At 42.3% G+C, this 57,671-nt stretch carries 46 protein-coding genes, 1 pseudogene and 1 riboswitch (1 of these 48 cut by a window edge); of the genes and pseudogenes, 41 read left to right on the top strand and 6 right to left on the bottom strand.

Features of this window, described 5'->3' with window-relative positions; all coding sequences use genetic code 11:
* The 27 genes from purL to IEW82_RS06235 all read left to right on the top strand — a co-directional run.
* Positions 1-946, top strand: the final stretch of a protein-coding gene (purL, locus tag IEW82_RS06365; protein ID WP_188690947.1) for a phosphoribosylformylglycinamidine synthase subunit PurL. 1,289 nt of this gene lie to the left of the window's left edge; 946 of the gene's 2,235 nt are visible here — the last part of the coding sequence; the start codon falls outside the window, past its left edge; the stop codon is at positions 944-946.
* Positions 898-2,343: an amidophosphoribosyltransferase gene (gene purF, locus IEW82_RS06360; protein ID WP_188690944.1), complete on the top strand. Its 1,446-nt coding sequence runs from the start codon at positions 898-900 to the stop codon at positions 2,341-2,343. The genes purL and purF overlap by 49 nt, the downstream gene beginning before the upstream one ends.
* A 13-nt stretch (positions 2,344-2,356) precedes the next feature.
* Positions 2,357-3,376 carry a phosphoribosylformylglycinamidine cyclo-ligase gene (gene purM, locus IEW82_RS06355; protein ID WP_188690941.1) on the top strand — a complete coding sequence of 340 codons (1,020 nt, stop codon included), beginning with the start codon at positions 2,357-2,359 and terminating at the stop codon, positions 3,374-3,376.
* A complete protein-coding gene (gene purN, locus IEW82_RS06350; RefSeq protein ID WP_188690939.1) occupies positions 3,373-3,942 on the top strand; it encodes a phosphoribosylglycinamide formyltransferase in 570 nt (189 codons plus the stop codon). The genes purM and purN overlap by 4 nt, the downstream gene beginning before the upstream one ends.
* Positions 3,943-3,948: 6 nt before the next feature.
* The gene (gene purH / locus IEW82_RS06345; protein WP_188690936.1) at positions 3,949-5,484 is read left to right on the top strand and encodes a bifunctional phosphoribosylaminoimidazolecarboxamide formyltransferase/IMP cyclohydrolase; all 1,536 of its coding nucleotides are present in this window, start codon (positions 3,949-3,951) and stop codon (positions 5,482-5,484) included.
* A 12-nt stretch (positions 5,485-5,496) separates the two neighbouring features.
* Positions 5,497-6,774 (top strand): phosphoribosylamine--glycine ligase, encoded by a 1,278-nt coding sequence (gene purD, locus IEW82_RS06340; protein WP_188690933.1) that lies wholly within the window; start codon positions 5,497-5,499, stop codon positions 6,772-6,774.
* Positions 6,775-7,315: 541 nt separating this feature from the next.
* Entirely contained in the window at positions 7,316-9,052 is a 1,737-nt protein-coding gene (locus IEW82_RS06335; protein WP_188691122.1) for an adenine deaminase C-terminal domain-containing protein, read from the top strand.
* 16 nt (positions 9,053-9,068) lie between these two features.
* The gene (locus tag IEW82_RS06330; RefSeq protein WP_188690929.1) at positions 9,069-10,109 is read left to right on the top strand and encodes a DUF3048 domain-containing protein; all 1,041 of its coding nucleotides are present in this window, start codon (positions 9,069-9,071) and stop codon (positions 10,107-10,109) included.
* Between the two features lie 5 nt (positions 10,110-10,114).
* The gene (locus IEW82_RS06325) at positions 10,115-10,414 is read left to right on the top strand and encodes a YerC/YecD family TrpR-related protein (RefSeq protein WP_188690926.1); all 300 of its coding nucleotides are present in this window, start codon (positions 10,115-10,117) and stop codon (positions 10,412-10,414) included.
* A gap of 330 nt (positions 10,415-10,744) precedes the next feature.
* The gene (locus tag IEW82_RS06320; RefSeq protein ID WP_188690922.1) at positions 10,745-11,104 is read left to right on the top strand and encodes a MerR family transcriptional regulator; all 360 of its coding nucleotides are present in this window, start codon (positions 10,745-10,747) and stop codon (positions 11,102-11,104) included.
* Between the two features lie 11 nt (positions 11,105-11,115).
* Positions 11,116-11,937 (top strand): SDR family oxidoreductase, encoded by an 822-nt coding sequence (locus IEW82_RS06315; RefSeq protein WP_188690920.1) that lies wholly within the window; start codon positions 11,116-11,118, stop codon positions 11,935-11,937.
* Positions 11,938-12,767: 830 nt separating this feature from the next.
* Positions 12,768-13,784 (top strand): low-specificity L-threonine aldolase, encoded by a 1,017-nt coding sequence (ltaE, locus tag IEW82_RS06310; protein WP_188690915.1) that lies wholly within the window; start codon positions 12,768-12,770, stop codon positions 13,782-13,784.
* Positions 13,785-14,457: 673 nt separating this feature from the next.
* Positions 14,458-15,165 carry a heptaprenylglyceryl phosphate synthase gene (gene pcrB / locus IEW82_RS06305; protein ID WP_188690912.1) on the top strand — a complete coding sequence of 236 codons (708 nt, stop codon included), beginning with the start codon at positions 14,458-14,460 and terminating at the stop codon, positions 15,163-15,165.
* Positions 15,166-15,183: 18 nt separating this feature from the next.
* Positions 15,184-17,418: a DNA helicase PcrA gene (gene pcrA / locus IEW82_RS06300; protein WP_188690909.1), complete on the top strand. Its 2,235-nt coding sequence runs from the start codon at positions 15,184-15,186 to the stop codon at positions 17,416-17,418.
* A gap of 62 nt (positions 17,419-17,480) precedes the next feature.
* On the top strand, positions 17,481-19,499 hold the full coding sequence (gene ligA, locus IEW82_RS06295) for an NAD-dependent DNA ligase LigA (protein ID WP_188690906.1): 2,019 nt from the start codon (positions 17,481-17,483) through the stop codon (positions 19,497-19,499).
* 202 nt (positions 19,500-19,701) lie between these two features.
* The gene (locus IEW82_RS06290; RefSeq protein WP_229672396.1) at positions 19,702-20,880 is read left to right on the top strand and encodes a CamS family sex pheromone protein; all 1,179 of its coding nucleotides are present in this window, start codon (positions 19,702-19,704) and stop codon (positions 20,878-20,880) included.
* Between the two features lie 634 nt (positions 20,881-21,514).
* Positions 21,515-24,544 (top strand): DEAD/DEAH box helicase, encoded by a 3,030-nt coding sequence (locus IEW82_RS06285; RefSeq protein ID WP_188690900.1) that lies wholly within the window; start codon positions 21,515-21,517, stop codon positions 24,542-24,544.
* Positions 24,541-25,089, top strand: a complete 549-nt coding sequence (locus IEW82_RS06280; RefSeq protein ID WP_188690897.1) for an SWIM zinc finger family protein — start codon at positions 24,541-24,543, stop codon at positions 25,087-25,089. Before IEW82_RS06285 ends, IEW82_RS06280 begins: the two co-directional genes overlap by 4 nt.
* A gap of 107 nt (positions 25,090-25,196) precedes the next feature.
* Positions 25,197-25,490 carry an Asp-tRNA(Asn)/Glu-tRNA(Gln) amidotransferase subunit GatC gene (gene gatC, locus IEW82_RS06275; RefSeq protein ID WP_188690894.1) on the top strand — a complete coding sequence of 98 codons (294 nt, stop codon included), beginning with the start codon at positions 25,197-25,199 and terminating at the stop codon, positions 25,488-25,490.
* Positions 25,491-25,511: 21 nt separating this feature from the next.
* Positions 25,512-26,972 (top strand): Asp-tRNA(Asn)/Glu-tRNA(Gln) amidotransferase subunit GatA, encoded by a 1,461-nt coding sequence (gene gatA, locus IEW82_RS06270; RefSeq protein WP_188690891.1) that lies wholly within the window; start codon positions 25,512-25,514, stop codon positions 26,970-26,972.
* A complete protein-coding gene (gene gatB, locus IEW82_RS06265; RefSeq protein ID WP_188690889.1) occupies positions 26,973-28,400 on the top strand; it encodes an Asp-tRNA(Asn)/Glu-tRNA(Gln) amidotransferase subunit GatB in 1,428 nt (475 codons plus the stop codon).
* Between the two features lie 587 nt (positions 28,401-28,987).
* Positions 28,988-30,937 carry an oxidoreductase gene (locus tag IEW82_RS06260; RefSeq protein WP_188690885.1) on the top strand — a complete coding sequence of 650 codons (1,950 nt, stop codon included), beginning with the start codon at positions 28,988-28,990 and terminating at the stop codon, positions 30,935-30,937.
* Positions 30,938-31,143: 206 nt separating this feature from the next.
* Positions 31,144-32,082 carry a diacylglycerol kinase gene (locus IEW82_RS06255; RefSeq protein ID WP_188690883.1) on the top strand — a complete coding sequence of 313 codons (939 nt, stop codon included), beginning with the start codon at positions 31,144-31,146 and terminating at the stop codon, positions 32,080-32,082.
* 419 nt (positions 32,083-32,501) lie between these two features.
* On the top strand, positions 32,502-33,878 hold the full coding sequence (gene rlmD / locus IEW82_RS06250; protein ID WP_188690880.1) for a 23S rRNA (uracil(1939)-C(5))-methyltransferase RlmD: 1,377 nt from the start codon (positions 32,502-32,504) through the stop codon (positions 33,876-33,878).
* A 231-nt stretch (positions 33,879-34,109) separates the two neighbouring features.
* Entirely contained in the window at positions 34,110-34,238 is a 129-nt protein-coding gene (locus IEW82_RS20185) for a hypothetical protein (RefSeq protein WP_268237338.1), read from the top strand.
* A gap of 90 nt (positions 34,239-34,328) precedes the next feature.
* Entirely contained in the window at positions 34,329-35,093 is a 765-nt protein-coding gene (locus tag IEW82_RS06240) for an Hsp33 family molecular chaperone HslO (RefSeq protein WP_229672384.1), read from the top strand.
* A gap of 7 nt (positions 35,094-35,100) precedes the next feature.
* Positions 35,101-35,814, top strand: coding sequence for a MerR family transcriptional regulator (locus tag IEW82_RS06235; protein WP_229672394.1), 714 nt, complete (start codon positions 35,101-35,103; stop codon positions 35,812-35,814).
* A 974-nt stretch (positions 35,815-36,788) separates the two neighbouring features.
* Here the strand turns inward: IEW82_RS06235 and IEW82_RS06230 are convergent.
* The gene (locus tag IEW82_RS06230; protein WP_188690873.1) at positions 36,789-37,154 is read right to left on the bottom strand and encodes a winged helix-turn-helix transcriptional regulator; all 366 of its coding nucleotides are present in this window, start codon (positions 37,152-37,154) and stop codon (positions 36,789-36,791) included.
* A 143-nt stretch (positions 37,155-37,297) separates the two neighbouring features.
* Between IEW82_RS06230 and IEW82_RS06225 the strand changes: the two genes are divergently transcribed.
* From IEW82_RS06225 to IEW82_RS06215, 3 genes are all read left to right on the top strand, one after another.
* The gene (locus IEW82_RS06225; RefSeq protein ID WP_188690869.1) at positions 37,298-38,317 is read left to right on the top strand and encodes a zinc-binding alcohol dehydrogenase family protein; all 1,020 of its coding nucleotides are present in this window, start codon (positions 37,298-37,300) and stop codon (positions 38,315-38,317) included.
* 685 nt (positions 38,318-39,002) lie between these two features.
* The gene (locus IEW82_RS06220) at positions 39,003-39,473 is read left to right on the top strand and encodes a peptide-methionine (S)-S-oxide reductase (protein ID WP_188690866.1); all 471 of its coding nucleotides are present in this window, start codon (positions 39,003-39,005) and stop codon (positions 39,471-39,473) included.
* A 374-nt stretch (positions 39,474-39,847) separates the two neighbouring features.
* Positions 39,848-40,597 (top strand): sulfite exporter TauE/SafE family protein, encoded by a 750-nt coding sequence (locus IEW82_RS06215; RefSeq protein ID WP_188690863.1) that lies wholly within the window; start codon positions 39,848-39,850, stop codon positions 40,595-40,597.
* Between the two features lie 130 nt (positions 40,598-40,727).
* Here IEW82_RS06215 and IEW82_RS06210 read toward each other — a convergent pair whose 3' ends face one another.
* Both IEW82_RS06210 and IEW82_RS06205 read right to left on the bottom strand, forming a co-directional pair.
* Positions 40,728-42,143 (bottom strand): MDR family MFS transporter, encoded by a 1,416-nt coding sequence (locus IEW82_RS06210; RefSeq protein ID WP_188690860.1) that lies wholly within the window; start codon positions 42,141-42,143, stop codon positions 40,728-40,730.
* A gap of 102 nt (positions 42,144-42,245) precedes the next feature.
* On the bottom strand, positions 42,246-42,872 hold the full coding sequence (locus IEW82_RS06205) for a TetR/AcrR family transcriptional regulator (protein WP_188690857.1): 627 nt from the start codon (positions 42,870-42,872) through the stop codon (positions 42,246-42,248).
* A gap of 230 nt (positions 42,873-43,102) precedes the next feature.
* Positions 43,103-43,204, top strand: a riboswitch (guanidine-I (ykkC/yxkD leader).
* A 223-nt stretch (positions 43,205-43,427) separates the two neighbouring features.
* On the opposite strand from IEW82_RS06205, the gene IEW82_RS06200 reads away from it, so the two are divergent.
* Positions 43,428-43,742 (top strand): hypothetical protein, encoded by a 315-nt coding sequence (locus tag IEW82_RS06200; RefSeq protein WP_188690854.1) that lies wholly within the window; start codon positions 43,428-43,430, stop codon positions 43,740-43,742.
* Positions 43,743-43,840: 98 nt separating this feature from the next.
* On the opposite strand, the gene IEW82_RS06195 is transcribed toward IEW82_RS06200, so the two are convergent.
* Positions 43,841-44,251, bottom strand: a complete 411-nt coding sequence (locus IEW82_RS06195) for a nuclear transport factor 2 family protein (RefSeq protein WP_229672382.1) — start codon at positions 44,249-44,251, stop codon at positions 43,841-43,843.
* A gap of 14 nt (positions 44,252-44,265) precedes the next feature.
* The gene (locus tag IEW82_RS06190; protein WP_188690851.1) at positions 44,266-44,724 is read right to left on the bottom strand and encodes a MarR family transcriptional regulator; all 459 of its coding nucleotides are present in this window, start codon (positions 44,722-44,724) and stop codon (positions 44,266-44,268) included.
* Between the two features lie 500 nt (positions 44,725-45,224).
* On the opposite strand from IEW82_RS06190, the gene IEW82_RS06185 reads away from it, so the two are divergent.
* The 3 genes from IEW82_RS06185 to aroA all read left to right on the top strand — a co-directional run bounded on the left by IEW82_RS06185 (position 45,225) and on the right by aroA (position 47,948).
* The gene (locus IEW82_RS06185) at positions 45,225-45,803 is read left to right on the top strand and encodes a TetR/AcrR family transcriptional regulator (RefSeq protein WP_188690848.1); all 579 of its coding nucleotides are present in this window, start codon (positions 45,225-45,227) and stop codon (positions 45,801-45,803) included.
* Positions 45,804-45,856: 53 nt separating this feature from the next.
* A complete protein-coding gene (locus IEW82_RS06180; RefSeq protein ID WP_188690845.1) occupies positions 45,857-46,210 on the top strand; it encodes a DUF4260 domain-containing protein in 354 nt (117 codons plus the stop codon).
* Positions 46,211-46,652: 442 nt separating this feature from the next.
* A complete protein-coding gene (aroA, locus tag IEW82_RS06175) occupies positions 46,653-47,948 on the top strand; it encodes a 3-phosphoshikimate 1-carboxyvinyltransferase (RefSeq protein ID WP_188690842.1) in 1,296 nt (431 codons plus the stop codon).
* Between the two features lie 855 nt (positions 47,949-48,803).
* Here aroA and IEW82_RS06170 read toward each other — a convergent pair.
* Positions 48,804-49,753 (bottom strand): annotated as a pseudogene (locus IEW82_RS06170) (IS30 family transposase).
* A gap of 313 nt (positions 49,754-50,066) precedes the next feature.
* On the opposite strand from IEW82_RS06170, the gene IEW82_RS06165 reads away from it, so the two are divergent.
* Genes IEW82_RS06165 through cmr6 form a run of 7 tightly spaced genes read left to right on the top strand, consistent with a single transcriptional unit; the run spans position 50,067 to position 56,960 of the window.
* The gene (locus IEW82_RS06165) at positions 50,067-51,014 is read left to right on the top strand and encodes a DUF6602 domain-containing protein (protein ID WP_188690839.1); all 948 of its coding nucleotides are present in this window, start codon (positions 50,067-50,069) and stop codon (positions 51,012-51,014) included.
* A gap of 4 nt (positions 51,015-51,018) precedes the next feature.
* The gene (locus IEW82_RS06160; RefSeq protein ID WP_188690836.1) at positions 51,019-52,029 is read left to right on the top strand and encodes a hypothetical protein; all 1,011 of its coding nucleotides are present in this window, start codon (positions 51,019-51,021) and stop codon (positions 52,027-52,029) included.
* 2 nt (positions 52,030-52,031) lie between these two features.
* Positions 52,032-53,696 (top strand): type III-B CRISPR-associated protein Cas10/Cmr2, encoded by a 1,665-nt coding sequence (cas10, locus tag IEW82_RS06155; protein ID WP_188690833.1) that lies wholly within the window; start codon positions 52,032-52,034, stop codon positions 53,694-53,696.
* Positions 53,696-54,877, top strand: coding sequence for a type III-B CRISPR module-associated Cmr3 family protein (locus IEW82_RS06150; protein ID WP_188690830.1), 1,182 nt, complete (start codon positions 53,696-53,698; stop codon positions 54,875-54,877). Before cas10 ends, IEW82_RS06150 begins: the two co-directional genes overlap by 1 nt.
* The gene (gene cmr4 / locus IEW82_RS06145) at positions 54,867-55,769 is read left to right on the top strand and encodes a type III-B CRISPR module RAMP protein Cmr4 (protein WP_188690826.1); all 903 of its coding nucleotides are present in this window, start codon (positions 54,867-54,869) and stop codon (positions 55,767-55,769) included. The genes IEW82_RS06150 and cmr4 overlap by 11 nt, the downstream gene beginning before the upstream one ends.
* On the top strand, positions 55,762-56,130 hold the full coding sequence (cmr5, locus tag IEW82_RS06140) for a type III-B CRISPR module-associated protein Cmr5 (protein WP_188690824.1): 369 nt from the start codon (positions 55,762-55,764) through the stop codon (positions 56,128-56,130). The genes cmr4 and cmr5 overlap by 8 nt, the downstream gene beginning before the upstream one ends.
* On the top strand, positions 56,130-56,960 hold the full coding sequence (gene cmr6 / locus IEW82_RS06135) for a type III-B CRISPR module RAMP protein Cmr6 (protein WP_188690821.1): 831 nt from the start codon (positions 56,130-56,132) through the stop codon (positions 56,958-56,960). Before cmr5 ends, cmr6 begins: the two co-directional genes overlap by 1 nt.
* The last annotated feature ends 711 nt before the right edge of the window (positions 56,961-57,671 follow it).

Below are 57,671 nucleotides of genomic sequence, written 5' to 3'. Positions count from 1 at the left end.
ATACGATTCCATGGTGCAAACGAACACCGCCGTTCTTCCTGGGAGTGATGCTGCAGTAGTACGTGTCAGAGGGACGCGTAAGGCACTCGCTATGACGACGGATTGCAATGGAAAATACCTTCGTCTTGATCCTGAGGTTGGCGGTCGAATCGCGGTTGCGGAAGCAGCGCGTAATATTGTCAGTTCAGGTGCCGTGCCATTGGCCATCACTGATTGTTTGAATTTTGGCAATCCGGAAAAGCCAGAAGCCTTTTGGCAGCTTGAAAAGGCTGTGGACGGCATGAGTGAAGCGTGTCGGATTCTTGGAACGCCTGTGATTAGTGGCAATGTCTCTCTATATAATGAGTCCCGTGGTCAGGCCATTGATCCCACACCAGTAGTGGGTATGGTTGGACTGGTTGAGGATATTGATCACATCACGACTTCCCATTTTAAAGCAGCAGGGGATGTGGTCTATGTCATTGGTGCAGCGACAGAGGAATTCGGTGGCAGCGCTATTCAGCAATGGCTAACGGATGATGTTAATGGTCAGCCGCCGCAATTGGATTTGGCAGTGGAAGTTGAAAGACAGCACGCACTATTACAAGCGATTCGTAAGCAGCTTGTCATGAGCGCTCATGATCTTTCTGATGGTGGGTTAGCTGTGGCGGTAGTTGAAAGCTTGATGGATACAGGGCTTGGCTGCACACTCACCCTGAATGGCGACATTGATGCTGAGCTTTTTGCTGAGACGCAATCACGCTTTTTAGTCACTGTAAAGCCGGATGTAGCTGAAGCCTTTGAAGACCTCGTTAAGGATGCAGTGAAGCTAGGTAAAGTCACGGAGGAAGACGTATTAAGAATTCATGACAAGGATCAAGAAGTGATCTCTGTCGCTGTTTCACAACTTGAGGAAGCATGGAAAGGAGTCTTACCGTGTTACATGCAATCAAAGACCGTGAACTAAATGAGGAATGTGGTGTATTTGGCATCTGGGGTCACGAGAACGCGGCGCACTTAACCTATTACGGGCTGCACAGTCTTCAGCATCGTGGTCAAGAAGGGGCAGGCATTAGTGTGACGGATGGCAAGCGTATCAAGTTTCACAAAGGCACTGGACTCGTCAATGATGTTTTCTCAGAGGAGGCAATTGAAGGGTTAACAGGCTATGCTGCAATCGGTCATGTACGCTATTCCACACAAGGGGATAGTGACTATGCCAATGTTCAACCGCTCGTCTTTCGCTCGCAAATTGATTCTCTAGCTTTAGCGCATAATGGGAATTTAGTTAATGCTAATGCTTTGAAGTATCAGCTTGAAGCTCAGGGAAGCATTTTTCAAACCACATCTGATACAGAGGTACTAGCGCATTTGATCAAGCGTGGAGGATCTCTTCGCTTTAAAGACCGTGTTAAAAATGCCCTCTCTATGATCAAAGGCGCCTATGCCTTTGTCATGCTGACTGAAGATCAATTAGTCATCGCGCTGGACCCGAATGGGTTACGGCCGCTGTCTATCGGTCGTTTAGGAGAGGCCTATGTAGTGGCTTCTGAAACCTGTGCATTTGACCTTATTGGTGCCACATATGAGCGTGACGTTCAGCCAGGTGAATTGATTATTATTGATGAAACAGGTTTGTCAACAGAGCGCTTTTCTTCATCTGTTGAACGGGCGATTTGTAGCATGGAATATATTTATTTTTCCCGACCTGATAGTAATATTGAGGGCATTAATGTCCACTCAGCGAGAAAACGTATGGGCATTGAATTAGCGAAGGAAGCGTTTATTGAAGCTGATGTGGTCACTGGTGTACCTGATTCCAGTATTTCAGCTGCTATTGGATTTGCTGAGGCAACGGGAATCCCTTATGAGCTCGGACTGATTAAAAACCGCTATGTGGGCAGAACGTTCATCCAACCTTCTCAAGAGCTGCGCGAGCAAGGGGTGAAAATGAAGCTGTCTCCGGTTCGCGGGATTGTTGAAGGGAAACGTGTGGTCATGGTGGATGACTCGATCGTACGTGGAACAACAAGCCGTCGCATCGTGAATATGCTGCGGGAAGCAGGAGCGACAGAAGTGCATGTGCGAATCAGTTCACCTCCGATTAAGTACCCTTGTTTTTATGGCATTGATACATCGTCAGAAAGTGAATTGATTGCTTCATCCTATTCTGTAGAAGAAATTCGCGAGCAAATTGGTGCAGATTCTCTTATCTACTTAAGTCCTGAAGGGATGATGCACGCCATTGGACGTAACCCGGAATGGAGTCATTGCGGTCAATGCTTAGCCTGCTTTACAGGAAAGTATCCGACCGAAATCTATCCCGATACATTACTCCCACACGAAAAAGTACAGCCAGTATAGAGGAGGGGCATTCATGGCAGAAGCATATAAACAATCTGGGGTGAATATTGAAGCTGGATATTCAGCCGTTGAAAAGATAAAAGGGCATGCCGCTCGAACCCTTCGGCCAGGAGTTTTGGGAGGGATTGGTTCCTTTGGGGCCGCCTTTGATCTGTCTGCTCTCAAGATGCAGCAGCCTGTCTTGATTTCGGGAACCGATGGCGTGGGAACGAAGCTGATGCTCGCCCAGGCCTTTGATAAGCATGATACGATCGGTATTGATGTTGTGGCAATGTGTGTGAATGATATTGTGACTCAAGGGGCAGCGCCGCTCTATTTCTTAGACTATATTGCCTGCGGTGAGCTGGATCCCGATAAAATTGAGCAGATCGTTAAAGGGGTGGCCGATGGCTGTGAACAGGCGGGGTGTGCACTTGTTGGTGGTGAAACGGCCGAAATGCCCGGTATGTACACACCGACAGAATATGATATCGCTGGCTTCGCCGTCGGGGCCGTGGAAAAAAGTGAGCAGCTGACCGGTAAAGCGATCGCTGAGGGGGATGTGTTAATCGGCCTCGCTTCTAACGGTATCCATAGCAATGGCTATTCGCTTGTCCGGAAAATTATTGCGGATAAGCAGTTAGATCCGAATCGCTCGTTTGGAGAAACGGATACATTGTTAAAGGAAGAGGTGCTCAAGCCCACGCGTATTTATGTTAAGTCCATCCTTGCGTCGTTACAACGTTTTTCAATTCATGGGCTGGCCCATATTACGGGTGGGGGCTTCTATGAAAATATCCCGCGGATGCTCCCCAATGGGTTAGGTGCGGTGATACGATCGGGAAGCTGGCCAATTCCAGAAATTTTTCCTTTTTTACAAGCGCATGGAAAGCTGACACAAGAAGATCTCTATGCCACTTTTAACATGGGGATTGGGATGGTTGTTGCGGCGACCAAGGCAGAAGAGCAAGAGCTGCTCGCTTTTTTTGAGACACAAGGAGAACGCGCCTATGTGATCGGTGATGTTGTAGAAGGAAGCGGCGTGCGCTTATGAAACATTTAGCTATCTTTGCCTCGGGAACGGGGAGTAACTTTCAAGCCATTGCTGAAGCTGTCCAGTCAGGAAAGCTTAAAGCTGAGCTGGCTTTGCTAGTTTGTGATCAGCCGAAAGCCGCTGTTATCAGTAAAGCAGAAAACCTAGGGGTTCCCACATTTGTCACGCGGCCCAAAGACTATGAAAATAAAGCAGGCTATGAACAGGCAGTGCTCACGGAAATGGAAAAACATGGGGTTGATTTTATTGCGTTGGCGGGTTATATGCGTTTGATTGGTTCAACTTTATTGGGGGCTTATGGGGGACGCATCATTAATATCCATCCCTCTCTTTTACCTGCATTTCCAGGACTGCATGCCATTGAACAAGCCATAGCGGCAGGGGTAAAGGTCACCGGTGTCACCATTCATTATGTCGATGACGGGATGGACACTGGACCGATTATTGCACAGGAGTCTGTCGCTATTCAGCCAGGAGATACAGCTGATCGTTTGGCTGAGCGTATTCATTCAATTGAACATGTCCTTTATCCAAGTGTACTGATGCAATTATTAAATGAGGAGTGAGTGGCAATGACAAAACGCGCATTGATAAGCGTCTTTGATAAAGAAGGATTAATTCCGTTTGTTAAATCTTTAATTGAGCTAGACTATGAGATTTTGTCAACGGGAGGCACAAAGAGAGCCATTGAAGAAGCAGGGCTGCCTGTCGTCTCGGTTTCAGAAGTAACGGGCTTTCCTGAAATCTTGGAAGGGCGTGTTAAAACGTTGCATCCTGCATTGCATGGTGGTTTTTTAGCCGATCGCTCAAAGCCAAGCCATCTTCAACAGATCGAGGAGCAAGGCATTGAGCCGATCGATCTCGTAGCGGTCAATCTCTATCCTTTTAAAAAGACGATTTCTAACCCTGATGTGACCTATGCCGATGCTATAGAAAATATCGATATTGGTGGTCCGTCAATGCTCAGAGCTGCGGCAAAGAATCACGCATCGGTCACCGTTGTATGCGACGCTGCCGATTATGACAGGGTCGTTGAAGCACTACGAACAAAGGGTGAGACCGATTTTGAACTGCGCCAAGCGCTTGCAGCAAAGGTATTTCGTCATACAGCAGCCTACGATGCCCTGATTGCTGATTATCTAACAAAGCAAACCGGTGACGTTTTTCCAGAGACGTACACAGTCACTTTTGAGAAAAGACAGGAGCTACGCTATGGGGAAAATCCACATCAAGCGGCAGCCTTTTACGAAGAGCCTTTTCAGGATGCCTCCTCCATTGCGGGTGCTAAACAGCTCCACGGCAAAGAGCTTTCCTATAATAACATCCGTGATGCCGATGCAGCACTTGCCATTGTTAAAGAGTTTGACAAGCCAGCAATTGTTGCCTTAAAGCATATGAATCCTTGTGGGATAGGCATTGGAGAAACCGTTGAGGCGGCTTATCTCAAAGCCTATGAAGCGGATCCTGTGTCGATCTTTGGAGGCATTATTGCTGCTAACCGAGAAATCGATGCAGAAACAGCCGAGCATCTGTGTCAGATTTTCCTTGAAATTATTATTGCCCCCTCGTATACACCTGAAGCTTTTGAACTGTTATCCAAAAAGAAAAATATTCGTTTATTGACGGTTGCTTTTGATGATACGCCCGCACAAAACAGGCAATTAACCTCTGTGCGTGGAGGGCTTTTAATCCAAGATGCCGATCAACTTGGTCTTAAGGATGCTGAGCTAACTTATCCAACTAAGCGCAAGCCAACAGAAGCGGAAATGAAAGCTCTTGAGTTAGGCTGGAAGGCTGTGAAGCATGTCAAATCGAATGCGATAGTGCTAGCGAAGGATGATTGCACCATTGGCGTGGGTGCTGGCCAAATGAATCGCGTCGGTGCGGCTAAGATTGCGATTGAACAAGCCGGTGATAAGGCAAACGGCTCAGTATTAGCCTCTGATGCTTTCTTTCCAATGAACGATACCGTAGAGGCAGCGGCTAAAGCCGGTGTCACAGCAATTATTCAACCCGGTGGCTCCATTAAAGACCAGGATTCCATTGATAAGGCTGATGAATATGGCATTGCGATGGTCTTTACAGGCGTGCGTCATTTTAAACACTAGGAGGGTGAACGGATGAAGGTTCTTGTTGTCGGTAAAGGGGGCCGTGAGCATGCCATCGCTTGGAAGCTCAAACAAAGTGCACAGGTCAACGAAGTCTTTATTGCCCCAGGAAATGATGGTATGAATCGGGTGGCAACACGCGTTCCAATTGACGAAGCGGACTTTGAAGGGCTGATCAACTTTGTAAAAACGAATGCGATTGATTTAACAATAGTAGGTCCGGAACAGCCACTTGTTGATGGTATTGTCAATCGCTTTAAGCAAGCAGGCTTGACCATTTTCGGTCCTTCACAAGAGGCAGCGATGTTGGAAGGCAGCAAAGCCTTTGCCAAGGATCTGATGGGCAAGTATGCTATTCCAACAGCAGCCTATGACGTGTTCACCGATTATGACAGAGCGGTGGCTTATGTTCAACAAATGGGTACACCTATTGTCATTAAAGCGGATGGACTTGCTGCTGGGAAAGGCGTTACCGTTGCGTTGACGGAAAAGGAGGCACTCCAGGCATTAGCTGACGCTTTAAATGATCACCGGTTTGGTTCGGCGGGAGCTTCTGTTGTGATTGAGGAATACTTAACAGGAGAAGAATTCTCATTGATGGCGTTTGTAGATGGTGAAAACGTCTATCCGATGGTCCTTTCGCAGGACCATAAGCGGGCCTTTGAAGGAGATAAGGGTCCAAATACGGGGGGCATGGGGGCCTATTCTCCCGTTCCACAGCTTCCTGAAAATGCACTGGATATTGCCATGGAACGCATCATGGTGCCGACGGTCAAGGCAATGCAAAAGGAAGGGAAACCTTTCCAGGGCATACTTTATGCAGGGTTGATATGGACGAGTGCAGGACCTAAAGTGATTGAATTTAACTGTCGCTTTGGTGATCCAGAAACACAAGTGGTCTTGCCAAGACTAACATCCGATCTCTTTGCGGTCTTTTGGTCACTGGTACAAGGGGAAGTGCCAGAGCTGACATGGTCGGAAGAAGCTGCATGCGGTTTTGTTCTCGCTTCAAAAGGCTATCCGGGAGATTATGAAAAGGGATCAGAGATCATTGATCCCGAGCTTGCAGAAGACCAAGCCCTCATCTTCCATGCCGGTACAAAGTTGAAGGACGGCCAATGGGTGACTGATGGTGGCCGCGTGCTGCTCGCGACCTGTTTAGCTCCAACTTTATCAGAGGCTGTTCAACAAGCCAGAAGCGCTATTGAAAAACGAACCAATGCTAACACCTTTTATCGGACGGATATCGGGCATCGTGCCTTATTAAGCGAAAACACACACGGACGTTAAAAGCTCCGTGTGTGTTTTCGCTATTAGAAATTGAGTAAGGCTGCGAGTTTCCGAATCAGTGTGTGAGCGGAACAAAAGGTAGAGGCTAATTAACAAAAGCCGGTTTCAATGAAACAAAAGCGGCGCCCAGTTTAACAAAAGCCAGCCCAAGATAACAAATAAAATCCGAAGTTAACAAATAGGGAGCAAATCCGGGGGTCAAGTTTCCGAATCAGGGTGAGAGCGTAACAAAAGACAGAGACAAGTTAACAAAAGCGGCTCGAATTTTAAAAAGCCCCCTTCTAAATTGCGAATAAATTCCCTTAATAGCCAGGCATTGGTCTGGTTTTCTTTTTGTCCCATAAATTTGGAGAATGAGGAATAAAAACCGGTTTAAATACGCATACTAATTTTCTATGTGGTAGTTTTTGTGTCGCCTTGGATTGTATGTCATTAAATGCTAAATTTTCTAAATCCTCCTGTCAGGATATCTGACCTTATACTTTCGTAAATTACTTCTTTAATGTATGATAAAAAGGTGTCAATCATTAAAAGTGAGGCGATGGAGTTGGCTTTTTATCAGCCTTGGAGTAAATCACAACTGAGAGAACAGGCGGCAGTTGCCAAAGGTCACCGACAACCGACAAAAGTATTGAGTAAGGGAATTATTTTGAATGCGCATACAAAAAGATGGGAACAAGGAAATATATGGATATATCAGGATCGCATTATTTATGTGGGGGACAGGCTTCCGAGAGATCTTGATCAGGTTGAATTGATTGATTGTAGTGGAGACTACTTAGTCCCTGGTTATATAGAGCCTCATGCGCATCCCTTTCAGCTTTATAATCCATCCACATTGGCAGCCTTTGGTGCAACAGGAGGGACTACAACTTTTGTCAGCGATAACTTGATCTTTTATATGTTATTGTCAGATGAACACTCTTTCGACATCATTGAGCGGTTAAATGAAACACCAACGAGCTTTTTTTGGTGGTGTCGCTATGATGCACAAACGAAGCTGCAGGCGTCGCCCTACTCTGAGGACAGAATAAGAAGATGGCTTGAGCATCCCAATGTGATTCAAGGAGGGGAATTAACAAGCTGGCCGCAAGTTTTGCATGGTGATGATCAGCTTTTGGAATGGATGCAAATGACAAAACGGCACGGCAAAAGGATTGAAGGGCATTTGCCTGGAGCATCTGAGAGAACGTTGATTCAAATGCAGCTTTTAGGTGTGGATTGTGACCATGAAGCAATGACGGCAGAGGAAGCATGGACACGCCTTAACATTGGTATGACGACGTCGCTTCGCTACTCATCGATCCGGCCGGATTTACCTGTTATTTTAAAAGGGTTGTTAGAAAAAGGGGTGGAGAATTATCACCCTCTATATATGACAACAGACGGTTCGACTCCGTATTTTTATCAGCAGGGCCTTATGGATCGCACCATTGAAATTGCCTTAGAACAGGGTGTGCCGGCAATTGAGGCCTATCTTATGGCTTCACATAACATTGCCATCCATTATGGTTTACAGCACTTGGTTGGCTCAATCGCACCTGGACGAATCGCTCATATCAATATCCTAGAATCAAAAGAGAACCCAAAACCGGTATCTGTTTTAGCAAAAGGTGAATGGGTGAAAAAGCAACATCATACATATTACCCGGCATCTCCAATAGATTTTAAGAAAGAACTAGGGGCCTTGGCTATCGGGTGGGAGCTAACGGAAGAGATGCTGACTCCCAAGACAACCATTGGGATAGACATGACGAATGCGGTCATTACACAACCGTTAGAGCTTGAGACGCTACCCGCTGAGGATCAGCTTCCTGAAGACTTAGCTTATCTCACACTTATTGATGTTCAAGGAAAGTGGAAGGTGAGTACCTTTGTTAAAGGCTTTGCGAAAATGGATGGGTTTGCCAGCAGTTTTTCCTCGACGGGCGACCTCCTTCTTATTGGTCGAAAGAAGGCCTCTATTGTGGAAGCCTTTAGGCGACTGAAAGAAATTAAAGGGGGCATTGTTCTAGTTGAGGAGGCATCTTGCCAGGCGGAATTGAAGCTCCCAATAAGAGGTTGGCTATCGGAACAGCCGATGGAAGTGCTCGCTGAAGAGGAACAACACTTCACAACTTATTTACGGGAAAAGGGCTATGTATTTGCAGATCCTATTTATAGTCTGTTATTCTTCTCATCAACACATTTACCTTATATTAGAATCACACAGCTTGGTTTGGTGGACGTTATGAGAAACCGAGTCATTCATCCAGTTGAACAATTAACTGTCTCATAGGAGGGTGATACGGAGGATGAAAAAAACACTGGCGAGCGTGCTGCTATTACTAGGGCTTACGCTTCTACTTGTTGGCTGTACAGGAACACAGGAAAAGGATCGCACAGAATCCATGCAGGAGCAAAAGGCTGTCCCCGTTTCCAAGGAGCCTGTAAAGGTTTATCCACTCACAGGGCTACCGGCAGGGAAGGACGAGATTAATCGCCGTGTGCTTGCGGTGATGGTTAATAATCATGCCTTAGCGCGGCCACAATCTGGCCTTCATAAGGCTGACATTGTTTATGAGGCATTAACGGAAGGGCGGATCACACGCTTTTTAGCGATTTTCCAGAGTCAAAAGCCTGATGTCATTGGGCCTGTGCGCAGTGCTCGTCCTTATTTCATCAATCTAGCACAAGGCTATGACGCCATTTATATTGCTCATGGCTGGAGCCCGCAGGCAAAAAAAATGTTGACTACAGGGGATACTGATTATATTCAAGGGCTGTATCATGATGGGACATGGTTTCAGCGGGCGTCATTCAGGAAGGCGCCGCATAACTCCTACATTCCCTATGCGAATGCCATTAAGGGGGCGAAGGCAAAGGGATATGCACTTACTGAAGATGTCCGGCCTTTATCTTTTATGACAAAGAAGGCTATCAAGCATCTCAAAGGGCAAGCTGTGAACACAGCAACGATTACGTATGCGAAGGATAACGTTGTGAGTTATGTTTATCATGCGGAGGATGGCCTTTATTATCGTCATATTAATGGCGAGCAAGCCAAAGACCGTGAGTCCAAAGCGCCTTTAACAGCAGCAAATGTGTTTATCGTCAGTGCTGATCACTCTTTTTATAATAATAAAGATTATCGACGAGTTATTGATCTGGACAAAGGTGGAAAAGCTTATTTACTTCAACATGGCAAACTGCAAAAGCTGGAGTGGAAGAATGTGAATGGCCGAATTTTACCTTATAAGGATGGGGAAGAGGTTCCATTTATTCCGGGGCAAACTTGGGTCAATATCGTGGAACCTAGTTTAGAGAAAAATGTTAGCTTAACAGAAGGGGAGTAATAATAGTGCAAATTGATAAATTACGAGGGGATTCATTAGACCAGCTTTTCGAAGCTATTTTATCTCTTAAGGACCGTGAAGAGTGCTACCGCTTTTTTGATGACCTTTGCACGATGGGAGAAATTCAGACTATTGCACAGCGCTATCAAGTGGCACGAATGCTCCTCGACGGCTTTAAGTATCACCAAATCGAAGAGGGCTCGGGAGCCAGTGCCGCAACGATCTCGCGTGTCAAACGCTGTATTAATTATGGAAATGATGGCTATCAAATGACCTATGAACGCATCAAAGCTCATAAGGAATAGCTGGTGAGAAGCAACGAATGGGGACCCTGAATTTAGGACCCCATTTTTTTTGCGCTTTAAAAACTGAAACATTTGGACGTCGACTCCTGTGATGAGGCGCCTAGAATGGCGGGGCAAAGGCGCTTGACGAAGTGAACAAGTATAAGCCGAAGTTTTCTAACTTTTTTCTTGTCGTGAGAAACGTTGTGAAGGTATTTCAGGATGTGATTTATAACCTTTTTGAATGGATTTAACTGAACGCCTTGACATAGAGTGCGCTCTAGCTGTTAGGATTTAATTAACAAGAGAGGAGAAAAAAGTTCATGGAAAAGATAAGTAGGTGGGCTATTTATGCGTTTGCAAATTAGTCAGCTTTCCAAGGAAACAGGCGTGTCCATTCACACCCTTCGTTATTATGAAAAGGAAGGGATTCTTCCCCCTGTAAAACGTAATGAAAAGGGGATACGCATTTATGACACGGATGATATTGAGTGGATTAAATTCGCCCGCTGTCTTAGACAGACAGGGATGGGGATTGCTGAGATGAAACAATTCGCGCAGCTCGTCATTCAAGGAGAAGAAACAAAACAGGAGCGCATAAGGTTACTTCGACAACAAAATAGGCGAATCAAGGCTCAAATTGAACAATTAATGAGTTACACAGAGGTCATCAATCACAAAATAGAACTATACTCTTTAGAAGAAGAATAGGAGAGAGCGTAATGAAAACTGTATTGATTACGGGTGCGTCAAAAGGAATCGGAAGAACCACAGCCTTATATTTTGCGCGTAAGGGATGGAATGTCGTTGCAACTATGCGCTCTCCTGAAAAGGAAACCGAGCTTACTAAAGGCAAAAACATTTTGGTCACTTCTCTTGATGTAGAAAGCAAAGCATCGATCGACAGTGCAATTGAACAAGGAATCTCAACATTTGGGAATATTGATGTTGTTATCAATAATGCGGGGTATGGTGCATTTGGTCTCTTTGAATCTGCAACAGAAGAACAAATACAAAGACAATTTAATGTCAATGTTTTTGGACTGATGTGGGTAACGAAAGCCATTTTGCCTCACTTCAGAAAGAATCGCCAGGGTCTCATTATTAACATTACTTCTGAGGGAGGAAGAATAACCTATCCTTTGTTTTCGCTTTACCATGCCACGAAATTTGCTGTGAACGGGTTCACAGAGGCACTTCTTTACGAGCTGGCACCACTTAATATTCGGGTGAAGATTGTGGAACCAGGACCGACAAAAACGGAATTCGCAGGTAAGTCCATGGATTTCCTTGAGAATGAAAATTTGCTAGATTACAGTGAATTTGAATCTAAGGTTGGCTCAGTGTATGAAACCTTATTTGATCCCAATAAGATCTCTTCACCAGAATTCACTGCCGATGTGATTTATGAAGCAGCTACTGACCCTTCCAATCGGTTAAGATATCAGAGTGGTTCTGATCTCCTGAAAGAACGCGAAGCACTCACCGATGATGAATTTATTAACAAAGTAGCCCATCAATTTGGAATTCATCTTTCACAATAATAGGTGTATATCTGTAGAATAGCAAGAAAAGTTTTCCTATATTTCTGTAAAAGGGCTGGGGCAGAGGTTTTCAGCTCATAGAGAATCCGAACGTATTCACCATTTTGAAGGGATGCGTTCGGATTTTTGAGTGAGTCATGAAGTGCTCCATCAAAACACTTCGCTTTCCACGGTCACGGCCTAGAGGCACGCAGGAGGCGCTAGCTTTGGGTTTCGACGCATCATCGGGTCCCCGAAAAGTGTTCTTTACTTTTTGGAGGGGGCCTGAGATGCTAGCTTCGGCGTCGTCACATGGATGTGATGCTTTTAGTCGAAGGTCCTTGAAGGATCTGACACACTTAGCCGAAGTGCATTGAAAATGTAAGAGACTTAGGCTAAGAAGCCCCTGTTCCTGCGTTTACTAGACTTGCTTTATCGTCAACTTCCTCGGGACAATGCGTCGTTATTCGTGAAGTAACGCTGGTCACGTTCCCGCAGGAGTCTCCGTATTTTGACTACGCTTCCCGTTTCCCTGGCTACTTATCGTTCGGTAATCGAGTGATTTCTTTTCGTTTTGTCTCACCCTCTTTTTAACTATCGTTTTAAGTTATTACAGGAGGAAACAATTGCTTCTTATAAGACGTGTCTCAGGGAGCATTAGGACAGATGTAGATGTATGTTAGACTATTAAACTGAATTTTTCCTAAATGGAGGCTATTTAGTTATAATGTTAAGGAGTAGCTCGGTCAATGATCCATCCGATAAGTAAATGAAATGCTCTTATATGCCGACGAACAGCGCTCATAGCATGAGATCTTTTTAATAGAGAAGAGATGAGGAGGAGTAAACCGATGATTGATTTACGAAGTGATACAGTAACAAAGCCAACGGAAGCCATGCGTCGTGCAGCCTATGAAGCTGAGGTGGGTGATGATGTTTACGGTGAGGACCCAACGGTTAGAAAGCTTGAAGAAACGGCAGCAGAGCTTTTAGGGAAAGAAGAGGCATTGTTTGTCACAAGTGGCACACAAGGGAATCAGATTGCAGTATTATCCCATTGTGCCTTAGGTAATGAAATTATATTAGAGAAAGAGGCACATATTTTTTATTATGAAGGCGCGGCGATTTCCGCGTTTGCGGGCGTTCAGCCTCGAACATTGAAGGGCATTCGTGGAGCCCTACAACCAAGTGATGTAGTTGCAGCGATTCGCGATGATGATATTCATGTTCCTGAAACAGGGCTGATTTGTTTGGAAAATACCCATAATCGCGCGGGTGGAGCCATTATTCCTGTTGAAAACATGGCGCAAATCTATGCAATTGCAAATGGGGCACATATTCCTGTGCATTTAGATGGTGCCCGTTTGTTCAATGCGGTGGTAGCATCAGGGCATGCCGTTCAGGACTTCACTCAGTACACGGATACCGTGCAAATTTGTTTATCCAAAGGGTTAGGGGCTCCTGTGGGTTCGATCATTGCAGGAAGTCATGCCTTCATTAAGAAGGCACGCAAATGGCGCAAGCGTTTAGGGGGTGGACTGCGTCAGGTGGGCATTCTAGCAGCCCCGGGACTGATTGCTTTAACGCAACATGTAGAACGGCTCGCAGAGGATCATAAAAGGGCAGAGAAACTAGCGATAGGTATTGCTAATATTGAAGATTTGCAGCTAGCTAATCAAGTAGAAACCAATATATTGTTAGTAGATGTGGAGAAAAAGGGGATCACTGCCCATGAGTTCGTTGCTCAGTTAAAGGATAAGGGCGTCTTAGCAAATGCCTTTGGCCCAACCCTTGTTCGTCTGATCACCCACTATGATATTTCTGATCAGGATATTGATGATGTGTTAAGCGTTCTTCAGCATTTATGATTAAAAAACAGCCTCTATATAGGCTGTTTTTTTACGCAAGAAGCATTACTTTTCGGAAGACCTTATAAGTTCGGGCTTTGGCTTTCGTCATTAAAGCTTGGTGAGAGGTCAAGTTTTCTCAAATAATGAAAGTCTAAAATTTTAGGTGTTAATGGAGTAGATCGTGCACGTTTCCATTCCAAGCCGCCCGCAGGACTCTAGTATCGCATCATGAGTTAGCGGCGCTCGAGGAACAAACAATTTTAGAATGTTCCGAGTCTCGCGCCTTGCGCTCCATTCCACTTGACCAGGCACTGAAGCCTCTTTCATATTTCATGATGCTCTATACCAAGCAAGGACCGGGCATACGCTTTTCGCCCGGTTTTTCTTATAGAATATATAAATAAATCCTTATGTTTCAATTCTTTGTCAGCCCTATGTCGTTGAAGGTGGATATGGTATAATCCAGCTAGAGTCTTGCGGAGGTGCTTAAGAGTGTTGGGTCATTAAAAAGCTCAATGCGTTTTTTCAAAAGTCGTATATAGAGCGCGAAACATGAGGAAACTTTTCTCCTTCACTCCTTCCTTTTTTGAACCCCATTGTAGTTAGACAGGTGATTTCTATGTTAGTGATTTAAAAAACTGTCTAACGTAAACCTACACTCTGTGTCTTTTAGTTTTAGGAGGAACGAATTGTGAATGAATATAAGGCCTGGCGCCATGTATTTAAGCTAGATCCGAATAAAAAAATAGATGACGATGCGTTAGAACAACTCTGCGAATCTGGAACGGATGCAGTGATTGTTGGCGGGACGGATGGTGTCACGCTTGATAATACCTTGCAGCTATTGAGTAGAATTCGCCAATATGCGGTGGATTGTGCTTTGGAAATTTCGGCTATTGATGCCGTAACCCCTGGCTTTGACTACTACTTTATTCCAACCGTCTTGAACGCCGATCACCCAGATTGGATTGTTGGGATGCATCATGAGGCAATCAAGGAATTTGGAAAAACCTTAAATTGGGATGAGGTAGTGATGGAAGGGTATTGTGTTCTCAATCCTGCTTCAAAGGTCGCCAGCTTGACAGGGGCTGATACGGCGCTTGATTCTGAAGATGTGACAGCTTATGCAATGATGGCTGAACGCATGTTTCATTTTCCTGTTTTTTATCTTGAGTATAGTGGGATCTACGGTGAACTGGAGATGGTTCAGGCGGTGAAAAAGACACTGACGTGTGCCCAGCTTTTCTACGGAGGTGGGATTGATTCCGTCGCGAAAGCAGAGGAAATGGCGCGAGCCGCAGATACTGTGATTGTGGGGAACGTCATTTATCAGGATTTGAAGACCGCATTGAAGACCGTTAAAGCAGTTAAAAAAGTGATGCATAAAGCGAAACAGTAAAAATAGGAGTGAAAAAAGATGCAAGATTTAGTGGACAACCTCTTTCAGGGATTGAACCCTCAGCAGAAAAAAGCCGTTCAACATACGAAGGGCCCTTTGTTACTTATGGCTGGTGCAGGAAGTGGGAAAACGCGTGTCCTGACGCATCGGATTGCTTATTTGTTAATTGAGAAGGAAATCGCTCCTTGGAATGTGTTAGCAATTACTTTTACAAATAAGGCCGCTAAAGAGATGAAGGAGCGCTTGACAGGCTTAACGGGTCCACTTGCAGAGGATATTTGGGTATCAACGTTTCACTCAATGTGTGTACGTATTTTGCGCCGTGATGCCGATCGGATTGGGATCAACCGTAATTTTTCGATATTGGATACCACCGATCAGGTCTCGGTGATTAAACAAATTTTAAAGGAAAAGAATATCGATCCTAAGAAATTTAGCCCTAGAGCCATTCTTGGAACGATCAGCTCGGCAAAAAATGAGCTGCAAACGGCAAAGGATTACGGTCAAATGGCTAATGGTCCATATGAAGAGGTTGTGCGTGACGTTTACGTTGAATATGAGAAGCGTCTGTTGAAAAACCATTCTCTTGATTTTGATGATTTGATTATGACGACGATTCATCTTTTTAAGCGTGTCCCAGAATCCTTGAGCTTTTATCAGAAGAAATTTCAATATATTCACGTCGATGAGTATCAGGATACGAACAAAGCACAGTATACGCTTGTTAAGCTGTTGGCTGAGCGTTTTCGCAATCTATGTGTTGTCGGTGATTCTGATCAATCGATTTATAAATGGCGTGGAGCGGATATTAAAAATATTTTATCCTTTGAGAAGGACTATCCTGACGCTGAAGTCATTCTACTCGAGCAAAACTATCGGTCGACGAAAAAAATTCTGGAAGCAGCTAACCGTGTGATTGCAAATAACTATAGCCGCAGGCCCAAAAATCTTTGGACAAATAACACAGAAGGCCATCCCATTCATTATTATCGTGCAAATAATGAACATGATGAAGGTCGATTTATTGCGGGAAAGATCAGTGAGTTGACCAAGGATGGTTTTAACTTTGATGATATTGCCGTGCTCTATCGGACAAACGCCCAATCACGTGTCGTGGAAGAAATGCTTGTCAAGGCCAATATTCCTTATCGAATGGTGGGAGGCATTAAATTCTATGAGCGTAAGGAAATTAAGGATTTACTTGCTTACTTGCGTTTGATTGCCAATCCTGATGATGATATCAGCTTTGCTAGGGTAGTGAATGTACCTAAGAGAGGGATTGGGGCAGCATCGTTAGATAAGCTGGCAGACTATGCGCTACAAGAGGACTTGTCCCTCATCCAAGCGATTCAAGAAATTGAGCAAACGACTGTTCCAAAGAGGGCAGCCAAAGCACTTGTGGAATTTGCTGATCAAATCATCAACTGGTCACATATGCTCGATTATTTATCGGTGACGGATTTGGTTGAAGAGGTGCTGGATAAGTCAGGCTATCGTGAGGCGCTTAAAGAGGAGAAAACGCTAGAGTCCCAGAGTCGTTTAGAAAACCTCGATGAATTTTTATCTGTCACACAAGATTTTGAAAAAAATAATGAGGACAAATCTTTGATCGCTTTTCTTAGTGAGTTGGCTTTGGACAGTGATATGGGATTGGAAGAAGAGGATACTCAGCAGGGAGAAGGTGTCACCTTGATGACGCTTCATGCTGCTAAAGGATTGGAATTTCCTATCGTCTTTCTTGCTGGTCTTGAGGAAGGGGTCTTCCCACATAGTCGTTCACTCATGGAAGAAGAGGAAATGGAAGAGGAAAGACGCTTAGCTTACGTAGGGATTACCCGTGCAGAGCAGCGCCTGTACATTACCAATGCTCAAATGCGGACACTGTTTGGACACATGAATACCAATCCAGAGTCACGCTTTATCGGTGAAATTCCTGAAGAACTCATTGAAAGAGAAGAGAATGAGCGCTCCTTTGGCTGGGGTGGAGGAACAGCTTCAAGGTCTACCGTTTCCTTTCAATCCACTGCATCATCGGCAGCTCCCATACAAAGGCGCCCTATGATACCGAAAAAAAATGTGAATAGTGAAGGCCATTGGGCTGTTGGAGATCGTGTGAGTCATAAAAAGTGGGGAGAAGGCACTGTGGTAAGTATTAAAGGGGAAGGGGATTCTATGGAGCTAGACATTGCCTTTCCGAATCCAACAGGGATTAAGCGCCTGCTTGCCAGCTTTGCTCCCATCGATAAATTATAACATCTCGTCGTGTGGTGAAGAATGGGGTATATTAAGACGAGCAGCGAAAAGGAGGGCTTGTATTGGATCAAGAGCTTATTAAGCGTGTTGATGCTCTGCGCGAGCAATTAAATAAATATGGGTATGAATATTATGTGTTAGACCGTCCAAGTGTCCCAGATTCAGAATACGATCGCCTGATGAATGAGCTCATAGCTATTGAGACGGAGCACCCAGAGCTTATCACGCCGGATTCACCTACACAGAGAATCGCAGCAGCCCCTCTTGAGGCCTTTAATAAGGTGACACATAGGACGCCAATGATGAGCCTTGGGAACGCCTTTAATGAACAGGATATCCGTGACTTCGACCGGCGTGTGCGACAGGTTGTTGGCGACCAAGTAACCTATGTTTGTGAATTAAAGATCGATGGTTTGGCGGTATCCCTTAACTATGAACAGGGTCAATTTGTTCTCGGAGCCACTCGGGGTGATGGGACAACAGGTGAGGATATCACACAAAATTTGAAGACGATTCGTTCGATTCCTCTGAAATTAGCTGAACCAATTGATTTGGAGGTCCGGGGGGAAGCTTATATGCCAAGGCGTTCTTTTGAACGTCTTAATAAGCATCGCGAAGAAATGGGACTGGCTCTCTTTGCCAATCCACGTAATGCCGCAGCAGGTTCTTTAAGACAATTAGATCCAAAAATTGCCGCAGAGCGTAACCTAGATGTCTTCCTTTATCAGATTGCTAATAGCCATGATAAGCCGATAGAAAGGCATAGTGAAGGATTGGAGTGGCTGCAATCCATTGGGCTAAAGACCAACCCAGAATGGCGCCAATGCAGCTCCATAGAGGAAATCATCGCATTTATTGAGTACTGGACGGAAAAGCGTCCTGACTTAACCTATGATATTGATGGGATTGTCATTAAAGTCGATGCGCTTGATCAGCAGAGGGCACTTGGCTTTACCGCGAAAAGTCCGAGATGGGCGATTGCCTATAAATTTCCCGCTGAGGAAGTTGTGACAACACTTGAAGATATTGAGTTAAATGTGGGGCGCACGGGTGTGATTACCCCTACAGCTGTTCTTGCCCCGGTTTCAGTGGCTGGGACAACCGTCCAGAGGGCCTCTCTCCATAACGAGGATCTCATCCGTGAAAAGGATATTCGCATCGGAGATCATGTTGTGATCAAAAAGGCAGGAGACATCATCCCTGAGGTCGTCAATGTCTTAACTGAGCAACGGACTGGGAAGGAAACGCCTTTTTACATGCCCGAGCAATGTCCAGAATGTGGCAGTGATTTGGTTCGTCTAGAAGGGGAAGTCGCTTTGCGCTGCATCAATCCTAAGTGTCCAGCACAGATTCGTGAGGGACTCATCCACTTTGTCTCCAGAAATGCCATGAACATTGATGGATTAGGAGAAAAGGTGATTACTCAACTCTTTGAGAAAAAATTGATTGAGGATGTTGCTGATCTCTATCAGCTCACTTTTGATGACTTGATCAATATGGAACGCATGGGGGAAAAGTCTTCAATGAATTTGCTAGAGGCGATCGAAGCCTCAAAGCAAAATTCGCTGGAAAAGCTGCTCTTTGGTCTCGGTATCCGCTTTGTTGGAGCAAAGGCAGCGCGCACATTGGCAGAAGCTTTTCGTGATATCGATACGCTCATGAATGCATCGAAGGATGAGCTATTAGCGGTTGATGAGATCGGTGAGAAAATGGCCGACTCTATCGTCACCTTTTTCCAAAATGAAGATTTCCTTGTGTTAATTGATGAATTAAAATCCTACGGCGTGAACATGACCTATACAGGTCCTATCGTTCGTCAGGAGGATGTTGCGGATTCACCGTTTGCTAATAAGACAATTGTATTAACCGGTAAAATGGAGCAGCTTTCCCGGCCTGATGCCAAGGCGAAAATTGAAGCACTCGGTGGTAAGGTCACCTCGAGTGTGAGTAAAAAGACAGATTTGGTCATTGCGGGGGAAGACGCAGGCTCGAAGCTTGAAAAGGCGCAAAGCCTGAATATTGAAGTTTGGGATGAGGCACAATTTATGGCAGCGTTAGAGGAAGTCGCTGTTAACGAATAGGGAATCACTTCCTATAGCATAAAAAAATGATAATGGTAAAATGTTCTTTGGGGAAGTTGGGTATCGATGGTTAGCGATAAGATTCGAAAGCTTTGACTTTCGCTCTAAACTTGCCGATGCTCGCACAAGATTACTTATAAGTCTAAGTCAGTGAGTGCATCAGCCAAGTGGTGTAAATGAGGAGTTGACAGTTTTGAAACGAGTGGTTTTAGGATTGTGCCTGTTGTTTGTCTTGATTGGAACAACTGCGTGTACGATGCCGTGGTCTAAGGATGACAAGCAGCATACGTTAAAAAACACAAAAAAGGGTAATGATGAAAAAATCACCATTGTGCCTCAGGATAATGAAAAGGATTATCAGATTTGGCATTCAGATAAGACAAGCCCTTCGCGCGGTTATATTACGTATGGTGTCAATAATCGTTTAGATATTAATGAGATGGAAATGGGATTGATGCGCCTTTCTAAAAGTGTGTTTGACCCCGGAAAATATTATTTCCAAAGTGGGCGCTATATCAGTACAGATTTGATCGATGAAATGTTAGCGCGTAAGCTTGTAAAGGGAGAATCCTCTGATCTTCCAGGCGTCGATAAACAAGGGTTAAATCCGCCTTATGGAAAAGGGAGCGATATCGGAAAGCGTGCAACCGATGAGCCTAAAGAACTGAGCTACGTTTTAGAGCAGGATTACCTGACGAAGAATGGTAAGTTAAGCGGGGTTTCATTAGCTGTTTCTATGAATTCTGTCTACAACCAGAGTATTTATTACAAAAAGACAGGGAAAACCTACCCTGTGGATGTGACCTTAAATAAAACGGAACAAATGCAAAAGGGCAAGAGCTATGCTAATAAAGTCTTGCAGCGCATTCGCCAGGTCAAGGGTCTAGAGAATGTCCCTGTATTTGTCGCCTTATATCTCGAAGCAGCTCCCGGATATGATGCTCCTGGGCATTTTTACGCTGTTGGAACGGCGGATGGCTCGGCGCGCTCCATCAGCAAATGGAAGAATACGGGCGAGGATAATGTACTCTTTCCATCAAATGAGGCGGAAAGTAAATACAAGGATTACTATGATAAGTTTGATAAATTTAAGGACAAAATAAAAAGCTATTTCCCTAACTATACCGATGTCATTGGTCAAGGGTTCATCAAGGGAAATAAGCTACAAAATCTAACGATGAATATCAATATTAACTTCTTTGATGAAACGGAAATTGTCTCATTCACTAACTATATTTCTGGCCTGTTGCAGAGCAACAATCCTTTTGAAGTCCCTATTCAAATCAATATTAGCGATACGACAGGTCAACCGGAAGCTGTAGTAGTCAATCGCTCTGATATGGACAAACCCTTTGTTTATGTTTATGGAGCCACACACTGATAAATCTAATAGTTACTAGAACCTTTGCAGAGAGGGTGTCACAAAAGCAGGGCTTTTAATGACAGCTCTCTCCTTTTTTATTGGAAAATGGTCATGACAAGAGACAAAATAACAAATCAAAGCCGAAGTGAACAAGTCCATGGAGCAAGCTTCCGAATCAGAAGTCGAGCGCAACAAAAGAGAGGAAAAAGAGAACAAAAGCCAGCCACACAATAACGAATAGAGCTCGAAGCTTCCGAAAGGAGAACAAATCCGAAGGACAAGTTTCCGAATCCAGGTGTGAGCGTAACAAAAGTCCTGAGCAGGAGAACAGAAGCCGGCTTCAGAGTAACAAAAGGCTCGACTATTTTAACAAAACCCCTCTCAAAATAACATAGCTAGGATCAATTTAACAAAAGCCCCACGCAAAATAATAACAGGCTACAGTCAAAATACAGGCGGCGGTTCTAATTGAAAAGGACCCAGGTAATTCCCATGTATTCTTTGTCGAAAGCATACCTTATCAAATCTTCCAGGGAGATCAGATTTTTAAGCGGAAATATGTTATATTTATGGGAAGGGCAAAAAATGGGGATACTGTGTTTTGTAAATGGTTGCTTGAATAGGTCACGTTCGGAAACATGGGGTGTTAGTCATGGATCAACAGTTAAACATAGCATTTGTAGCAGATAAAGGCAACAAGACAGCCTTTTTTCTTTGGCTGACCCATTCTAATGGGAACATTGCACGGACACTCAATAAAACGTTGAAGAAACAACTTTCTGCTAGCTTAGTTTGGCGAGAGTTTTTAGAAAAAACTAAAGCCATATCTGGAAAAATTGAGCTAGAAAAAGAGCAACAAGTGAGCACCGAGGGCATTTATCTCACAATGGAGGCCGCCTTTGAATTGCTGCAGTCCAAGCGGTTATTAAATATGCTGCCACCATGGATTGTGCCAGGTGAATCCTGCCGCTTTTTTGGAGAATTGGCTAATGGGGTTTCGTTATTGCTGGAGAACGGTCATTTTTACCCAATGGTTACCGTGATTCAAAATGATAGCATTGCTTATTTTTCAGCACAATGGGTACTGCGAAAAGTCTTATTAAAAGAGTCAGGCATGCTCACGCGCTGGCTTCATCGTATTCCAGAAGAGGCGTTATCGCCAACCTCTGTAGCTCAGCTTCCGTTAAGACGTTGGTTGTATGCAGTGCTAGATAGCTGGGCAGATCGTTTAGTTCGCTATCATGGTGCTTCAGGCTATCAACATGATATGGCCACCTGGCCAGAGGAGGGCTTTTATAAAAAGAAGGCGGTGGAATGGTTTTATCACTTGATGACACAGCCACTTCCCTATTACAAAATGACTGAAGATCCACATGAAATCAATAATTACCTCGCCTTCCAAAAAGATGCACGCGAACTGATTCAAAACGGTTATGAGCCGGAGACAGAGCGGGAAGTCGTTGCCTTTAAAAAGGCTTATCTTGAAGAATGGCTGGAGCCCGTTCAGATTGATCTTCACTTTAGTCCAGAGAACAGAACAGACCCTTTTACCCCTGGTGCACAATGGCAGACCGAGCTTGCTATTCAGGCCTTCAAAGGGTCTAAAAATCACGTGGAGTATTTTTCGATTGATGAATTGTTTGAACGACAGGAAAAACGACTGGTGAAATGGGTGTACGAACGCATTGATTATTTGGCTTCATTTAATAAGCGCTTGGTGAAGCTCCAGCTTGATCCTGAAATTACCCTGCGTACAAATGAAGTGCTCGATCTTTATAAACACCAGGAGGCTTTTAAAGAGGAAGCTGTGCAAATGCTGTTTCCTGAATGGTTGCAAATTCGTGATAAAAGCAAGCAAAATGTGCAGATCAATCTGGGAATTGGGACGAATGCTTCTGTCTTTACGCTCGATTCTATTGTCGATTTTAATTGGCGCATTTCTGTTGGGGATCTTGCGCTAAGCGCCGAACAATTTGAAAGTCTTGTTCGTGAACAACGGCGCTTTCATCGAAGCGGGAATGAATGGATTGAATTGCCTTTAGATCAGCTGAACAAGCTATATGGTCAATTGCGCGCCACAGGAGCGAAGCTTAACAAGAGTGCACGTTTTGCTGATGCCCTGAAGTTTTCACTAGCCCAAAAGGATGACCTATCCAATCAAATTGACATTCACCTAGATGCCAAGCTTGATGATTATTTCATGATGATCACGCGCCGACCCGAAAAAAATAAACGCGTGCCACTTAGCTTAAATGGTGATCTGCGTCCTTATCAAAAACGTGGCTATAGTTGGCTATCGCAGTTAAAGGAAAGCGGGGTTGGCGGGTGCTTAGCCGATGATATGGGCTTAGGAAAAACGATTCAAACCATCACCTATCTACTCAAGCATCGCAATGATCATCCAAATGAGCCTGCGCTCATCGTTTGTCCGACCTCCGTGATTGGCAACTGGGCGAACGAGATTAAGGCCTTTGCGCCTGCTTTAAGCGTCTATGTTCATCATGGTCCGAACCGTCTGGAAGCGGAGGACTTAGAAGGCCAATTAACAGCTGTTGATGTCATCATTACGAGTTATACATTGGTTGTTAATGACAGTAAATACCTTGCCGAGCAGACGTGGTCTGCGCTTATCCTGGATGAAGCCCAAGCCATCAAAAATCCATCGGCAAAAAAGACACAGGCATTGCGCAGCTATACAGCCAGACACCGTATTGCCTTGACGGGAACGCCGATTGAAAATCGTTTAGAGGAGCTCTGGTCGATCATGGATTTCCTCAACCCTGGGTATTTAGGCTCGCTTGCCAGCTTTCGCAGGGAATTTATTACCCCTATTGAAAGACATGGGGACGAAGGGAAGTCGACTCTGCTTAAACGCTTGATTCAACCGTTCCTCTTGCGTCGTGAAAAGACGGATCGCCGCATTATTAAAGACCTCCCTGAAAAAAGTGAAGAAAAAATTGTGTGTCATTTAACAGATACTCAAGCCTCACTTTATCAGACTGTTGTGGAGGATTTAAAAACAAAAATGGCCAAGGCAAAGGGAATTCAACGCAAGGGTCTGATACTATCCACCTTAACGAGGCTAAAGCAAATTTGTGATCATCCAGGTCTTGTTGCAGGTGAAGATACCACAAAACTGGGCTCAGGGAAGCTGGCTCGCTTTTTTGATATCGTCGATATGATTTTGAAGGAAGATCAAAGCGTGCTCGTTTTTACACAATATGTGAAAATGGGACATATGCTCATCCGTTTACTAGAGCAAAAATATAAGGATGTGCCAATACAGTTTTTACATGGCGGTGTTCCTGCTCCGAAGCGGGAGAAGATGATTCAACAATTTCAGAATAATAAGCAGAAAGGCATCTTCATTCTTTCGTTGAAAGCGGGTGGATTTGGGCTTAATTTAACCAGTGCGAACCATGTCATTCACTATGATCGCTGGTGGAATCCGGCAGTCGAGGAACAGGCGACTGATCGCACGTATCGCATTGGTCAAGAGCGCAATGTTCATGTTTATAAGCTGATTTCTGAGGGCACGCTTGAAGTGCGTATAGATGAGCTGATTGAGAAGAAAAAGGGACTTGCCGGACAAATTCTAGGCAGTGGCGAAGGCTGGGTAACCGAAATGTCGGATCAAGAGATTCTAGAACTTGTCCAACTGAGAAAGCAGGTGGTCAGTTGATTAATGGAGTAACAGATATCACGTCAGACCGTGATCTGAAGGAATGGCTCAAGCGCTTTTTTGCTTCAACAGATTCGAAGCGAAAGTCTCGGGGGTTTACTTTATACAATCAACGGGCTGTTCTGGACTTTCAGGACAAGATTTTTGGCTTTACAGCTATGGTCAAAGGCTCAAAAAGGTACAGTGTTTCTGCTTTTTTTGAAGGGGTGAATAAGGCCGGACTGCCTCATTTAGACAAAGCGCTGTTCATTTGTTCCTGTCCAGACGATGCAGTCATTTGCAAGCATACCATCGCGGCAGTTATCAAATGGGCTGTTGATATGGATTGGAAACGGAAAACAGCGAAAAAGCTGGAGCCTCGCAAGGCGGCGATGAGCCAGCGTAAGCCAGTGGGCGGCCCCACTTTGAAAAAGCTTGAGGAGTTAGCTAAAAAAACGGCCCCTGTTAGCTTCGCTAAGCAGCATCGGCTCGATTGGGTCTTCCATCCTGAGATTGACGAGGTGTTCAATACGATTCAAAATGTGATAAAAAGAGAAATGAAATGAGGGAGCTTCCTGTGCAAACTTTTTGTGCAGGAAATCCTTTTGTTGCTTATCACTAGCGTGTTTTGGTATCATCTAACTATTAATGTACGTGTGGTGGAGGTGAAAGAATGACAGAGATTACAAAGGAACAAATTAAACACGTCGCACATTTGGCACGTTTAACTTTTACAGAAGAAGAAGTTGAGGCATTTGCAAAGGATCTTGGTGACATCATTGGTTTTGCTGAACAGCTTAATGAATTAGACACTGAAGGCATTGAGGAGACCACTCATGTCCTTGATATTACCAATGTCCTTCGTGATGATGTCGTCCGTGACTCACTCGATCGCGAGGAGGCACTTAAGAATGCTCCAGCACAACAAAATGGACAAGTCAAAGTCCCGAAAGTTATCGGCGATTAATGGAAAAAGGAGGGAAAACGTTTGGCCCTATTTGATGAAAGCTATAAAGCTTTACAGGATCGACTACATAAAAAAGACCTTTCTGTTACTGAATTGGTCAACGAAGCTTATGAAAATATTAAGAAGACCGATGGCAGTGTGCATGCCTTTCTAACGCTAAATGAAGAAGCAGCACGCCAGCAAGCACAAGCGTTGGATGCTGAACGTGGTCACTCTCAAGCCACCTTATTTGGTCTTCCCATTGGCATAAAGGATAACATTGTTACCAAAGGATTGAAAACAACAGCTGCGAGTCAGCTTCTCGCTAACTTTGAACCACTTCATCATGCCACGGTTGTTGAACGCATTCAGGCCCAGCAAGGGATTGTCATTGGTAAGCTCAACATGGATGAGTTTGCGATGGGCTCATCCAATGAGAATTCCAGCTTTTATACAACACGTAATCCTTGGGATTTAGAGCGTGTACCAGGTGGATCAAGCGGAGGTTCAGCAGCCGCTGTTGCCGCTGGCATGGTCCCCTTTTCCCTTGGTTCGGATACAGGAGGGTCGATTCGTCAGCCTGCCGCCTTTTGCGGTGTTGTCGGAATGAAGCCAACCTACGGCCGTGTCTCGCGCTTTGGTTTGATCGCTTTTGCCTCTTCACTGGATCAAATCGGCCCGCTCACCACAACGGTTGAAAATAACGCGCATCTTTTACAAGCGATCTCAGGTGTCGATGCCTATGATTCAACATCGGCCGACGTCGCTGTTCCAGACTTCACCAAAGCCTTAACTGGAGAAGTGAAGGGATTGCGCATTGCTGTGCCTAAGGAATATCTCGGTGAAGGCGTGAGCGCAGGGGTGAAAGCGGCAGTGAAGAAGGCTATTGCTCAACTGGAAGCCCTTGGCGCCTCAGTTGAAGAAGTATCACTTCCTCATTCAAAATATGCCGTTGCTACTTATTACTTGTTAGCTTCTTCAGAAGCTTCAGCCAACCTAGCGCGTTTTGATGGTGTGCGCTATGGCGTGCGTAAGGAAGCCGATAATTTGATTGATATGTACAAAAAGACACGTAGTGAAGGCTTCGGTGATGAAGTCAAGCGCCGTATCATGCTTGGTACCTTCGCGCTTAGCTCAGGCTATTATGATGCTTACTATAAAAAGGCACAAAAGGTCCGGACGCTCATCAAACGTGACTTTGAGAAGGTCTTTGAAAACTTTGATGTTGTGATTGGACCGACAACGCCGACCACGGCTTTCAAAATTGGAGAAAAAATCGATGATCCGCTGACAATGTATGCGAATGATATTCTTACTATTCCTGTCAACCTTGCGGGTGTACCAGCGATCAGTGTACCATGTGGTCTAGCAGAGGGCCTCCCTGTCGGCTTGCAGATTATCGGCAAGCCATTTGATGAGGCAACCGTTTATCGCACCGCTCATGCTTATGAACAAGCGGCCAATCTCAAGCTTGCACCGTCTTTAGAAGGGGTGAATGCTTAAATGAACTTTGAAACGATCATTGGACTCGAAGTCCATGTGGAGTTGAAAACCAATTCCAAAATCTTTTGTGGGTGTTCCACTGAATTTGGTGCACCGCCAAACACACATACTTGTCCGATTTGCTTAGGTCATCCAGGTGTCTTACCCGTTTTAAACGAGCAGGCTGTTGATTTTGCTATGCGTGCAGCGATGGCATTGAACTGTGAGATTGCTACAGATACGAAATTTGATCGCAAAAACTATTTCTATCCTGATAATCCAAAGGCTTATCAGATTTCGCAGTTTGACAAGCCAATTGGTGAACACGGTTATATTGAAATCGAAGTCGAGGGCAAGAAAAAGCGCATTGGTATTACGCGCCTGCACTTAGAGGAAGATGCAGGTAAGCTGACGCATACAGAGGGTGGGTCCTTAGTGGACTTTAACCGTGTGGGAACACCGCTAATTGAGATCGTCTCTGAACCGGATATTCGCACGCCGGAGGAGGCTTATGCGTATCTTGAAAAGCTGAAGGCAATCATGCAGTACACAGGCGTATCTGACTGTAAAATGGAAGAAGGCTCCCTGCGCTGTGATGCCAACCTTTCTTTGCGTCCTTATGGTCAAGAAGCATTCGGGACAAAGACGGAGCTCAAGAACCTCAATTCTTTTAGCTATGTACAAAAAGGTCTTGAATTTGAGCAAGCCCGTCAGGAACGCGTTTTGATTTCAGGTGGCGTGATCGAACAGGAAACACGTCGCTTTGATGAGGCAACCAAAGAAACCATTCTCATGCGTGTTAAGGAAGGGTCGGATGACTACCGTTACTTCCCAGAGCCTGATCTCGTCAAGCTTCATATTGATGAAGCATGGAAGGAAAAGGTTCGCGCCGAGATTCCTGAGCTTCCAGATGCCCGTAAAGAGCGTTATGTCAATGAATTTGGCCTCCCTGCTTATGATGCTGCAGTATTAACCCAAACCAAATCAATGGCGGACTTCTTTGAAAATACGATTCAAGCAGGCGCTGATCCAAAGCAAGCCTCTAACTGGCTTATGGGTGAGGTCTCTGCGTATCTTAACAATGAAAATAAAGAAATTGAGGATGTGCCGTTAACATCTGCCTCCCTAGCTAAGATGATTGAGCTCATTGAAAAAGGTACACTTTCCTCTAAGATGGCAAAGAAGGTATTCCGAGAGCTGATCACAAAAGGCGGCGATCCAGAGAAAATCGTCAAAGACAAAGGCTTGGTACAAATCTCAGATGAAGGCGCACTGAAGGATATTATCATTCCATTACTCGATGCCAATGAACAATCTATCATCGACTATAAAAATGGGAAAGACCGTGCCCTAGGCTTCCTTGTCGGTCAAGTTATGAAGCTGACTAAAGGCCAAGCCAATCCACCAATGGTGAACAAAATTATTTTAGAAGAAATGGCTAAAAGATAATACAGCAATAAAAGCCTCCCCTCTGGTTCATGCCAGAGGGGATTTTGTAGTACTGCCAGAGAGTATAGACATTTTTGAAATTGGAGGGGCCTTTCCACTTCAGGAGGCCCACTTTCCTGCATGCCTGCCCAGTCCATTCTATTGATGTGATTCGTATGATTACGAATGGCGGCAAGCTTTTAAAACTCGGTCTGAGTGTAACAGAAGAGAGGTGTAAATGAACAAAGGCTAAGGCCACATTAACAAAAAAGCACGCTTAAAATAATAAAAGGGTACTATCATCAACATACGAGCGGTTATGTTTATTTTACGAAACATCTATCCCTCAAGGGGCGAGTTAACCTAAAGGGGAGGTATGCCGCTGAGGTTTGGCTGAGAATGGGTTGAACCTCCTGTAAGGCAGGGGCAGTGTCCCAATAAAATGAAAAAATCCATCCCCAAGTCGCTTAGTTGCAGCAGGATTCTCTGGAGCATTTATAGAAACAAGAAGCATAGAAATATAGAAAAATAATCAAGATGTCTAAGCTATTGAAAAGGATTTGTCTCTAAGTTAAAGAAGATCAACAATTCTAATGGAGGTCGGGACTATGAGTGGGGTGGATCTATTATTGTCTCCGTATCAATTGGCAGGGCTGACACTTCGTAATCGAGTGATTATGGGGTCGATGCATGTTGGACTTGAAGGAGGTCGAGATGCCGCCGAGGCATTAACGACTTTTTATCAAACACGAGCAAAAGCAGGCGGACCGGGCCTAATTGTGACAGGTGGGATTGCGATTACCCTAGAAGGTGAAGGAGGTGCCAACTTCCTCGGCTTTTATCGTGGCAAGGATCGGATAATCATGCAGGAGGTGACGGAGGCTGTCCATGCTGCTGGTGGACATATTGCGGCACAGCTTTTTCATGCCGGTCGATACGCCTATCCAGAGCTAACTGGGCAACCAGCCGTGGCACCATCGGCCATCCGGTCCCCGATTCATCGTGAACGTCCTCGAGCTCTTACAGATGAAGACATTCATCAGCTGATACATACTTTTGCGGATCGTGCGAAGCAGGCAATAGCCCTTGGGTTTGATGCTATTGAGATTATGGGTTCAGAAGGTTATTTGCTCAATCAGTTTTTATCACCAGTGACGAATAAGCGCACAGATGAGTGGGGCGGGAGTTTAGAAAAACGTATGCGCTTTCCTTTAGCTGTCTTGGAAGCTGTTCGAAAGGCAGTTAATCCAAGCATTCCTGTAATTTTCCGCATGTCTGGTGCTGATCTTGTTCCAGGGAGTACATCAGAAACTGAGACCATTCAATTTGCCCAAGCTTTAGAGGTTCTTGGTGTCGATGCAATAAATGTAGGGATTGGTTGGCACGAATCGCAAGTGCCGACGATTTCATCTCAGGTGCCACGGGCAGGCTTTATCCACATCGCAGAGAAATTAAAGCAGCATGTGCGCATTCCCATCATTGGTAGCAATCGCATTAATGATCCACAGGAGGCCAATCAATTGTTGGAGGAAGGGCGATGTGACTTGATTTCAATGGCTCGCCCCTTTTTAGCAGATCCAGATATTTTACAAAAATCAGCTCAAGGAGACTTTGACCGCATCAATACGTGTATTGCCTGTAACCAGGCTTGTCTTGATCATGTCTTTATGGGCCAGCCTGCGAGTTGCTTGGTGAATCCACGCGTGGGGCGGGAGCATCTTCTCACATCTCATCCCAAAACGATGGGGCAAACACCGGAAAAGATTGCCGTTGTGGGCGGCGGCGTGGCAGGGATGGAGGCTGCCCGGACATTGGCAGAGATAGGCAATCAGGTTATCCTGTTTGAAGCGAAGGCTGAGCTCGGTGGACAAATTAATTACGCCAAAAGGGTTCCAGGAAAACGGGAGTTTAATGAAACCCTGCGTTATTATCGCACAGAACTGCACCGTTTAGGAGTTCCTACGGTATTGAATTATCGGGTCAGTGCAGATGAGCTCATTAAACAATCGTTTAAAAAGATAATCATCGCAACAGGTGTCTCGCCACGTCTTCCGGATATCGAAGGTCTTCAAATGGGGCCTGTATTGACCTATGCAGAAGCTTTTCAGCATCCTGAACGCATTGGCGAGCGTGTTGCCATCATCGGAGCGGGTGGTATCGCCTGTGATCTGGCTCATTTTTTGAATGCTCAACAGCCGCGTGATATTACACTTATGCGTCGACACGGTAAGATGGGGGAAGGTCTTGGCAAAACGACACGCTGGGCACTCATTCAGCACCTTAGAGAACAGGGTGTTCACTTTATGAGTGAACTTCGCTATCAAAGGATCGATAAACAGGGGGTTTGGATTGACCATTTCGGGGATAATGGGGAATGGGGGACAGAGTGCGTTGAGGTGGATTCTGTCATTCTCGCTGCGGGCCAGGAGTCTACCCCATTTGATTGCACTCCATTTCAAGTCAGAGGCATTCCAAGCATCCTGATTGGCGGGGCCAAGCATGCTGGAGAGCTTGATGCCAAACGTGCAATATATGAAGGGGCCCAGCTTGCTTGGTAATTTCATATCATGACAGGAAATAGTATACTTTTTTTAAAAATTACATAGTATGACTATTAGGCAGGTTCCCTAATACTTTCTTTTTGGGTGTATTTCCTTTATAATATGTGAGTAGACGAGCAGCTTTCCCAAATAAAGGGAGCTGCCTTTTATATGGACGGTAGAGAGACTTCTTTTGTTTTCAATTTCACATGAAGGTGATTAACATGAAACGAGCTAGATTGATCTATAATCCGACTTCAGGTCGGGAACTTATGAAGCGCAATCTCCCTTATATTCTTGAACGGTTAGAAGGTGCTGGCTATGAAACCTCATGCCACGCCACGACAGGAGTAGGAGATGCGACAACAAGTGCACGGGCGGCTGTACAACGCGGTTTTGACTTGGTTATCGCTGCTGGAGGGGACGGCACGATTAACGAAGTGGTGAACGGGATGGCTGAGCAGCCAAATCGTCCTAAGTTCGCCATCATTCCTATGGGAACAACCAATGATTTTGCACGGGCAATCAACATGCCAAAGGATATTGAAAAAGCTTGTGATATTTTGTGTGAGGGTCATGAGGTGCCGATGGATATTGGTAAAGTTAATCATCAATACTTTATTAATATCGCTGGGGGCGGCAAGCTGACAGAGCTCACCTATGAAGTCCCAAGCAAGCTTAAGACCATGCTTGGTCAGCTCGCTTATCATATGAAGGGGATAGAAATGCTCCCTTCAATCCGCCCAACTCGTGTCCGCATTGAATATGATGGCAAATTATTAGAAGAAGAGATCATGCTGTTTTTCGTTACCAATACGAACTCTGTGGCTGGTTTTGAAAAAATTGCGCCACGCGCTTCTTATAATGACGGCATGTTTGACCTTGTTGTGCTAAGAAAATGCAACTTAGCCGAATTTATTCGCTTGGCCCGTCTCGCGCTTAAAGGGGAGCACATTAATGATCCCAAGATTTTATATACCAAAGCAGCGTACGTTAAGGTTGAAAACGAAGAAAAAATGCAATTAAACTTAGACGGAGAATACGGCGGCCTGCTTCCAGGCGTCTTTAACAGCCTGCCCCACCATTTTCAGCTTATCGTGCCAAAGGAAACCGCCGATCGCTGGAATGAGCAAACGGCTGAAACAATCGAAGAAAATGCCTAATAAAAAGACAGACACAGCGTCTGTCTTTCTATTACTATCAAAATGATAACTCTTCGCCGATGCTCTCAAAGGAAGATCTGCATCCGCTCAGGCTGTGATTTTCGCGACTTGAGGCATGCAGGCCACTTAATGTATGATTGACAAGATCACATCAAAAGTGATAAAAGCCAATTTTTTCTTTATACTATCCGAATCTATAACTTCGCTGACGCTCTTAAAGGAAGAGCTTATAAGTGTAACTTTGCCTTTGGCTATCTAGGGCTTGATGACAAGCCAAGTTTTCTAATCTTACGAAATACGTGATCAAGAAGGAGAACGGATTGGGGCCTTTCATCCATGGGGTGTGCCATCCAAAAGTGAACCTGGTATGCTTGGCTCTTCTTCTCGAATTGACTAACAACCTAAAGTGAGTGAACATAATGATCGACACACCTCCAGTACAAAAGAATGATACGGTAGAAGTTACGTTTTCTGATCTATCTCATGATGGCTCAGGCGTTGGCAAGGTAAATGGCTACACGCTCTTTGTCCCCGACGCTCTTCCAGGTGAAACGGCAGAGGTCAGAGTCATAAAGGTGAAAAAGGCCTATGGCTTCGGGAAAAAACTTAAAATCTTGAAAGAAAGCCCCGAACGTGTTGATCCACCTTGTGAGATCTATGGACGTTGTGGAGGGTGTCAGCTTCAACATTTGAGCTATAAAGGTCAGCTGGCTTATAAGCGCAAGCAGGTCAGCGAGGCGCTAGCCCGAATCGGCGGCTTAGAGCACATTCCTGTTCTTCCTGTGTTAGGCATGGACGAGCCTTGGAACTATCGCAATAAAGCACAGGTGCCTGTCGCTAGTCGTAACGGCGAGTTAATTGCTGGATTTTATCAAAAGCGCAGCCACCACATCATTGAAATGGATCACTGCCTCATTCAGGATTCTGTCAATGATGAGGTCATCCAAGAGGTCAAACGGATTGCTAAGACCTATGGCATTGAGCCTTATGATGAAGAGAAGCACCGTGGGACGCTCCGTCATATTGTGGTCAGAGTCGGAAGAGTGAGCGGTGAGCTTATGGTTGTACTTGTCACAAAGGGACAAGATCTTCCTTTTAGAAAAAAATTCATCCAAGAGCTGTCAATGACATTCCCGCAGATCAAATCTATTGCCCAAAACATTAATCCAAGACGGACGAACACCATTTTCGGCGATGAGACCCGCATTCTCTGGGGAAGAGAAGTCATCTATGATCAAATTGGAGATGTGAAGTTCGCGATCTCCGCACGCTCCTTTTATCAAGTGAACCCAGAGCAAACCAAGGTGTTATATGATAAAGCACTCGAATACGCCGGTCTCACTGGAAAAGAAACCGTCATCGACGCTTATTGCGGCATCGGTACTATCTCGCTTTTCCTAGCCCAAAAAGCCGGACACGTTTATGGCGTCGAAATTGTCCCAGAGGCCATTGAAGACGCCAAAGCAAACGCAGCGTTAAACAAATTAAGCAACGTCACTTTCGAAGTCGGCAAATCGGAAGACGTCATTCCAGCCTGGGCCAAAAAAGGCATCAAGCCCGACGTTATCGTCGTTGATCCCCCACGCAAAGGCTGCGATCAGGCCCTGCTCGATACGATTATTGATATGAAGCCAAAACGCATGGTCTACGTCTCCTGCAACCCAGCAACACTCGCACGCGACCTGCGCATCCTAGAAGACGGCGGATTCAAAACCGAAGTCGTTCAGCCAGTTGATATGTTTCCACAGACGACACATGTGGAGTGTGTATCGTTGCTACAACGACAAACTATATAGAACTCCTTAATTTTAAACACTTTCACAAGCATTTCGTGTTTGTAGGAGAAGGGGGAAAAAGTAGAAATAAGGTATTGAAAAACTGCATTACTGTTTCGGTGGTAATTGATCTGGGATGTGGGAACACAAGAGAATAATAAGTTTAACTTAAATAGATTCCATAATTTTTAGACGTTCACTTTAAATGAGCGTCTTTTTTTATGCTCAAAAAATGTAAGCTAGAGGTGAAATATGATCGAACTAAAATCAGGAAGTCTATTCGATGGCAGTGGTTTATTTCCATTAGCAGCCTCTCCTTACGGAAGTCCGCCAACATGTGCAAGTGAAGTAGAGAAAGCACCTATCTCTATTACAAAATAGCATTTCCCCAACATGTTACATCTAGGAGATATTACAAAAATAGATGGTAGCAAAAATACCACCTGTTCATATCACTACATTAGGTTCTCCATGTCAGAACTTATCAAATATCGGGAAAGAGAAGGTCTTGCTGGAAGTCAGTTGAGTTTATTTTTATCAAAACACTTGCATGTCACGTTACGTGATACAGTAGTATTCCATTTAGAGGTGATAAAAATGAATAATATTATAAAAATGCTTTCGGTAAACAAGGACTTTAGAATGGTTATTGCTGAAACACATAAAATATCAGAAAGAGAGTTATGTGAATTTACAGGTTCTCCTTGTATACGCATGTTTTTGGAGCGTATTATTACAAATTGTACGCTGTTATCCGCTATAAATGACTTTAATGCAAAAATAAGTTTTTCCTTTCGTCTTTCACAGGGAATATCTATATTTTGTCAAATTGTAGATTCAAAATTCAGTATGAAGTATAAAGACAAACTTAATCAATTTGATGGAGCTATAGCAGATTTATTTGACAATAAATCTGTACTGTCAATAACAACAGGAGATTGGAAAACAGGATTACACACAGGAACGGTTGAAGCGCATATGGATAGTATCGATATGCTTTTATCCCATTTTACAGTACAGAGCGAACAGCTTCCAAGTCACTTTATAATGGCAGGAAATAATCTTTCTAGGGGAATTTTGATGCAACCCTTACCTTTTGCCGATGACAAAATAGTGTCTAAAAGTGTTGATGAATTGGTATATTTATCAAAGGAACTAGAACAAGTAAATTGGAATAACGCTGCAAATATATATAGTCATTTAGCAAATATAATAGCGGAAAAGAAGATAGAATAGAGTGTATATGATGGAAAGGTATATAAAAATCAAAGAGCTTTCTGAATTGACTGGTGTAAGTGTACGAACATTACAATACTATGATGAAATAAACCTACTTAGTCCAGCATATACCAATGAGTACGGTCATCGGTTTTATGATTCAAATTCTTTTTCAAAAATGTTCGTAATCATTTCACTTAAAAATATGGGGATGAGTCTAAATAACATTAATCAGTATGTAAATAATAATGATTTTGACATTCGGCTTTTTATTAAAGAAGAAAAACACCGGATTGAGACAGCAATTACTGATTTACAATTACGATTAATGCGATTGTCCCGTCTTGAAGAACAAGTTAGCGAAAAACAAGATATAACCCCTTATATTATTCCGTTTTTTTCACAAATAACAAATGAAGCTAGCATTTCAAGGTTACAGATTGAAAATATGACACAGAATAAAGATACAAATTTCACTTTTAATATAAAAGGGTGGAATGCGTTTATAAAAGACTTGGATTATTGCTTCAAGAATAAATTGTCTTCAAATGATGAAAAAACGATTAAGTGCATAAAATACTGGAAGGAGAACATTCTTGAGGCAAACCAAGTATCAGATGAGATGATAAAATTTGCGGAAGAATATTATCAAAAGGATTCTACAAATACTTTTGGTATTACAGAAGAAAACTATAAATATTTAGTTGAAGTCATTAATGAATACGATAAAATTCAATAGGTTCTCCAGTAAGATTGGAAGGAAGAGGGATATTGTGTAAAAACAATATCTCTTTTTTGTTTCAGGTTGCTTGTTTTTATTAAAAGAAGGGTTTTTGAATAAAATAAAATACACCTTCGACAAGTAAGTTGATTGAAGTGCAAGGCGCGAGACTTCTTCGGGAGGAACGGGGTCAGCGTTACTCCACGAGTACACTTCGAGCTGTTCCGAGGAAGTCTGACCACGAAGCAATACGAGTAGACGCAGGAACAGGGGTTTTGTAGTCATAAATACTTGGGAAATAAAGAGCCGGTCCCAAGTTAGCTGAGGCCACTAAGGGCGATCGGCTAAAAGCGTCAAGTCATTAAGCACTTCGGCTAAAACATCACATCCATGTGATAACACCGAAGCTAGCACAGCAATACCATCCCAAAAAGTAAAAAGCACTTTTCGGGGACCCCGATGGTGTTGTGTCGAACGCCGACCCTACTCACCCGTGTGGGCATGAGGAAAGCGAGCGACCTGCAGCGTAAATGGAGGAGACTTTTTTAGCGGCCTCTCCAAGTTTTGGGGTCTTTTTTCTATGCCTACAATAAGTTCAAAAATTAAAGGCGGTACCCCACTAACTGCCCATAAACTCCCTAATTGCACACCATTTCTTGTGATTTTATCAGTAATATAAGTATACCGGGAAAGGACCTCAATTTGTAAAAGAGGTCATCACATTTGAGATTTGTAAAAATCCATAAGAAGGGGATTTCACCCAGATTTTAAATGCGTTGAAGGATTGCCCCTCATCTCATCACTCCCTAATGATGATTGGGAAATCGAGCCTTCTTAATTCGCCCTTTGCTATGGAAGAGGGCCCTTTATTATAAGGAGAAATATAAGAAAGAGGTTAATGTGAGTATGGATAGGCGTTCAACGAAGAAGACCTTTCATGGTATTTCGAAAGTCTCCTGTTTCATGGATGCGATAATTTATCTAAACTGCTTTCAGTTCGCTTTAGTTTTTGGTTTGTTTTCTTTTAAAAATTCCTTATATCGCTCTCCCCATTCACTCATTAGGGAAATAATGGGCTCTAGCGTTCTGCCAAATTCAGTTAATGAGTATTCCACTCTTGGAGGAGTTTCAGGATAAACTTCTCGATGAACAATACCGTCTTCCTCTAATTCTCTTAATTGGAGAGTTAACATGCGTTGTGTAATACCAGGCATTAATTTACGGAATTCATTAAATCGCTTCTTTCCATCTAACAAATAATACAAAATGACGCCCTTCCATTTACCCCCAATCACATCAAGTGTACCCTCAACGGGACATCCTTCGGGGCATCCGTAGCCTTTCTTTCGATTTCTCATCAATATCACACCTTTCTCCTGTTTTCCCTTTTTTAATTCATTAGTAACATACTTGATACTGGATTACAAGAATGTGCGTACTTCCTCATTCCATTACTCTTTCTTATAATAAGATATGAAATAAAAAAAGGAGGGTTTTTTAAATGAAAGCCATTGGATTATACAAATATCTACCGATCGAACAGGAAGATAGTTTGCTGGATGTCGAAGTTGAAAAACCTATACCAACAAAACAAGATATCCTTGTTAAAATTAAAGCTATCTCAATTAATCCGGTAGATGTAAAGGTCCGTGCTCCAAAAGATAAAGAAGAAAAAGAACCAAGGATTTTAGGCTGGGATGCCAGTGGTGTGGTGGAAGAAGTCGGACCAGATTGTACGCTATTTAAACCAGGGGATGAAGTCTATTATTCTGGTGACTTGACACGACCAGGTACGTATAGTGAATACCATTTAGTCGATGAAAGAATTGTTGGCTTAAAACCAAAATCCTTGAATTTTGCTCAAGCAGCCGCTTTGCCATTGACTTCTATAACGGCGTGGGAAAGTTTATTTGATCGATTAATGATTGATATAAATAACCAACTAGAAAATCAATCAAGGACTATTCTGATTATTGGTGGAGCTGGAGGTGTTGGTTCTGTCGCTATTCAACTCGCTAAATTGGCCGGTCTACAGGTGATTGCTACAGCTTCCAGAGAAAAGAGCAAGCAATGGGTGAAGCAGCTAGGTGCTGACTACATCATTAATCATCACGAAGCCTTCCGCCCTCAATTAGAAGCACACCATATAAAGGAAGTTCATTACATTTTATGTTTGAATGAAACAGAACAGCACTGGGAGAACATGGCCGATGTTATTCTTCCACAAGGGCGCATTTGTTCTATTGTAGAAATGGATAATCCTATTGACCTTACCGCTTTAAAAAATAAAAGTGTAACATTTGCTTGGGAATTTATGTTTACAAGATCCATGTATAAAACGACAGACATGATCAAACAACATGAACTTTTATCGAACCTTAGTCAACTCATTGATGAGGGGAAAGTAAAGACCACCCTAACAGAAACACTCAGACCCCTTAATGCCGAAACGTTACGTAAGGCACATCAAATGGTGGAAACAGGAAGTATGATTGGTAAAGTCGTAGTAGAAAATGAATAAAAAGTTAAGAAGATAGTTTTGAACTATAAAGGCACTTGGGAAATATAAAACAGGTGCCTTTTTGTTACCGTCAAATATAAAAATACCCGAGTTCTATTAGTAAAGACATTTCTGTCGGCCTGGGAAGTTTTTTCACAGTCACTTATAATAGGGGGCAGGGGACAATGAACTAAATTCCCCCCCTTTTAATGAGTAATAGCCAATATAAAATGGCTCTATTCACACTAGGAGGAAATGACTTTACTCTAACATCTGAAGATAAAAAATAGGGATAAGTGTAGCAAATTCAATAAAAACCCTTAAAGTAATGAATAAACGATGGCCTTAGGCGAAGAAGAACTACACAGTAGGAGTTATTGTAAGTTTACTTTAAAAGTTTTTCCCTATATATTTGCGTGCATTTTAATTTACAATGACTAATTGAAGTAAAATTAATGCATATAAATTCCTTAATGAACGGAAAGCGTTGACCATAAGTAAGGGGATTGAAGCATAAGGTGGTAGCATCTGCGGGACAGGAGCCAAGCCCCCACGCTAAGCGCTTTTTTATGAGGGATAAGGTTGGGGCGTAGCCGGTGAAAACCAACACAATAGTATTTGGATTTGAGCCTCACCATTTCTATTAGGATATGGATTCATTCCATAGAATAAAATTTTGATGTTTTAAACAAAGAGGAGAGGAAATATGGAAATCGTATATCTTGCCGGTGGATGCTTATGGGGCGTACAAGCTTTTATTAAAACTTTACCCGGAGTGAGGTTTACAGAAGCGGGAAGAGCCAATGGGACAAGTCATACATTAGAGGGTGATTATGATGGCTATGCTGAATGTGTAAAAACAGGATTTGATCCGACGGTTGTCACGATTAGGGAATTAATGGGTTATTTATTTGAAATTATTGATCCCTATAGTTTGAATAAACAAGGACAGGATGTTGGCGAGAAATACAGAACGGGAATCTATAGCGAGAAGCCTGAACACTTAGAAGAGGCGAAGGCATTTCTGAGTGAGAGAAAGGATTATGATCGGATCGTTGTCGAAGTATTACCTCTTACAAACTATGTGAGAAGTGCAGAAGAACATCAAGACAGATTAGCGAGATGTCCCAACGATTATTGTCATATTCCAGAAGAGCTATTAAGTAGATATAAGTAAGGAAGAATATTATAAGAGGATTTGTGGAATCGAGGTTTGATGTGGGTGTTTGTTCCACATTATGAAATTGAGTGTTGAGTGGGAAAAGAAAGTATTCCAATGTAGATAAGCAAAGAAATTTGTAAGGTTTCGTTCTTTTAAAACAACACAGCTTTAAATGCCCCTAAAAACGTATTTAAGCGTTTTTTTAAAGATGATGTATATTACCATTAAAATTAATTTTTAATTCATTGTGAAGGTCCCTATACACCTTTAAATTGATGATGAATCTAATGTAACCCCTCTTATATTATTGTATAATAGAAGATATAAAACACGTAGATTTAGGTGGGCGTAAAATACGTTAATTAAATGGGTGTGTTTAGGGGGAAATAATGACCGTAACTGTTATCATACTCATCATTGCTTCGGTTTTTATTGGAGCGTTAATACGTGCAACTTTTGGTTTTGGGGAAGCCGTGGTGAGTATGCCATTACTTGCATTATTACCAATAGGTTTGCACACTTCGATTTCTTTAATTGGTTTAGCTGGACTTACTGTAGCTTTGTTTACTGCTATTTCGGGATGGCGTCATGTCGATCGGCCAGCTTTGATTCGTTTAGTCATCGGAGCTTTAATCGGAATTCCGATAGGTCTCTTATTCATTGTCAAGGTGCCTGCAATGATCATTACCGTCGGACTTGGAATCTTTTTAATGGCATATGGTTCTTACTCTTTTATTAAACTTTTGTATGCAAAGGGTAGTGTGAAATCCAGACTTAGGGCGAGTTTTTGGTCACTGCCAGTAGGTATTATATCTGGCATCATGGGGAGTGCTTATAATACACATGGCGTGCCCGTTGTTGTATATGGAACTTTACGGCGGTGGGAACCTCGCCGTTTTCGGGGGACTTTACAGGCTCATTTTCTAATTTCAGGAGTTTTGATTGTCATAGGCCAAGCGCTTGGAGGATTGTGGACAGAAGATTTATTTTTATTATTTGGTTTATCTTTACCTGCTATTATTATTGCAACTTTATTAGGTGTCTTTTTACATCGTCGTATTCCCAACGAAAAATTCGAACGGTATGTCTTTCTCCTTATTGTACTCCTCGGCTTTCTGTTGTTAATGAATCATGTGTGAAGGATAAGGTGAAAGGAGCAATCGGATAATAACGAAGAACACAATCCCAAAAAATCTAACTTCTATAGGGGAGTTTTATGTAAAATGGCCGATGTGAAAGAATCATATCGGCCAATAGTGATTCAATGCCTTAAGCTACTTTTCTTTTTAAGAATAAAGAGAACACGAATCCAATAATAATCAGAGCAGTTAATAACAAGAATGTGACATGATAACCATGAAGAACGGATGGTAAAGAAGGGCTATTATGGTTTTCTTTCATTTCATAATGATGAACAGATGTTGTCATAAATGCTGTCAATGTTGCAACTGATAATGAGTTTACGACTTGTAACATAACATTTGATAGAGGTGTTAGACGACTAATCAGCTTAACGGGAGCAGATTGTAGTGCATGATTATTGACTTGCATGCCAACCAAGCCTTGTCCCATGCCTAAAAGCACAACAGAAATGGCAATGAATAAATAGTGTGTATGTGCATTTACAGTTGAAAAGAGATATAGACTTATTCCAGAAAAAATGAAACCGGGAATGACTGCAAACTTGGTCCCTAATTGATCATAGACACGTCCTCCAATGGTGATTCCAATAAAACTAGCAACAGCTTGAGGGACCATCATTAAGCCTGAATCAAACGCCGACATTCCTCTTACATTTTGTAAATAAAGTGGGACAAAAAGCATAGCTCCAAAAATAGCTATTTGATTGATCCACATCAATAACAGTCCTTTTGTGAATTCGCCAATTTTAAATGCCTTTATCTCCAACAATGGATGAGAGCCCTTTACCTCTACACGAATAAAGGCAATGAGCGCCACTACTCCTATTACTAAAAATAATAAGGTTTTAGTTTTTAGCCATCCATGGGCAGCCCCTTGATTAATGCCATAAATCAGGAATGGAAAGACAAACGGTGTAAGCAGAACGCCTGGCTTATCTAATTTACTCTCCTTATTTGGACGATAATTTGGAATGAATTTGAGAATTAAAATAATAGAAATAATGCCTATCGGTATATTAATTAAGAATACATAGTGCCAACTCGCTATATTAATCAACCACCCTGATATTACTGGACCAATTGTGGGCGCAACTAACATTGGTAATCCAAGAATCGTCATCATGGAACCCCGTTTTTCCATAGGGATTAATCGAAATGACATCGCTATACCGATGGGACCAACGATACCACCAGCTAATCCTTGAATCACTCGAAATACAATCAGCTCTGAAATAGAAGTGGATAGGGCACAAAGAATTGATGAAATTGTAAATAAAATAATGGCCCCTGCAAATGCTTTTTTGGCAGAAAATCGGTCCGCTAACCATCCTGACATCGGAATAATGAGAGACAGGGCCAATGTATAGGCTGTTATTGACCATTGAGCAGTATTGATATCTGTATTGAAGGCACTTTGTAAATGAGGGAGTGCGACATTCATTATTGTTGTATCCATCATAACCAATAGCATGCCGATTGCTATTGTTAAAACAGCAGGAAGTATTTTCCCTATAGAAAAGTTTGTTGCTTGGTCTTTTTCCATTATAATCACACCTTTTTTTATCTATTGAACACTGTTCGGTAACTATACTAACACCGTTCGGGAAAGGTGTAAATAAAAAAAAGCCAATCTTAATTAGCTTTTTTAGGTCAAATTTGACTCAAATCCATTAATAAGTACATGTAAACCATAATCGAACATATTACGATGACCTAGTTTATTAAAAATTCCCTCCTGTTTCATTTGATGAAGAAGAGGTGCACTTGTTTTTAAACGATCTGCAGTGGATAGTAAATCTTCTTTATCAGAATTTAGTTTTAAATACATGAGATCCATTTCAAAATTAATAATATAGTTAAGGTAAACGCTTATGGTATAAAACTTATATTCATGGCTTGCATCAAGATGTTCAATGATTTTTAATAAATTATCAATAAGCTTTAAATAATTTGGCGCTTTAGGAGGATAGGCCATAAGAAGCTGTGCAGAATAGGGTCTGCTCCGAAGAACTTCGGAAATAGCATAGCCATATTCTAATAGTTGTTCTTGCCATGTATTTTGAGTTAATGAGATGTTGATTTCACCGATCACTTGATGAATTAATTCCTGAAATATAGCTTCCTTACTCGCAAAGTGCCAATAAATAGAGGAAACGGTTAAATTGAGTTTTTTTGATAGTTTTCTCATCGAAAATGACTCTAGTCCCTCTTGTTGAAGTAATTCCCATGAAGCCTCTATTATCTTATCTTTAGTCATATCTTTTTGTACCAAGTCGATTGCCCCTTCTTTCTTTAGAAAGTGATCACGTCATTCTTCTTTTATCTATTATAAGCAACAAGGATTTGTTTAGCTACACATGACCTTTTTAAACAATGAGGAGAAACTGGCGGGGTTAAGGAACTTGGTTTGGAAAACACCCACTAAGAACAGGGAATATAAAATTATCCTTGTGATAGACCTCAAATGGATTGACTAAGGAAAAAGTATTGGTTATTATGAATAAAAATGTTTTCTAGGGTTCCGTGATGATGAATCAGACTGGTCCGAGAGAAAACGCACGACGTTTATCGTGGTGAACACGGAGGGACAAAAGCCCGGGAGAGATATCGATTGATGTCTTTCTCGGGCTTTTTTTATACTATCAGAATGTATAATTTTGCTGACGCTCTCAGAGGAAGAGAGTGTCAGTGTCACTTCGGCTTTCGCCTTCTAAGGCTTGTGGGTAACCTAAGTGTGTGATTGGCAAAAATCACATCAGGAGTACCAGCGAAAGCGAAGTGGTGCAAGCCAAGTTTTCTAACGCATTCTAAAAGGAGGTTTTGCTTTATGACATTTTTAGTGGAAAATAAGTGGGCTATTTTAATCGGGTTAGAGGTTTTGGCCTGGTCCTCAACATTTTTTCTATTTTATGCTAGGTATGGGTTACGATCGAACTTTTGGTTTAAGATCGGAACGGTTTTATTTTTCATTACTGGCGTGATTCCACAAGTGGTGATGGGGATCATTAATTTTATTGCCAACCGGGAAATCGACATATTTACTATAGTTATTGTGCTGCTTATCATTTACGGCGCAACAATTGGTAAAAAGCAGGTCAAAAAAATAGACGCTTGGGCTCAGAGGAAGTTTCATAGAGATTAAGAGAAAACACGATTGCGCAAAATCAGCAGTATTGTAATTTTCGGAATTTGAGTGAATTCTTTTAGTTTTTGGCTCTGCTACTATTGTTACGGGTAGTTTTATTGCTTATTAATGGTTCCGATGTTCTGGAATGACTCGTTTTTGTTTAATGGAAAGGTGAGCTCGTTACAGCGTACAATTTGATAGTCATTCAATTCGAATATCGCGATCACTTCTATATCGCCACTATCCCCATTTTTTTTATGCACATTGACATGATATCTAAGTGTCGCGGTTTGCTTGTCCTGATCAAAAAGGAAATCGAAGAAAGGAGAGACCTGTATCGACTGGACGATAGTTTTAAGTGTCTTAATATGATTGATAAATTCATCTCTATTCGTGTGAACTCCATCTGTGACTTGAATGTAAGTATCACTAAAATAATGAGGAATCCTTTGGGTATTCATGTTTATAATTATTTCATGATAAATTTCTTTTAAAAATTCGTAGGCTTGTTGTTTATTCATCATTATCGCTCCTCTATTTATAATTGATTTGACCAAGCGTTTAAAAATTTCGCAATCACTTCTAAATCATCCTCCGAGAAAGAATCTAATAATTGGTTATACCGTTCGATTGCGATCTCATGCATGCGGTCATGAAGCTCCGCCAGCTGTTGCCCGGTGTCAGTCAATGTGTAAAAAATTGATTTTTGGTTATCCTTTTTTTTCTGGGCTATCACCATATCTTTTTCGATCAAAGTATTAATAGCTTTAGTAACGGCCGGTTTGGAAAGCTTTAATTGCTGGGCCAAAAACGTGTTATTTGACTGTGAAGGTTTTTCTTTAATAAGTGAAGCGATGTGTAATTGTGTAATTGTCCAAGTTTTATTACCATGGGTGAATTGTGTTGGAACATGATGGTTTTTCATTTTTCTCTCATGTTGTAAGATAAAATGTTCAATGGCTTGAAGTGCTTTTTGCTTATGAGTTGTGGGCCCCATAGAATTCTGTCTCCTTGATTGCAATATTATTAACTAGTTAATAATTATAGTTTACTAGTTAACAATATAATGTCAAGTCTATTTTTGAGAGGGATTCACCTAAGCGATAATCAGTCCATTGTGGCTCATGATCAAGTGGAAAGGAGCTACTTTCCATTATAAAAATGATCGCTGAAGTGGGTTAAAAATGGAGGGGATGATTTATTGAAAAATGTGTGGGAACAGGGATAAGCAACCGACCAAGAGACATATAAAGATGAGCATAACTTCCTAGAGCTAAAGTGGAATGAAATCTTGCTTCAAGACTTGAACGGCGTACCCTTGAAATACATGCTAAATGTGATCCGTCAAATATATGAGTTCCTTTAGCTTTCCAGTTCTCTAATCATTTTTATTCCTTTCCATCCTTCTCCCTCGACAGGAGGTTAAGTGTTGACACATAGTCTGTATGAATCTATACTTCTAATTGAACGATGGTAAATTAAAATGGGGTTGATTTTTTGGCAGCTAGGAAAGCGGTTGATCAAGAACTAACAAAGGAAAAGATTTTGGAAACGGCACGTGATCTGTTTGTGCTAGAAGGCTATCAACATGTCACGATGAGACAAGTTGCCAAATCGCTCGGATACAGCCATGGCTCGTTGTATTATCATTTCAAAAACAAAGCGGAATTATTTTATAGTCTGGTTGTAAAGGATTTTGGGCTTCTAAATGAAACATTGGATAAAATTTTAAATGAAGACAAGGATGCAGATGTAGAAAACAAACTCAAACGGATTTTGTTAGGCTATATCGAATTTGGTATTCGCCATCCGAACCATTATCGGATTATGTTTCTCATACAGGATGATGACTTGCAAAATGCTCTTCAGCAGGAGCCGAATCTAACATATGAAAAATTAGCATCGGCCCTTCACACGTTGTGTGGAAGTAAAGTGACGCCCATGATCGTTTGGTCATTGTTCTTATCTTTACATGGATTTGTAGCACACTACTGTGGGCATCCTGAACAAACATATGAAGATGTGAAAGGAATGGCAGAGGCTCATGTCAGTTTTTTAATGAAGGGCCTGCACTAAATTTTTTTATCCATTAATTGACCGTTGTTCAAATAGAGTTGGAGGAATATAAAATGAAAAATGCGATTGTCTTACGAATTGAAGGGCTTGTGGTTCTGGCGTTATGTGTTTATTTTTACTTTTTCAATCTACAATTTAATTGGCTTGTGTTTGTTATTCTATTATTAGCCCCCGATGTGTCACAGCTTGGGTATTTGCAAAATGCAAGAGCCGGTGCGGTGTGGTATAACCTTTTTCACACCTATAGTATTCCGATGGCTATCCTAGCCTGTAGTGTGTTGGCTCATAATCACATTCTTTTAGTAATCAGCCTAATTTGGGTGGCTCATATTGGAATGGACAGAATGCTGGGGTATGGATTGAAATATCCAACAAAGTTTCAAGATACCCATTTGAATCGTGTTTGATAGGACGCCTTTATCCTATGAAGAGACTTAGATTTATTGTTCGTTTTAAAGTACGGCTGCAAGGCTTTTTATTCCTAAATCAACAATGAGTTTTAACTTTTTCAAATTGGAATCACTATGCGATCCAGTTTTTAATAGCTCTTCAATTTTCCTCTATCTGGAGATGTAAAGGGTTTTCTAACGCCTTGTGTCGAATCATTAGTTGAGGAGAGTATGAGGATTATACCAAGTTAAGAAAAGAAAGGGGATTTCTTGTGCGATCAGAAGGTACCATCCCTACACTATTTAAGGAAGATAGTATTGGTACACTTTGACTTTCAACATCGACATTAGCACGTACGGTACGTGATTTGAAAAATCACATCAGAAGTATCGGTAAAGCCAATCTTACGCGTTGAGTTTTTCTAATAGCAGACATTAGTGTGTTGAAGGAGTGAGCGTCTTGCAAAGTATACAAACGGTAAAAAGGGTAGAAAAAACATTTAATCTAGGGATGCATTTACCTGGTAGTAAGTCAATCACTCTACGTGATTACCTCTTATCCTCCTTGGCAGAAGGGGAGAGCGATATTTATTTTCCTGGAATCTGTGATGATACTTTCAGGATGGAAGATGCATTGAAAAAGCTGGGTATTCAAATATCAAAAGTAAAGGAAAATATGTTAACTATCCGCGGGAATAACGGGATTTTTAATAGGAATGAAGTAGAGCTTGATGTTGGATTAAGTGCTACTTCAACCAGATTACTTATGGGATTATCACTCCTGCGAAAAGGAAAAACTATAATAGACGGCCATGAATCGATGAGAGCACGGCCTAATAAATATTTATTGGATGTGTTAAAGGAACTTGGTGCAACTGTTACGTCTTGCAATGATGGCTATTTACCGGTTTCGATCGTTGGGCCCAAAGCGTATTCGAAAAGTATCTCTATGAAAGGAGACAAATCAAGTCAATACTTTTCAGCACTATTACAAATTGCACCCGTTCTTCCTGAAGGGTTGGAGATTATAGTGGAAGGGGAGTTAGTGAGTAAGCCATACATAGAAATAACGATAAATGAAATGAAGAAGTTTGGAGTCCAGGTGGAAAATGAGGATTATAAAAGATTTTATGTGAAACCCCAGAGCTATAAGCCGGTCAAACTTTCAGTGGAAGGGGATGCATCAGCAGCTTCTTATTTTAGCGCATTAGCCACAATCCATGGAGGAACCGTGAAGTTGAATAATATTGGGTCGTCAACGGTACAAGGAGATTATAAGTTTTTAGAAATTTGTAAGAAGCTTGGAGCAGAAGTGATTGAGGGTAAGGATTATACCGTGATTACAGGCACAAAAAGTGATCAACTTCCTTCATTAGATACCCCCATTAATATGGAAAGTATGCCTGACGTGGCGCCTACTTTAATGGCAATAGCTCCTTTTATTCCAGGAGTGACTAAGATTACTGGCTTGTCGACTTTACGCATCAAAGAATGCGACAGAATTTCTGCACCTGTTAAGGAACTAAGAAAATTTGGGGTTGAAATAGTGGAAGGGGCGGATTATGTTGAAATTAATGAATGGAAGAAGCTACCCCTATCAAGCCAAATTAAAGTTGAGACCTATGATGATCACCGAATGGCTATGAGCTTAGCCGTATTTGGAACAAAGGCAGGGAATATGGAGGTTTTAAATCCAGAGTGTGTGGAGAAAACCTATCCTTTGTTTTGGAAGGACTTATCTAAAATTTACTCTTGAAAAGGGCGTTATTTAGATTGAAATAAGCTCATCCCTTATATCGCTAAGCTTTTCTATAAAATCCCCATAATGCATAAACGTGATAATCGTGGTATACTCTACATAGAAAAAGGATTTAATCATAGACTAATAAAGACCGTCACACGCTGGAACGTGGGGCGGCCGCAACAGACCGAACCCCATCAAGAGGGGCTTAGGCGTATAAGGAAAAATAATCCCTCAAGGCCCTGCTAAAGCACATGAGGGATTATTTTTTGTGGTTTTTATCGGACATAATATAGGCTACTAAAAGCCCGAAGGAAATCATCAGGCTCAGTGCTGTTGCTATGTCCATTGGCAACACCTCCCCTCCTGGGAAATCTCCTAAAAGAGACGAGCAGAAGGTTTACAGTGTGCCTAATCCCCCATGTGAAGCCGATCTGTTGTTCCGCTTATTGTAGCATATAGCCCACCTTGATAGAATGTTCAGAAAGAATTTTCAGGTGAATAAAATTACAATCAGCAGAGCATTTCTCTGCTTTTTTAATTTCAAAAAGCCAGCAATGGGAATGAAATGGCGAGTCGTCAATAAAACTAAATGCTCCTAATATCTTACCTTTAATTTTCTTTTTCCTGCGCACCCTAAAAATAATATTTTCTATTAAATAAACCATTCAATTTGGTTCCTTGATTTTATTAAAACACCCTTCACTAACTTTCAAACCCCCTTATTTGACTTAAGCGGAGGAATGCGTGTTGAAGCAGTGATTGGGAAGAGGTTTGTTTCTGAATAGCATCCCCTTATTGAGTCAATCTCCTTTTATCCTGTCTTATACACATTGAAAAAAGTTTAATAGTTATATAATTGACAGTTTGTCAATCTAAGTGCGCCAGTTCTTCCATGAATGCTTCAAATGCAGTTTTCCATCTAAGACATTTCCTTGGACGATTGTTAATTAACATTAGGGATTCCATTAGTACCTCTGTGTGACTTTTGAGAGATCGGAGGCTTTAGGAAAGAACTCTCTTAAGAGACCATTAGCGTTTTCATTAGTCCCACGCTGCCAGGAAGAGTAGGGGTCTGCAAAATAGACCGAAACATCTAAGTGTGTCTCAATTTCTTTATGAAGCGCGAACTCCTTACCACGGTCAACAGTAGCTGTTTCAAATGTTCCTTTTGGAAGCTTTGTCACTACTTGTGTCAAAGCTTCTTTCATTGATTGAGCGGTTCGGTTTAGAATCTTAATTGCCAAATAAAAGCGTATTTTCCTCTCGGCGAAGGTGGCCATACAGCCTTTACTTTGCCCACGACTTGATACCACGGTATCTAATTCCCAGTGGCCAAATTGTTCGCGCTTCCTAATTTCCTTAGGTCTTTGTTTAATCGATCTACCAATGTTAAAACGGCCACGTGTTTCTCTAGGACGACGACGCTTTCCTTTTTGTCTAAGAACGGTGAGATTTCCTTTACTGATTCTACCCTTATATAACCATCTATAAATGGGTTTAAAAGATGGCATTGAAGCTTTTAGCCGTCCAGCTATTTGTTCTGGTGACCATGTTAATTCTAGTTTTTCTTCTATCTCTTGGGCGATTTCTTCGTTCCACTTCCCATGAGGTCTAGAATGAGTTCGCCTTTCATGGTAGGCAGCTTGAGCTTTTTCGGGAGAATAACTTTCATTCTCCGCCTTATTACGTTTTAATTCACGAGCTATGGTTGAGTGATGACGGTTTAATTCCTTTGCGATTTCCCGGCATGACTTACCGAGTTGGTGGAGGGCATCTAGCCTTCCACGTTCAAACGTGCTAAGATGTGAGTATTCCATGATTGCTTCTCCTGTAAATGTTGTGTGGTAACTTCATTTTACACGAAGCAAGCATGGATATTTTTGTTTTTATAAGGTGTCGCACTTCATATTACAATCTGTCTTTTAGATAGATAAATTTTAATTTTTTTGAAATAATTTTCGCCATCACCCTCTATAAGGTTCCAAAAATGGTATAATTATGATAGAAATCGAGTCATATTTGGTGTTTAGAAGGAGATGAGGGAGAACTAGGAAGAAAAAAGATGAAAAAGAGTTTCTATAGGGAAAGGTAATTTTTCTGTTGTTAAGATGAATAACTAGGGGGCTGCGTATGAGTAACGAGCAAAAGTACAGGAAAGTACTGGAAGCTATTGTTAGGAATTATCTTGAAACAGAGAAATCCTTGATTTCTCAGCTGAATTTCGACTTACCTAATCATGGTTTAACTCTTGGAAGCTTCAGAGAGGAAATTTGGAAACAGCTGTTTGAACAGCTTGTTCCCAAAAAGTATGTCATTGAACAATCCGTTTTTTTGATAGATTCAAAGGGAAGCGTGTCCAAAGAGGTAGATCTGGTAATTTTTGATGAAATGTATACACCATATATCTTTCGCAATGGCAGGATTAAGTTTATTCCGATTGAAGCGGTTGCAGCAGTGGTGCAAAGTAAAAGTGGAAATGTAGAAGGATTGGAGGAATGGTGTGCCAGTATTGACCAACTGCAGACAGCTACCAACGCGATTGCCCGCATGGCGACGTTTGTAGCTACGTCACTCGAACCAACTTCGACCCAAAGTGCGACACGTCCAATTAAAGTGCTTTGCCAGATAGGAACAGCACCAGAGAATGGGAATAAAGTGAATGTTCCAATAGCGGGGTTTGATTTCGAATTCATTGCGGATAAAAATAACAATAAAATTTCCATTTTATATCCTCAGGAAAAAATACTATTTGACTGGTTTAACGATTTAAATAATCATCAGCCTGGCAGTCAAGTTGCGAGAAGGAGTGTTGCAGAAGAACAGGGTTATCCAAGTAAACTTGACAAATTTGCTAAAAGTGAACAGGGAAATCTCGTGTTGAATGACTATCGTGTTATAGCAGAAAATGGACAGGCTGAAGTTTCACTGCTTAGTTTTAATTTCCAGTTCAATCAACTGCTTATGCTTATCAATAATCCAATGCTCTTTCCACATAAGGCGTATGTTGAGCTATTCAAAAGAATTTACAGTGAAATGCATCAGGATGAAAGTTCCTCGAAAAAAGCTGAGAAGAGGTGATAGAATGGGATCCATCCAGATACCCTGTAAGGTCATCAGCCCTATGTTCAGTTATGGGAATGGAAAGGGAATAAAAAAGCTTGAGCCAAGACCAACAGAATTAAAAGGGCTCTTGCGCTATGTGTATCGGATCGCAAGCGTTGAATCAGATACAGAAAAGCTTTACAAGTGGGAAACAGCGCTGTTTGGTGGACAGACAAGTGGAGCTACCGAGAAAGCAAAAATTAAAGCTTCACCTCTTAGATTGCAGTTTCAGGAAAACAAATCAAGAAGATGTAAAGGCAAGCAAAGCCTGAGAAGGCACGTCGACAAAAATACGAATGGAAACGGCTGCATGCCCTGTTACTTACCGGGTATGATGTTTGACATCACACTTTCTATGCTTCCTCGAACCGAATATAAACCAATTACTAGTGGGATGCCGGAAAAGAAAAATCTCATGTCGTGGTACCAAGATTTATTCTTGCTTTCAATGGTGATAGGGGGCATCGGTCGGCGTACTAGGCGGGCACGAGGCTGTATGACGACCCAGATGCTGAAGGAAATCTCCCGAAAGGAGCTTTCCGAATGGATAACCCAGCGGCTTAACATTATTTGTGGTTGTGAAGCTTATCAAACGCAAGAGGATATCGTTGATGCTTCTCTATCTCCTAATCAGATCACCAATCGACCTGTGATTGAGCAGATACGTATAGGGCGACCGATTTCTAATGTAGATGACTATCTCATGAAGATAGATAATGCTGCACACAAGACAAGAGCTATCAAACGGGATAAATATGCGACAGGTTTTACAAAACAAAAACAAAAACAAAAACAAAATGGAAAGCCAAAACACCGGTCAAAATGCCTGCCAAATCGCTTGGCATCACCTGCTATCGTTAGCCTTGTAGAAATTAAGGAGGGCCTTTTCCCTGTGTATACGTTGGTAAAGGCTATTTACAATGGTGAGCCTTTGGATTTAGAGCGTCAGGAACGGATGCAATTCTTGCAGGATATTGAGGTGGGTGAGTGAGTATGACAAATTGGTTTTTATTGTTTAAAATCGGTCCTGTACAATCCTTTATCAGTCACTCCAGAAAAATGCGTGACTTATATGCGGGAAGCTTTCTTTTGTCATATTTGATAACTCATGCTATAGAATTTGTACAAAAGGAAAAGGACGTTGAGGTGATTCTTCCCAAAAAAACTGTTAGTCTTCCAAATCAAATTTTGCTGCTGGATCGACAGGGCGAAAGTCATGTCGATAATTTAGCGCATCGTTTGGAAAAAAGTGTTCGAGATGAATTTTATAGCATTTGCAGAACGCTTTTTACAAGATTGGACATTGTAGTGCCAAATGAAGTCTGGGATCAGCTGTCTTCTTTCCCAGAGATTTATTGGGTGTATCAGGAGCATGATCATAGTAGGCCTAACTTTAGCTTTGAACATATTATGGATAAGCTACAATCGGTAAAAAGTCTGCGGCTATTTTCTCAATCTGCTGAGAAAGCTGGACGGAAATGCGCGCTCTTTCCAGAATATAATGCGTTGTATTACAAAAAACGAAAGGATGGTAAAACGCCCAACTACCTCGTCCCCGAGGCTGTGGAGATAACAAGGGATATTCCGTGGCAGTATGCACTGAATCCTGGAGAAAGCCTTTCCGCTCTCGCATTAATTAAACGGATGTTTTATTTCTTAAAAGATAAATTTTCGTCCTATAACGTTGACATTATTTCCGTTGCCTCCATGCTTTTAGATGATGAATTCAAGACGGATAAAAAACTTAATGCGTTATGGAGGACTATGTCTCCAGAAGCAGCAGAAGCCATCTTCGACCTTCAAAATGGTCTGCCGCTTTCTGACGCTGAATATAAAAGGGAAGAACAAGCAGTTGCCAAGACGCTAGTCAAGTCAATGGATCAAGCGGGACTAGTTGTTAGTCCCTATTATGCAGTCACAAAATTTGATGGTGATGGTATTGGATCCCTCTATAAGGAATGTTCTCCTGAGGAGCAAAAACGGCTAAGCAAAGAGATCGGCAATTTTGCAGGAGAGGCACCAGCCATTATACGTGAGCATGGTGGCATGTGTATATATGCTGGTGGAGAAGACTTCCTCGGATTTTTTCCGTTAGATGCAGCCATTCCTGCATTGCTTGAATTGCGAGAGAAATTCCAGGAGAAGGTTCCCCCGCCAAATGGCAAAGTTGAGCGGCTTACTTTTAGCGCTGGAATTGTTATTGCCCATTTGATGCCGCCTTTACAGGATGTTCTGGCACTAGTCGATGAAATGGAGCACTTTGCAAAAGAGAACCCAGGGAAAGATTCCTTTGCCATTGCGGTCTCTAAACGTTCAGGAGGCTCTCTTTCTGTAAGAAACAAGTTTGGAAAGGGAGGGAGTCATCTTAGGGACTTACTGGAAATTTCAGATAGCATAGGGAAAAGGGAGATTTCTGTCTCCTCTCTTCATCAGCTTATATCCGTTTTAGAGGGAATCATTCAGCAGCATGATGGGGATGAGGAAGATATGGTTGAGACATTAATCCGTCAGAGCATGTATCACCATGATAACGACTTGACACCGAATGAGCAAATGTGTAGGTGTTTGATTGACTTCTATCATCAATATGACAGACATTTACCCTCTTTTCTTTCAGCACTTGAAATCGCAATATTTTTAGGAAAGGCGGTATCGTAATGTATTACCGAATAACAGCTGTGGATTCATGGTTTTTCCGTGACTCAGCGCCATATGACGCTGGAGTTAATACCAATGGCAAAAGTCTGTTTCCACCCTTTCCATCTGTCTATGCGGGGGCATTGCGTAGTTGTGCTACGCCCATTTCGCGCTCAGCTGGGAAAAACACGTTCTCACGACGATTAAAAATTGGCTGGAGTGGCGTTATCGCCGATGGTCACTTCCTTTTTCCCCTTCCACTTGATTTATCCATACACAGTACATCAAACACTCGGGCATCGGAGATGAGGCTTGGAGAGGCAAAAGGTAGCAGTTTTCCACTCAAATATTTTCTTGAAGCAGATAAGCAAGAGCAAGATAAGGGAAAACCACCGCATATCTATGGTGGGGCATTTCTGGAGAATACTTCTATGGACGCCTATATAAATGCTGAGGACAAGCGTTATCCTTATCAGGCTCTTGGCGATTACTTTACTGAAGAAACCCGCGTGGGCATTCGCCTTGATCCTTCTTTGGGTCGAGCGGTGGAAGGACAGATGTATCAACAAACGTTCGTTTACCCTAGACGTGAGGGGCGGTCATGCAGTTTGGCACTGGAGGCTACGGGAATAGACGTCCCACAAGGTTCTACTGTTCGGTTGGGTGGTGAAGGCAAGCTCGGAGTGATAGAGTGCGTTTCCAATGCCCCGAAAATTCCTGATGCTCCAGTCATGAATGGTGAGAAGTACTTCAAATTATATTTAGCAACACCCGCTATTTTTGAAAAGGGATGGCTTCCTGGTTGGATTCATACAGAAAATATGACAGGGACTTTTACTCATAAAAAACGTCGGGTTCGTGTAAAATTGGTTAGCGCTGCAGTTGGAAATCATGTCCCAGTAGGTGGATTTGGTTCTGTGGGGATTGGACAAAAGAGTGATGGCAATTATGGGCAGAAGCCTTATCCCAAAGAATTACGCTATGCAGTACCTGGTGGTAGTGTTTATTTCTTTGAGCTATTAGAGGGGTCGATGGCTGATGTTATTCGATTGTTTCATCAGAAATGTATCAGTGATTATCGGGAAACCTTAGGTTTTCGTTATGAAACACGAGATCGACTGCGTTATTGTAGCAGAGGGTTTGGTTATAGTTTGGTAGGAAAAGTCAGTAAGAATCAAGGGGGAATTCTTTATGTACACTGAGAAGAAAGCATTATTTTTAAAAGTATTAACTCCTTTACATGCCGGCAGCGGCACAGAATTGCATGCTGTAGATCTTTCCATTCAAAGAGAAGCACACACTGGGTTTCCTAAAATTGAGGCGTCAACGTTCAAAGGCAGTCTCCGCCACTTCTTTGATCAGACTGTCGAGGATAAGACACGGATGACTCAACTTTTTGGAGCGGAAGATATGGAGGAAACAACGGCTGCAGCTCTGGCTTTGACGGATGTGCGCCTTTTGTTTTTTCCAGTTCGATCTGCAAAAGGCATTTATGCATTGATCACCTGTCCTATGGTAGTAGAGCGCTTCCAAAGGGAAATGAAGAGCATAGGCATAGAGTATACTCTTCCAGACATGAGCCAGCTGCCCTTGCTTTGTAAAAAGGACAGTGAGATTAAGATAGAAAATAATAAAAAGGATACATTAAAATATTCTATTTTGCTAGATGACTATGCTTACGAAATACCCAATCACAACAATGAAGAGGGATTTTCCATATTTTTAAAAGAATTAGAAAAAGTGACAGGTACGTCCTTGTCAAGCCGTGCAGTGCTCCTTTCAAACGATGATTTTAAAGATTTTGTGATGCATTCTACTTCTATTATCACGCGTATTGCAGTGGGCGATGATGGAGCAGCCGAAGATAAAGCTCTGTTTACTGAAGAATATCTTCAAGAAGAAAGTATTCTTTATAGCCTTGTTTTTATGAGTGATGCTAAAACCTCTGGTGAAAAGGTCGACGCTCATAACCTAATGGCAGATTTTACGCATATTCTGCAAGGTCCATCGGCAATGTTTCAAATAGGTGCTGATGCTACTCTTGGAAAGGGATTTGTTCAGGCTTATCTTGCTGGAGGTGGAGAGAATGCGTAAGCAGTTGGCTAATGAACGAGCAAGATTTGCTTTTAAAGAGGTGTCAGGTTTAAAGAAAAATTTAAAGAAGGAATTTTCGAGATACCGTAGTCTTGTCCGTTCTTTTCCTGCAATGATCCTTACCAACGGTTATGGTTCAGCTATGGCATTTTTGTTTTCAAAACAAAAAACGTCTTCTGAAGGACTCTTATACATTCAGCTTTCCAAATGGTTAAACGAACGTTCTTTGTTTAAAAGTCATAAAGAGGATCTAATGGAATACATCACAGAACAGAGTCAGGATGTGTATCGGCAGCTGACGTCTGAAACATTAGCCTTATTAGAGTGGCTTAAACGGTTTGCAGAAGGGATGGACCGTTAATGGGACAATTGTTCCTCCCGAAAGAAACTACAGAACTGTTAAATGGTTTGGGATCTGAGATGGATAATGCCTATTTAGGGTGGTATCGATATGCTAGTTATGACACCCAAAATCAAAAGAAAAAGAAAATAAAGCCATTTAGCTATTATAGTAAAAGAGAGAGAATATTCTCAAAGGCAGACGTTGATTTGTTGAAAACGCAAAATCAAAGAATGAGTCGTATTGCTCAAACGATGCCTTTTCTTCAACTCTATACGATCTGCCAGACGAGTCGATGGGCAATTGGTATAGGGGGAACATCACCATATGGAAATCTGCAAATTATAACGCTTCACCCCCTTTATGGATTGCCCTATCTTCCGGCAAGTGCGCTAAAGGGGCTAATTCGGCGTTGTTGGATTGATCAGTATTATGAGAGTAGCGAATCAAGGGCAAATAAGGATCCTGCATTTGTTCATCTATTTGGATTCGTAGAGGATAGAATAAATGGGGATAAAAGCAAAAAAGGAGCCCTCATCTTTTTCGACAGTTATCCCAAAGCGGGTTCGGAAGGCAAACTCGTAAAGGATATCATAACGCCACATTATCCTCGTTATTACGATGAATTTGGCAAAAAGCCACCTACTGATGATCAAAGCCCGATACCTATTGAATTTTTATGCTTGGAGAACTTTACTTTTACAATTCGTATAGGAGCCCATTTGTCGTTGCCTGCGGATACTGAAGATAAATTAAGAGACGTCATCAAGCGGGCATTTTCGGAGTACGGCATTGGTGGTAAAACTGCATCAGGTTATGGGCGGGGATTGATAATAAGTCATGACAAATAGGATACGATTTTTGCTCCATTGAGGTCATGTTGAGTAAATATGGTTCCATTTAATGAGAACGACTCAATGGTTCTGATAACCTTAGAGCCGTTTTCATTTTTCCTATATATTAATGCCCCTTTAACAATTTTTAAGGGAAGAATTTTAATATTACATCCCTATCGAAAAAACTTGACACATATCCTATAAAATCCATATAATGCATCAACGTTAGAATTGTGATATAGTGTGTATAGATAAAGGATTCAGTCATAACCTAATAAAGACCGCCACACGCTAAAACGTGGGGCGGCCGCAACAGACCGAACCCCATCAAGAGGGGCTAGGCTTATATGGTAGAAATAATCCCTCGAGCCTGTCAAGCACATGAGGGATTATTTTTTGTGGTTTTTATCGGACATAATATAGGCTACTAAAAGCCCGAAGGAAATCATCAGGCTCAGTGCTGTTGCTATGTCCATTGGCAACACCTCCCCTCCTGGGAAATCTCCTAAAAGAGACGAACAGAAGGTTTACAGTGTGCCTAATCCCCCATGTGAAGCCGATCTGTTGTTCCCCTTATTGTAGCATATAACCCACCTTGATAGAATGTTCAGAAAGAATTTTCAGGTGAATAAAATTACAATCAGCAGAGCATTTCTCTGCTTTTTTAATTTCAAAAAGCCAGCAATGGGAATGAAATGGCGAGTCGTCAATAAAACTAAATGCTCC

Source organism: Pullulanibacillus camelliae (assembly GCF_014642655.1).
GTDB classification, from domain to species: Bacteria; Bacillota; Bacilli; order Bacillales; family Sporolactobacillaceae; genus Pullulanibacillus; species Pullulanibacillus camelliae.
The sequence above is the reverse complement of the archived record's forward strand: the minus strand, read 5'-3'. Positions and strand labels throughout refer to the sequence as shown.

Bases quoted from the DNA above. Each gene is read 5' to 3' on its own strand.
- purN (WP_188690939.1), top strand. From the start codon at position 3,373: ATGAAACATTTAGCTATCTTTGCCTCGGGAACGGGGAGTAACTTTCAA.
- ltaE (WP_188690915.1), top strand. From the start codon at position 12,768: ATGATTGATTTACGAAGTGATACAGTAACAAAGCCAACGGAAGCCATG.
- IEW82_RS06215 (WP_188690863.1), top strand. From the start codon at position 39,848: ATGACCGTAACTGTTATCATACTCATCATTGCTTCGGTTTTTATTGGA.
- IEW82_RS06230 (WP_188690873.1), bottom strand. From the start codon at position 37,154: ATGAGAAATCGAAAGAAAGGCTACGGATGCCCCGAAGGATGTCCCGTT.
- IEW82_RS06330 (WP_188690929.1), top strand. From the start codon at position 9,069: ATGAAAAAAACACTGGCGAGCGTGCTGCTATTACTAGGGCTTACGCTT.
- IEW82_RS06320 (WP_188690922.1), top strand. From the start codon at position 10,745: ATGCGTTTGCAAATTAGTCAGCTTTCCAAGGAAACAGGCGTGTCCATT.
- IEW82_RS06260 (WP_188690885.1), top strand. From the start codon at position 28,988: ATGAGTGGGGTGGATCTATTATTGTCTCCGTATCAATTGGCAGGGCTG.
- cas10 (WP_188690833.1), top strand. From the start codon at position 52,032: ATGACAAATTGGTTTTTATTGTTTAAAATCGGTCCTGTACAATCCTTT.
- purH (WP_188690936.1), top strand. From the start codon at position 3,949: ATGACAAAACGCGCATTGATAAGCGTCTTTGATAAAGAAGGATTAATT.
- purD (WP_188690933.1), top strand. From the start codon at position 5,497: ATGAAGGTTCTTGTTGTCGGTAAAGGGGGCCGTGAGCATGCCATCGCT.
- IEW82_RS06240 (WP_229672384.1), top strand. From the start codon at position 34,329: ATGTCAGAACTTATCAAATATCGGGAAAGAGAAGGTCTTGCTGGAAGT.
- cmr4 (WP_188690826.1), top strand. From the start codon at position 54,867: ATGTACACTGAGAAGAAAGCATTATTTTTAAAAGTATTAACTCCTTTA.
- rlmD (WP_188690880.1), top strand. From the start codon at position 32,502: ATGATCGACACACCTCCAGTACAAAAGAATGATACGGTAGAAGTTACG.
- IEW82_RS06315 (WP_188690920.1), top strand. From the start codon at position 11,116: ATGAAAACTGTATTGATTACGGGTGCGTCAAAAGGAATCGGAAGAACC.
- purF (WP_188690944.1), top strand. From the start codon at position 898: ATGGAAAGGAGTCTTACCGTGTTACATGCAATCAAAGACCGTGAACTA.
- purM (WP_188690941.1), top strand. From the start codon at position 2,357: ATGGCAGAAGCATATAAACAATCTGGGGTGAATATTGAAGCTGGATAT.
- cmr5 (WP_188690824.1), top strand. From the start codon at position 55,762: ATGCGTAAGCAGTTGGCTAATGAACGAGCAAGATTTGCTTTTAAAGAG.
- IEW82_RS06190 (WP_188690851.1), bottom strand. From the start codon at position 44,724: ATGGGGCCCACAACTCATAAGCAAAAAGCACTTCAAGCCATTGAACAT.
- IEW82_RS06200 (WP_188690854.1), top strand. From the start codon at position 43,428: ATGACATTTTTAGTGGAAAATAAGTGGGCTATTTTAATCGGGTTAGAG.
- IEW82_RS06220 (WP_188690866.1), top strand. From the start codon at position 39,003: ATGGAAATCGTATATCTTGCCGGTGGATGCTTATGGGGCGTACAAGCT.
- IEW82_RS06335 (WP_188691122.1), top strand. From the start codon at position 7,316: ATGGAGTTGGCTTTTTATCAGCCTTGGAGTAAATCACAACTGAGAGAA.
- IEW82_RS06210 (WP_188690860.1), bottom strand. From the start codon at position 42,143: ATGGAAAAAGACCAAGCAACAAACTTTTCTATAGGGAAAATACTTCCT.
- IEW82_RS06285 (WP_188690900.1), top strand. From the start codon at position 21,515: ATGGATCAACAGTTAAACATAGCATTTGTAGCAGATAAAGGCAACAAG.
- gatC (WP_188690894.1), top strand. From the start codon at position 25,197: ATGACAGAGATTACAAAGGAACAAATTAAACACGTCGCACATTTGGCA.
- IEW82_RS06165 (WP_188690839.1), top strand. From the start codon at position 50,067: ATGAGTAACGAGCAAAAGTACAGGAAAGTACTGGAAGCTATTGTTAGG.
- IEW82_RS06225 (WP_188690869.1), top strand. From the start codon at position 37,298: ATGAAAGCCATTGGATTATACAAATATCTACCGATCGAACAGGAAGAT.
- pcrA (WP_188690909.1), top strand. From the start codon at position 15,184: ATGCAAGATTTAGTGGACAACCTCTTTCAGGGATTGAACCCTCAGCAG.
- cmr6 (WP_188690821.1), top strand. From the start codon at position 56,130: ATGGGACAATTGTTCCTCCCGAAAGAAACTACAGAACTGTTAAATGGT.
- gatB (WP_188690889.1), top strand. From the start codon at position 26,973: ATGAACTTTGAAACGATCATTGGACTCGAAGTCCATGTGGAGTTGAAA.
- IEW82_RS06160 (WP_188690836.1), top strand. From the start codon at position 51,019: ATGGGATCCATCCAGATACCCTGTAAGGTCATCAGCCCTATGTTCAGT.
- IEW82_RS06180 (WP_188690845.1), top strand. From the start codon at position 45,857: ATGAAAAATGCGATTGTCTTACGAATTGAAGGGCTTGTGGTTCTGGCG.
- IEW82_RS06235 (WP_229672394.1), top strand. From the start codon at position 35,101: ATGATGGAAAGGTATATAAAAATCAAAGAGCTTTCTGAATTGACTGGT.
- IEW82_RS06255 (WP_188690883.1), top strand. From the start codon at position 31,144: ATGAAACGAGCTAGATTGATCTATAATCCGACTTCAGGTCGGGAACTT.
- IEW82_RS20185 (WP_268237338.1), top strand. From the start codon at position 34,110: ATGATCGAACTAAAATCAGGAAGTCTATTCGATGGCAGTGGTTTATTT.
- IEW82_RS06150 (WP_188690830.1), top strand. From the start codon at position 53,696: ATGTATTACCGAATAACAGCTGTGGATTCATGGTTTTTCCGTGACTCA.
- IEW82_RS06195 (WP_229672382.1), bottom strand. From the start codon at position 44,251: ATGATGAATAAACAACAAGCCTACGAATTTTTAAAAGAAATTTATCAT.